A 57,671-nucleotide genomic window follows, 5' to 3' on the forward strand; every position below is an offset into this window, starting at 1 on the left:
GACCGATCCATCTCGCGCTATTCCAGCTGAAACGGTCTTCGCTGGTATTCGCGATCGGCTTGCGCAACGCAGAAAGAAGACGGCGTGAAGGTGTATCGCGTCGTCTTTTCACCGGATGCACAGAACGATCTGCTCGATCTCGCAATCTATATTGCAGATCACTCCAGCTATGAGCGAGCAATGAACTACATCGCCCGAATCGAAGCCTGGTGTCATGAACTCAGCATTTCTCCGATGTGTGGCGCGGATCGCAAGGATATTCAACCAGGGATCAGAGTCGCGGGGTTTGAACGTCGCGCTACCATCGCTTTCCATGTTGGGGATGACGCCGTAATAATTCTTCGAGTCTTGTACGGTGGACGCAATCTGGACACCGCCTTCGAAGAGATGTAAAGCTGCAATCAGAAAATTCGGACAATAACAGAGCACCCCACCCTCCGACGATGGAACTGTCGTAAAGGTGGGGTATGTCGCTTCGAAGGTAACGGCTCTAGTCCTTCGGGAGTTGCGTCGCGTTCCAGCCGCCGCCCAGTGCAATCTGAAGCTGAGCGCTGGCTACGATACGTTCCGTTACCAGCGAAGCCGCTGTCCGTTCGTTGGCCAGCTCGATGGTCTGGTTGGTCAGTACCTCAAGATACGTAGCCAGGCCCCGCTTGTAGCGAAGCGTAGAAAGCTCCGTGCTGCGCTTCGCCGAATCGACGGCACGTCCTGTTACAGCTGCCTCGTCTTGCAGCACGCGCAGGGCGGCGAGCTGGTCTTCGACATCCCGAAACGCGGAGAGCACCTGCTCGCGGTAGAGCGCCGTGGTCTGCGCACGCTGGGCCAGCGCGAAGTCCACTTGAGCCTTTCTGCGGCCAGCGTCAAACAGGGTTTCGCTGGCGGTCGGTCCGGCGTTCCACATGCCGCTGCTGGCGTTGAATATCTGGCTGATCATATCGCTCTCCACGCCGCCACCGACCCCCAGCGTGATGTTGGGATAGTAGGCGGCCTTGGCAACACCGATCAGGGCGTTTGCCGATGCGACATGGCGTTCCGCGCTGGCGATGTCAGGTCGCCGCTGGAGCAGTTCAGAAGGAATACCTGTGGGTACATTGGGCGGATCGCCTGCGAGCGGCTTTTCCGCGATATGAAAGTTTGTTGCAGGCTCGCCGACGAGTACCGCAATCGCATGTTCGTACTGCGCGCGCTGTACGCCGAGATCGATGAGCTGTGCCTGTGTCTGTTCGAGCTGCGTCTGCGCCTGGGCCACATCGCTATCTGAGGCCAGGCCACCCTTCAGCCTGTCCTGTGTGAGTTGCAGTGTCTGTTGATACGAGTCCAGGGTTGACCGAAGCAGCTGTGCCTGTAGGTCCAGGCCGCGCATTTGAAGGAAGGTGACAGCCAGCGTCCCTTGCAGGCTCAGGCGCGTGTTGGCTAGGTCCGCAGCTGACCCTTGAGCGCTGGCAGCGCTGGACTCGATCTGTCTGCGAATGCCACCCCAGAAGTCGGGCTCCCAGGAGATGTTTACCGGAATCAGGAAGTCCCAGTAGCTCCTCGATGAGGCGGGTGTGAGCCCAGGCTTGGTTGAGGAGAGGTGGCTATTGACCGCCGATCCGCCGAGAGACACAGTCGGATACAGCGACGCCTTGTTCTCTCGAACCAGATCGTGCGCCTGCTCATAGGCGTGCAGGGCTGCCTCGATGCTCTGGTTCGCCGCCGCACAGCGCTGCTCCAGGTCGTTCAACTCGGCATCCTGGTAGATCTGCCACCAATCTTCACGAATGGCGCCGTCTGCCGGACTGGCCGCAGACCAGTTTCCGTTATGGCCGTTGTCGCTGTACGCAGGTGGAGCAGGCATAGCCGGCGCCTTATAGTTGGGGCCGACCTCCTTGCATCCGCTCAGCGCCAGCGCTGCCAGCAGCGTGGCTGTTGTGGGAAGCCTGTACGTTTTCATTACTTCGTCTCCGCCGCCGCCTGTTTCGAGGTCACAATGCGGACCTTTTCGCCGTCAGTCAACGAGTCCGGAGGATTCGCGATGACGCCCTGTCCCTGCTGCAGACCACTCAGGATCTCCACCGAGGTGCCGAAGTCGCGGCCCGCCGTTACATGGGCCAGGTGCGCGACACTGTTTGAATCGACAGTCGCAACCCGCAGTCCATCTGGCTCCAGAATCAGAGCGCTTACCGGTACGATCAGCGCCGGCGCTGGGTTCGAGGTGTGCAGATGGACCTCCGTATAGCTGCCGGGCAGCAGTTCACCCGACGGATTGTCCACGTCCACTTCGGCGAGCAGCGTACGTGTCGTGGGGTCGACTGCGTTCGACGACCGTACCAGCTTGCCATCGAACTTGCGGCCCGGATACTGGGGCAGCGTCAGGGAAGCGATGACACCGTTCTTCGCATCGGGAGCATAGATCTGCGGCACATTGACGAAGACGCGCAGGGTACGTACCGCAGAGATGTCAAAGACCTCTTTGCTTCCGACAACGGTGCCTGCTCCCGCGGTTGTCGTGCTGCCTGTCGCCGAGATCAGTTGACCGATATCGATGTTGCGCGCGGTAATCACACCATCGAATGGAGCTACGATGCGCTCGAAGGACTGTAGCTCTTCCAGCCGGCGCATATTGGCCGTCGCCGAGTTCACGGCAGTGGTGGTTGTCTGTAACTGGGTGGCGGCATTATCCGTATCCTGTTGCGAGACCGCGTTCTTGCCGATCAGATCCTGATAGCGATCTGCGGTCGTCTTAGCCAGCTTGGCATTGCCTTGCGCGGTGGCCAGGTCTGCTTTCGCCTGGGCGAGCTGCTGATCCAGTTCCGGTGTCTCAATGACCGCGAGCAACTCGCCCTTGCTCACATGCGAACCGATGTCGTGGTACCAACCTTTTACGTAGCCGGTTGTGCGCGCGTAGATTGGCGCCAGGGTGAATGCCTGCATGTTGCCGGGCAACACGATCTCCTGCGCGCTCTGCTGCAGCATTGGCTGTTGTACGGAGACTGGCGGCGCCGCTACTGTAGCGGTGTACTTCGCCAGTACAGTACTTGCATGTTGACGCCGGACGATGCCGACGATCGCGAGGATAACCGTTACGACGAAGACGATGAGCACCGGCGTCAGCACGGATGCGCGCGAAACCTTTGGCGGCGGCTCGTGCTTGATCAGCTCCGGTTTGTGGGCGCCATCGTGAACTGCGGATTGTTGCGATTGCTCTTCGGCACTCATTACCTTGTCTCCCTATGCGCCGTTGGCGCTGTATTGAATGGATCTTTGTCGGCGCTGTGTTCTACGGATTTTTTTAGCATCTCGTTCATGCGTGCGCCTCGTTCCCTTGGCCAGCCGGCGGATTGGTATGCGGCTTATCGTTACGGTGCATGAAGGCGAAGAAGACCGGAACGAAAGTCAAGGTTCCGAACGTCGCCAGCAACAACCCTCCGATAACGGCCCGGCCCAGGGGAGCATTCTGCTCGCCGCCATCACCCAGGCCCAGCGCCATCGGCACCATGCCGATCATCATTGCCAGCGCCGTCATGATGACCGGACGGAAGCGTGTGAAGCCAGCGGAGAGCGCGGCTTCTGACGCATTCAGCCCCGCCTCCATCTGCTCCTTCGCGAAGCTGACCACAAGGATTGAGTTCGCTGTTGCCACGCCCACGCACATAATCGCGCCGGTCAAAGCGGGAACGCTGATGTGCGTTCCGGTAATAAACAGCAGCCAGACGATTCCCGCCAGTGCGCCCGGCAGTGCCGCGATGATGATGAAGGGGTCAAGCCAGCTCTGGAAGTTCACCACAATCAAGGCGTAGACCAGGATGATCGAGAACAACAGACCGGACACCAGCCCGACAAACGAGGTGCGCATCGTCAGAATCTGGCCGCGTACAAAGATCTCGGTGCCGCGCGGCAGTTTTCCTTTATTGTTTTTGACAATCTGATCGATCTTGACAGCAACGTTTGCCAGGTCAGTGCCCTCGACCGATCCATAGATGTCGATGACCGGTCGCGCGTTATAGTGGCTCACGGTACCCTGCTCGGTGCCGCGATCGATAGACGCGATATTGCCAAGAATCTGTGGTGCGTTGCTGGAACCGTTTGTGGCGATGGGGAAGTTCTGAAGCTGCTGCAGATTCTGAACATCATACTGCGGCGTCTGCACCGCAATGTTGTAGCTCACATGGTTCTGTGGGTTGAGAAAGAACGTGGGGTTGGTCTGGAAGCTGCCACTCAGACTGGTCAGCACATCGCTTGCGACGCTGGCCTGGCTGTACCCTACCTGCTGGGCCCGCGTGCGGTCGACATTGATCGTCCAGCTTGGCAGGTTGAAGGGCTGCTGGATTCGCAGGTCCGTCGTGCCGGGAATCTGGCTGATCTGCTGCATCATCTGTTCGGCCAGTTTATGGTCCTGGTCGATTGCCTGTCCGACTACCTGTACGTCGATCTGCGCAGGCAGGCCAAAGTTCAGGATCTGGCTCACCATGTCCGTAGGCAGGTAATAGAACTCTGTGCCCGGGAACTCTCTCGTCAGTCTGTCGCGCAGAGCATGGGTATATTCGTCGGTGGGACGGTGCTTCTCAGCCAGCGTTACCAGAATGTCCGCGTCGGCAGTGCCCACCGTGGCGGAGTTCGAGTAGGAAAGGTTCAGGCCGGAGTAGGGAATGCCAATGTTATCGATGACCGTTCCCATCTCTGCCGGCGGGATCTCCTCGCGGATCGTGTCCTCGATCTGATCGCAAAGGCGAGCTGTGTCCTCAATGCGTGTTCCGGTATGTGCGCGAACATGCAGCTTGAACTGGCCGCCGTCTACGGAGGGGAAGAAGTCTTGCCCCAGTTGGGGATACAGAAGAACGATAGACCCTACCCAGAAGGCGACGATCAATAGCAGGAAGACCACGCGCAACTCCATGCAGAAGCCCAGCACACCGTAGTACCACTGGCGCAGCTTCTCAAAGTAGTGCTCGAAGGTGATCTGGAAACGAACGAAGGGGTTGCGGCTCGACTTCGCCTGATCCACGCGGTCGTGCTCATGGCCCTTCAGCAGATACTTCGCCATGGTGGGCACAATCGTTCGCGAGAGGAAATAGGACGCAAGCATCGCGAAGACTACCGCTTCTGCGAGAGGAACGAACAAGTACTTTGCGACACCGCCGAGGAAGAACATCGGGACGAACACAATGCAGATAGAGATCGTCGAAACGAAGGCTGGCACCGCGATCTGTGCGGCACCGGTCAGAATGGCGTCTTCGACCTCTTTGCCCTCTTCCAGGTTGCGGTTGATGTTCTCGATCTCAACGGTTGCGTCGTCGACCAGAATGCCGACCGCCAGCGCAAGACCTCCGAGGGTCATAATGTTGATCGTCTCTCCGAGCGCCGCCAGCATCAGTAGCGAGCAGATAACAGAGAGCGGAATCGACACGGCGATGATGACGGTCGAGCGCCAGCTTCCGAGAAAGATCAGGATCATCGCCGCAGTCAGGCAGGCGGCGATGAGCGCCTCGCGCACCACGCCGCTGATGGCGGCGCGCACGAAGATCGACTGGTCCGCAATCGGTGTGAGCCGCAAAGCGGGCGGTAACTGGGCCAGGATCGACGGCAATTGCGCACGCACATTCGCAATGATGTCCAGCGTGGAGGAGTTGCCCGTCTTCTGGATGCTCAGCAGCGAAGACCGCTGTCCATCGACGCGCACAATGTTTGTCTGCGGTGGGAATCCATCGCGTACGTTACCGACATCGTGAATGTAGATGGTGGCGCCATTCACGGTCTTGATCGGGAGATTGTTCAACTCCGCAATCGTGGTTGGCGCGCTGTTGGTCTCTACCGGATAGTCGATGTGGCCCATCTTCACATCGCCGCCGGGCAGAATGATGTTCTGCGCGCTCACGGCATTAACCACATCTGAGGCGGAGAGCCCATACGCCTGCAGCTTCTGCGTATTGATGTCCACCTGCACCTGGCGCTGCTTGCCGCCATAGGGGAACGCCAGAGCCGCGCCCTGTACTGTCGCAAGCTGTGTGCGCACAAAGTTCTGCCCGAAGTCGTTCAGCTGCTGCTCAGTCAGCCCGTTTCCGGAAAGTCCCAACTGCAGCACCGGTACGCTCGATGCGCTGTACTGAATCACCAGCGGAGGCGTTGTGCCTTGCGGATACTGGCGAAGCGCCGTCTGCGAGATCGCGGTGACCTGCGCCACGGCCTGCGAGATGTTGACGGTCGGCCGGAAGAAGATCTTGGTCACGGAGACGCCGTTCAGCGTCTGCGATTCGGAATGCTCGATGTCATTGACGGTGGTCGTAAGGCTGCGTTCGAAGGGCAGCACGATACGGTCACTCAACTCCTGCGGCGACATGCCTGCATAGTTCCAGATGACCGAGACGACCGGGATATCGATGTTCGGAAAGATATCGACAGGTGTTCGCAGCATGACCACAGGGCCAATGATGAAGAGCAGCAGCGACAACACGACGAATGTGTAAGGTCTCTTAAGTGCGAGACGGACGATCCACATCGGGACTCCTTAATAGCTTCTTTGACGGTAATGGTTCGGTACGTTTTACCGATACCTGCCGGGTACCCCTCTTCACGCTCCGTCGGTGAGTCTGCTCCGGCTGTCTAGCGCGTCGAGTCGAAAATCATGGGGTTTGTGTGCGTTGCGTGAATTTGGATACTAAACCTATCGTTCAGTATTAGTAGTATTTAGACGATGCCCCTTCTTCGAAGGACTCAAGTATGTTGTGGGCCTTGTTCGGTTTTCGTAATGCCTCCATAGCCGGAACGCCGCACGCCGCCGAAGACAAGTTCGACCATCTTCTCGGATTCACAATCGTTGAGGGAGCCGTGCCCGGCGAGCAGGCGAAAGATCATTGGCCCGTAAATCAGGTCGAGGACGATCTCCGAATCGATGTCTTCGCGAATCTCGCCGCGGTCTACGCCGCGCCGCCACATGACGCGCGCCGCATCCCGCCGGGCGTACAGAAAGCGTTCCCGGAACAGTGCCAGAAAGCCGGGGTCGCTCTGGCCCTCCGCGATAAACTGGCCGAATAGCCTGCCCAGGGGAGCTTTGTAGAAAGCCATCAAAGATTTGAGCTGCTCCGTAAAATCTTTCTCTGCCGACCCTGTATCCGGCATGATGACCCGCTCCGTCATGCCGGCCAGATACGCATCGAGCGCGACCAGACTTTTATTAGGCCACCATTTGTAGATGGTCGCCTTGCTGACCCCTGCCCGCCGGGCGATAGCGTCAGCCGTCACCTTGCGCAGCGGCTTACGCTCCAGCAGGTAGAGCGTCGCCTTCAGGATCGCGACCTCAGCCTCGATGCTCCGTTGCCGTCCGCGGGTCTTCGGCTCTTCTTTGGAGGGTGTCTCTTGAAACAGCTTTACGCGGCCACTCCTGCTCACGATAGTTCCAAGCACGAATCGTACTCCTGGCAAAACCTGATGATAGAGAGTCGCACCGCCTTGGGAGGGGCGATCAATACTAAACTCAGAGTTCAGTATATCCCCGAAAGGGAAGAGGGGTCGCGCTCTTGATACTTCCAGCCATAAAAGCGGACATATCCACAAGGAATGGGATTGCGGCGGGCTATACCTCAAGATATAGTGGCTATTCCGAGGTTTCTCCGCAAGGAGAATCAAAAGGGAATCTGGTGAGAATCCAGAGCTGCCCCGCAGCGGTATGCAGGTACGAAAGCCCAAGATGACACTGGAGCCGTAAGGCACTGGGAAGTCAGGCGATTAGGTCCAAACCTGCAAGTCCGAAGACCTGCCACGGAAATAATTCGCTCGCGCTTCCGAGGGGAGGCGAGGTAGCAACGGCCTGTTCCTCCTCTTTTTTGATCTTTTGATCTTTGAGGACAGCCGCTGTTTCTTCGCACCCTTCTGAGGCCAAGGAGATCTATCCGATGGCCACGACCACAAATATCAACGCTCCAACCAGCGTCCAGACCAGCCTCTCCGACATCAATCCTGGCTTTCCCGTACGGGAAGAGACTCCGGTGATGCACGTCCGAAAACGAAACGGTGCGTTGGAGCCCGTGGACGTGAACAAGATCGTGCGCGCGGTACAGCGCTCCTCGGACGGCCTGTCGCATGTCGACGCCATCCGTGTGGCGTCGAAGACCATCGGCGGCCTCTACGATGGCGCCACGACCCGCGAGTTGGACACCATCTCCATCGATACGGCAGCGTCTCTGATCTCCGAAGAGCCGCAGTACTCGCGGCTTGCTGCGCGCCTATTGCTGGCGACCATTGTGAAGGAGGTCTCCGCGCTTAACCTTCACTCGTTCTCTCAGGCCATCGCCTACGGACATCAGGAGGGCGTCGTCTCGAAGGCTACCGCGGAGTTCGTGCAGACCCACGCGCGCAAGCTGAACCATGCCATCGACGACAACTTCTCCGACCGCTTCGAGTACTTCGGCCTGCGCACCGTGTATGACCGCTATCTGCTGCGCGATCCGATCTCCCGTAGCATCATCGAGACCCCGCAGCACTTCTTCCTGCGCGTCGCCTGCGGGCTCGCGGGCACGCCGCATGAGGCCATCGAGTTCTACCGGCTGATCGCTTCGCTGGACTACATGCCGTCGTCGCCGACGCTCTTCAACTCCGGCACCAAGCACGCGCAGATGTCATCGTGCTACCTGCACGACTCTCCGCTCGATTCGCTGGAGAGCATCTACGACACCTATAAAAATGTGGCCATGCTCTCCAAGTTCTCAGGCGGCATCGGGCTGGCGTTCCATCGCGTGCGCTCGGAGGGTTCGCTCATCCGCGCGACCAATGGGCTCAGCAACGGCATCGTTCCGTGGCTCCGTACGCTCGATAGCTCCGTCGCCGCCGTCAATCAGGGCGGCAAGCGCAAGGGAGCCTGCTGCGTCTATCTCGAACCCTGGCACGCTGATATCGAGTCGTTCCTCGAACTCCGTGAAAACACGGGTGATGGCGCTCGCCGTACCTATAATCTCAATCTCGCGAACTGGATTCCCGACCTCTTTATGCAGCGCGCTGAGGCCGATGGCCTATGGTCGCTCTTTGATCCAAAGGACGTCCCTCAATTTCCCGACCTGTATGGCGATGCCTTCACCGAAGCCTACGAGAAGGCCGAAGCTGACAAGATCTACCATCGCCAGATCAAGGCCCGTGATCTGTACGCACGCATGATGCGTTCACTCGCCGAGACCGGGAATGGCTGGATGACGTTCAAGGACGCCACCAACCTGAAGTGCAACCAGACCGGAAAGCCGGGCAACGTGGTTCATCTTTCGAACCTCTGCACGGAGATCACCGAAGTCACCTCCAAGGACCAGACCGCGGTCTGCAATCTCGGCTCCATCAATCTCGCGCGGCACGTCATCGCCGATGCCAACGGAGATGCCAGCTTCGACTTCGAGAAGCTCGGCGCAACCGTTCGCACGGCAATTCCGATGCTTGATCGCGTTATAGACATCAACTACTACCCCGTCGCTCAAGCGGCCAGCTCCAACGCGCAGTGGAGGCCGGTCGGCCTCGGGCTGATGGGTCTGCAGGACGTCTTCTTCCAGTTGCATCTGCCGTTTGATTCGGTGGAGGCGCAGGCGCTCTCCACGAAGATTCAGGAAGAAATCTACTTCCACGCGCTTACGGCTTCGTGCCTGCTCGCGGAAAAGGAAGGACCACACCCAACCTTCAACGACACTCGCCTCGCGCAGGGCCACCTTCAGTTCGACCTTTGGAATGTAACGCCCGCTGATACTGCCCGTTGGGACGCCTTGCGCGCGCGCATCGTACAGTTCGGCGTGCGCAACTCGCTGGTCATCGCCATCGCGCCGACCGCAACGATCGCCTCCATCGTTGGCTGCTATGAGTGCATCGAGCCTCAGATCTCCAACCTCTTCAAGCGCGAGACGCTCTCGGGCGAGTTCCTCCAGGTCAACCGCTACCTGATCGATGAGCTGAAGCTGCGCGGCCTGTGGACCGAGGAGATGCGCATGCGCCTCAAGCTCTCCGAGGGCTCCGTGCAGGACATCGCCGAGCTGCCCGACGATCTCAAGCAGCTCTACCGCACGGTGTGGGAGGTCCCCATGCGTTCGCTGATCGACATGGCCGCCGCCCGCAACGCGTACATCGACCAGTCGCAGTCGCTGAACCTCTTCGCCGAGTCGCCCAACATCGGCAAGCTCTCTTCGATGTATATGTACGCCTGGAAGAAGGGCCTGAAGACGACATACTATCTGCGCTCGCGTCCTGCTACGAAGATCGCCAAGGCCACGGTGACGAACACCAGCACCCGTGCTGGAGCGGCCACCTCGAACGCTCTTCCTGCCGTAGCCGCCGTCTCCACCGAAGCAGCCATAGCCTGCTCCCTCGAAAACCCCGAGTCCTGCGAAGCCTGCCAATAGCAGCCAAATAACTCAGTAGAGCCACAAATCCGGGTGCCCCATCTTCGCGACGGTTTCATCGTCGCTAAGGTGGGCATAGACGCAGAGCGCGATTCAAATGTTTGTGCCTCGCTTTGCGTCATGGGTATCGGGCGAACGCCCGACCGCACTCCCTAACTCACCACCGCTCCCCACCGAAAGCGAGCCCCAATGTCCGAGCACACCACGCACTCCTCCGTCGCCGCACCCACACACATCCTTGATCCAGGCCTCTGCCTCACCCTGCGCCCTATGCGCTTCCCGGTCTTCTACGACATGTTCCGCGACGGCATCAAGAACACCTGGACCGTTGAAGAAGTCGACTTCCAGACGGATCTCGTCGACCTGAAGCAGCGCATTACGCCCGCAGAAGTTCACGTCATCCAGCGTCTGGTTGCCTTCTTCGCCACCGGCGACAGCATCGTCTCCAACAACCTCGTGCTCAACCTCTATAAGCACATCAACTCGCCGGAGGCTCGGCTGTATCTTTCGCGCCAGTTGTTCGAGGAGGCCGTGCATGTGCAGTTCTACCTCACGCTGCTCGATAACTACGTCCCCGACCCCGATGAACGCGCAGCCGCCTTTGCCGCCGTGGAGAACATCCCATCGATCAGCAAGAAGGCTGACTTTTGCATGAAGTGGATGGACTCCATCCAGCAGTTGGATCATCTGGAAACGCGCGAGCACCGCCGCCAGTTCCTGCTCAACCTCATCTGCTTTGCTGCCTGCATTGAAGGCCTCTTCTTCTTTGCGGCCTTCGCCTATGTTTACTTCTTCCGCTCCAAGGGCCTGTTGCACGGCCTGGCTGCAGGCACCAACTGGGTCTTCCGCGATGAGAGCTGTCACCTTGAGTTTGCGTTCGAGGTAGTCAACGTCGTCCGCGCCCAGGAGCCTGACCTCTGGGACGCCGAACTTGAAAAAGATATCGTCACCATGCTACACGAGGCTGTCGATGCCGAAGCGCAGTTCGCGGAAGATCTGCTCAGTGGCGGCGTAGCTGGCCTGTCTCTGCGCGACATGCGCCAGTACCTCGGCTATGTCGCCGATTCACGTCTGCAGCGCCTCGGTATCGCACCAGCCTTCAACGCAAAGAACCCCTTTAGCTTCATGGACCTTCAGGACGTGCAGGAGCTTACCAACTTCTTCGAGCGCCGGGTTTCGGCCTACCAGAGCGCTGTGGTCGGCGAAGTCGGCTTCGGCGAAGACTTCTAATAGTTTGTTGAGAGCTTGCTCTTGTTCTTGCTTTTGTTTTTCTGGTTGTCATTCCCGCAGGGAATCTGTTGTTGCTTTTGTCGTTGTTCTTGTTGTTGCTTTTCCGGAGTAGCAGCGGCCTTTAGGCCGCGGAACAAGGCAAATATTTCATGGGCTTTAGCCCTGGGCTCTTTGCTGGAATAAGCAAGAGGCACAGGGGCCAAAGCCCTTTTGGTTGGATCTTGTATCCGCAGTGCTGCTACGCCAGCGGCAAAGTAAACGTAAACACAGAACCCTGCCCTGGCTGGCTGGTAACCGAAATCGTCCCATTGTGCGCCTCGATGATGGCCCGGCAGATCGCCAATCCCATCCCGGTTCCAGGGATATGGGCCGTCCGGTTACGAGCGCGATAGAGCTTGTCGAAGACAAGAGGCTGCTCGGCCGGATCGATACCGATACCGCGGTCGGCGATGCTGCAGAAGGCGCATTGTCCGTGCACTTCGGCGCTGATGTAGATCGGCTGTCCGGCGGAGGAGTACTTAGCCGCGTTTTCAAGCAAATTGGAGAGTACCTTCTCAATGCGGAGTGGGTCGGCGGAGACCCTTGGCATCTTGGCGGGGATTCTTTGGACGATCTCATGGTTCACGAGCTTGCTCGCAGTAGCCTCAATCGCTGCGTCGAGCATCTCGCCGAGCTGCTGTGGGCTTACGTCCATGCTGACCTGCTGGCTATCGAGCTGCGCCATCTCGACAGCCTCGGTGACTAGCTGATCGAGCCGTTCGCTGTGCTCGGCAATCTCCATCAGGCATCCACGCTGCGCCGCAAGACCCTGCGAATCGACCTCCAACAGTCTGTTGATGCAGGCTTTGATTGACGCCACGGGTATGCGCAGCTCATGCGTGATCGAGTCCAGGATCATCGATCGTAACCGTTCGCTCTCCTGCGCAGCTTCAAAATGGGCGACCTCTTCCACCGCTCGTACGCGATCCAGGGCCACGGAGACCAGGCCTCCCAGCGCTTCGAGGGTCTGGGTGGAGAGCTTGACGCCACGCAGAATAAGAAGGCCCCGAGGCTTCACGCCTGTCCGCAAAGGCACGATCGCCTCGCCACCGGAGGTGATGGTGACGCCAGGCGCATGGGCCAGCTCCTGCAACTCTGAGGTGTCGATGACCGTAGGCCAATCGATGCTGGAATTCGCTCCCGAGCGGTAGGTCCGGTTGCCCTCCAGCAGATAGAAGAGGACCGAGTTCGAGCCGGTGGCGAGCGTCACTGAAGCCGGAATAGAGTTCGTCAGCTGGGCGAGTTCTTCACTTTGCAGAAGTCCCCGGCTAAGGCTGTAGAGCATCTCCAACTCGGACTGCCGGGCGCGGGCATCGCGGGACTCCGTGCGGATGCGATGAGACAAGCGGCTCGCAAAGACGGCGGTAATGAGAAACACGGCGAGAGCCACAAGGTTCTGAGGGTCCGATACCGTGAACTTGTAAATAGGCGGAAGAAAGAAGAAGTTGTAACAGATGGTGGCAGCGATCGACGCGCTGATCGAGAAGCGCAGGCCCCACTTTGCTGCAATGAACAGGATGAATAGCAGCAACGTGAGCGCGACGGTCGTCTGATTGGCATGCACTACGACCCTGTAGAACGTTACAATTCCGGCGAGGCAGACTGCGGCGCCAATGTAACGCACGATAGTGATAAGCCGTTTCGAGTTCACTGTGAGATTCTACGACCAGGAGTTCTCCTGTAGGTATATCCCGAAGGGAATGGTCCATACGCCGTTTTTCCAAGGAGAGCGGCACTCGCTAAACTTATCCCGTGCGTAGAAACAGGAGAACGGCTCAATGAACCCATGTGATGCGCCAAGAAAACGGCCTGAAGACTGGCTTGAATCCGCGGATCGCTCCGAGAACGCGGAGAAGAAGCGTGGGCTCTTCAAGATCTTTCTTGGCTATGCGCCGGGGGTGGGGAAGACCTTCAGCATGTTGAGTGAGGGTATCCGCCGCCAGAGCCGTGGCGAGGATGTTGTCATTGGGATCGTCGAAACGCATGGCCGCGTTGGGACCTCTGAGGTAGCGGCGCAGATCAAGACCATCCCGCGCCGCGAGATTGACTACAAAGGAACGCTCTTCTCGGAGATGGATGTCGACGCGATTCTGGCACGGCATCCTCAAGTGGCGTTGATTGACGAGCTCGCACACACGAATGTGGAGGGCAGCCGCTTTCAGAAGCGCTATGAGGATGTCTTCGCCGTGCTCGATGCCGGTATCGATGTGGTGACCACGGTAAACATTCAGCACGTCGAAAGTATTACGCCACGCGTGCAGTCGCTTACCGGCATCACAGTACGCGAGACCGTCCCGGATTGGGTGCTCGATCGGGCTGATGAAATCGTCATCAGCGATCTCACGCCCGAGGCGCTGGCGACACGTATGCGTCGCGGCGACATCTATCCGATGGAGCGCGTAGAGCGCGCTCTCTCCAACTTCTTTCGCCGCGGCAATCTGATTGCCCTGCGCGAGATGGCCTTGCAGCGCGTGACGCGCGCCGTCGACCGCACGCTGGACGACTACGTAAAGCGCAAGCAGCTAGGCGGACATTGGACCGTTGCTGAGAAGGTCGCCGTCTGCATAAGTGCCAGTCCGGCCGCACGCGACCTGATTGCACGCGGCGCGCGACTTTCGCAGGGTATGGACGCGGAGTTCTACGTGTTGCACCTCGATACGGAACGCGACCGCGAGCCGGAGGCCGCACGCACGCTCGACGACAACCTGCACTTCGCCCGGAACCTGGGTGCAAACATTGTGCACCTGAAGGGCTCGAGTGTTGCCAATGCAACAGCAGAGTTCGCCCGAGAAAATCGCATCACCCAGGTAATGTTCGGTCGCTCAGCGTTGACGGGACTTAAGAAGTATCTCTACTTTCTGGCGATCCAACAGTTCGCTGCCGCTGCCCCGCACGCCGATCTACACATCATTACTCAGAAGAGCCACTAAGTAGCAAGAGCCCTTTTCGACCTTCCCAAACTCTGTCATCTCGACCGGAGGCGGCGCTTTTGCCGCCGTAGCGGAGAGACCTGCATGACGCAGAGCGCGATGCAAATGTTTGTGGCGCGCTTTGCGTCAAGACCTGCAGTTTGCTTGTGCATGCACTGTTGCAAGCGCAGGCAAACTGCAGGTCTCCTCGTTGAACATGACGAGAAAACCATCATGCAACCCCTTATGAAACCCTTATGCGCGTCGCTCTACGATAAAAGCGTGATGTTTCGTCGTGCCCAACTTATGCCATTAAGCTGCCGATATCTCTCGTACGGTTGCAGATCGGCGTTGCCGGCGGACGACATCCCTCCGGACAATCCCCCAATACTATGAACGCCCCAGAGACTTGCTTTGTAGTTCCGACGCATCGATTGCGCGATGTAAGCGAAACAATTCACGAATACGACAAACATTTTTGGAAGAACGGTCATTCTCCACAAATGATCGTCTTCGACGACTCTACCCCTACCAATGTAGAGAAGTACTTCGGCAACCTGGAAAAGCTGAAGACCAACTCCGATCTGTTCTATGTAGGCCCCCGCGAAAAAGAAGAATTCCTTACGTACATCAACTCTCGCCTGCGTAATAAGCGTTTGGAGCCACTGGTGAAGAACCTCTTTCGTCCCAGTTATGGTGGCAATCGAAACTACACCCTGATGTACTCTCTCGGGGGACTGATGGTTAGTTCGGACGACGACATGCGGCCGTATTCCTTGATGGAAGATAGCCCGGAATCGCTGGAGAACGATGAGATCAGTCGAGGCCGATTGCATAAGGTCGGCAAAAATGGATACGCGCGAAAATCATTCGACATTATGTCCGCCTTCTCCGATGTCCTGGGAAAACCCGTCTCCGAGATTCCCGAAAACTATGAGCACGGAGATTTCCTGGTCGATACCGCAATGGACCTGGAGACCAACACCACCAATGGGCTTGTCGAAGACAATGCAACTGTTTTGCAACGAGGAAGAGTGTCCGACGATGCGGTCGTCAAGATGGCCCAGACCTTTCGGTCGGGCACGAATGACATCGATGCCATCGATTTCGTCGATATGTTTCTGAATGACGAAGAGCAAGTCAGCCTGGATAGCTTGAACGATCTCTATGTCCTTGTGAACTTTCGTCCTGCGGTTACGAATAAAAACTGGCGTATGGACTGCGGTGTGGCAGGGTACGACAACACCTTTGGACTGCCTCCATTCTTTCCGACAAGACTGCGTTTTGAGGACTATATCTATCGTCTTTGGATTCAGCAGGAAGGTATCGTTGCAGCGCACGTAGATGCAGCGCAGCACCATACCAAGAGCAACTACATGCGCAATCCGCCGGCCTCTGAAGTGCTCAATGAAGAGATTGCCAACTTACTTAAAAGAAAGATCAAGTCTTCACTCTCCAGCGTGGATGAGCTAGGTATCACCTTCGGCTACACAGGAGAGGTCACCGCGCAGGATGCAGAGGAGATTCTGGAAAAGATCACCAGCCTCCATCGCCGCGCGATCCATGCTGCCGAAACGGCGAAAAGCCAGGAGCGCATCGACGCGCTTCGTCTCTTTGCGGCCAATCTCGAAAAAGCATTCTATGGTTTCGAGCCGGATTTCTTCCAGCACAATCTACTGCGCATCGTCGATGATGCGATCGCTGTGATCAAGGCTTCTATTGAGCTTTGGCCCACGCTGGTAGAGATCTGCTACTTTCAGAAACTTCGCAACGGCCTTCCCATGTTGCACCTGGGTCGGGCGACACGGTAATCGAGGCAACACATGCGAATTGCACAGGTATCTCCACTCTTCGAGAGCGTTCCTCCAGCACTCTACGGTGGTTCAGAGCGAGTAGTTTCATGGCTCACAGAAGAGCTCGTCGAGCTGGGCCACGAGGTCACATTGTTTGCCAGCGGCGACTCGCAGACTAAGGCGCACCTTGTGCCGGTATGCGAGAAAGCCCTGTGGCGCGACAAGGATTGTCGTGAGACGTTGCCGCATCATGTGCGCATGATGGAACTGGTCTTTCAAGATATATCCCGCTTCGACATCATCCACTTTCACAGCGACTATATTCATTTCCCCTTGGTTCGCCGCTATGGCTGCGCATCGGTCACTACGCTGCACGGTTTTGTTCACGATCATGATCTATGCGAATTGCTGGAGGAATATCGCGACGTTCCGCTGGTCGCGATCTCGCATAGTCAGCAGGAACCTGTTCCAGATGCTGGCTGGCAGGGGACGGTGTACCACGGTCTTCCGGAGACGCTTCATACCCTTCATGCGCAACCAGGAGAGTACTTCGCATTTCTAGGCCGCACCTCTCCCGACAAAGGACTCGAACGCGCGATCGAGATAGCCAGGCGCACCGGAGTTCCGTTGAAGATCGCGGCGAAGATCTACGATGAAGACCGCAACTACTTTGAACAGGTCATTCAGCCTTTGCTGCAGAAGAGTGCATCCTTCGTGGAGTTTGTAGGCGAAATCGGCGGCGCAGCCAAGGAAGAATTTCTCGGTCGCGCCAAGGCGCTGCTCTTTCCCGTGAGCTGGCCTGAACCCTTCGGTCTGGTCATGATTGAAGCCCTGGCGTGTGGAACTCCTGTCATCGCCTGGAGACGGGGCTCTGTGCCCGAGGTCATACAGGATGGGGTTACCGGCTTTGTTGTCGACAGCGTTGAAGAAGCTGTCGGGTGCCTGCCTCGGCTAGCGAACATTCGCCGCGAAAGCTGCAGGAAGATGTTTGAAGCCCGCTTTCGCGCAAAGAGAATGGCAACCGACTACCTCCGCATCTATGAGAAGGTCATTCACGACAGAGACCAGGAACGTCTAGCAGCTGAGCAACAGGTCAACGCTTTCGCATGTAGCGCATAATGGCATCTCAGAGGATGTGCCCCGGCTCCTATATGAAGCTTCTCTTGTCGCTCGTCGTCTGCTTCATCGCTTGCGGAGTCCACTCTTTTGCCCAGGAGCAACCGGCAGTGCCTTTGCCGGAGAACCCCTCTCCTAAACAGGCAACGCAGTCTTTCTGGGGTAAGCTCGATGAGTTCTATCGGGAAGACTGGCACGGTACAGCGCCCGACAGTCCTGCGCCGCCGCGGCGCGGCCTCCCTCAGCCGCTTGCTTCGCCACCCTTTCCCAACTCCGATTGGTCCTATGGTGGTTCCCCGGTAATCGGCGAAGCGGATACAAACAGCTACCCGCTGATGACGGCCATCAACGGCGCTCAAAGCCGGACCAAGGTGTACGGCTGGATCTCGCCCACCCTCAACTTCAGCACCTCGGCGCATAGCAACTCGCCAGCGGTCGATGATGTGTATTCCAATCGCTTCGAGTTGAATCAGGCCGTCCTCTACGTCGAACGTCTCCCCAACTCCGTGCAGCGCGAGCATGTGGACGTGGGTTATCACCTGACGGCCCTCTATGGAACGGACTACAGGTTCACCACCAACAAGGGCTATCTGGGCAGCCAGTGGATCGATCACAACCACGAATACGGCTTCGATCCGGTTCTTGAGTATATCGACGTGTATATCCCGCAGGTAGCAAAGGGCATGAACATCCGCGCGGGACGCTACATCTCGATTCCCGGCATCGAGGCGCAGCTTACGCCGAATAACTACATCTTCAGCCACTCGCTGTTGTATTCGGTTGATCCTTTTACAGATACCGGAGTTCTCGCCACGGTGCAGTTGACCGACCGGTGGCTCCTGCAGGCGGGTATCACCGGCGGCCACGACGTCGCTCTATGGACCAGGGATGCGAAGCCCTCAGGGACGGCCTGCGTCAGCTACACCACGGCTTCGGTCAACGACAATCTGTATCTCTGCGCCAACGGTCTCAATAGTGGCAAGTACGCCTATAACAACCTGCAGCAGTACGACGGCACCTGGTACCACCGGTTCTCAAAGACCTGGCACATCGCAACAGAGGCCTGGTATATGTACCAGCGTGACGTCCCGAGTACCGGTGGTCCGATCACCCCGGAAGCCAATACTAATGCGGCGACCTGCCATCCAGGTTTGCGGACCTGCCTTGCCCCGGAGTACGCCATCGTCAACTACGTGAACAAGCAGCTATCGGCGCACGATTTTCTGTCATTCCGAAGCGATTTTCTCAACGATAAGAAGGGCCAGCGAACCGGTGTGAACACGAAATACACTGAAAACACAATGATGCTGAGCCACTGGATCGGATCGACGGTACAGATCCGTCCTGAGGTACGATTTGAGCATGCATGGGACCGCAATGCCTATGATCGCGCAACCCGGCAAAGCCAATTCACGGTCGCCAGCGACCTCATCCTCCACTTCTGACCTTCCATACGATATCTTTATGCTTTTCTGATGACCCCGAGTAGAAACTTACAGATGGTCATAGGGCCCAGGTTTCTATGATGGTTCGTGCGCCTGTCGCCGGACTTAGGAGCAGACATTATGTGGGACATCGGATGTGTTGTAGCCAGCATCGCATTTTTCATCATCGCCATCGCCTATACCGCCGGCTGTGAACGCCTTGCGTCGAAAGCAGGCAAGTAAATGATCGAAACAATTTTGCTTGGCATTGTGGTTCTCGGCCTTCTCCTTTACCTTGTTTACGCGCTTCTACAGCCAGAAAAGTTTTAACAGGACACCCTTAAGATCATGACCGCCAACGGCTGGTTTCAAATACTCCTCTTCTTTGCCCTCGTGCTCGTCTGTGCGAAACCCATAGGCATCTACATGGCACGGGTCTTCGGACGCGAAAAGACGTTCGCTGACGTCATCTTTCGTCCACTCGAACGCGTCATCTACAAGCTGACCGGCATCGACGAAACCCATGAGATGCGCTGGACCGAGTATGCGATTGCAATGCTCGTCTTCAGTCTCGCCACGTTGCTCGTCACGTATGCGATTGAGCGCTTGCAGTACTTTCTGCCGCTCAATCCACAGCATCTCGCGGGAGTTCCGGCCGATCTGGCGTGGAATACCGCGGTCTCCTTTACGACCAACACCAACTGGCAGTCCTATGTGCCCGAGACGACGATGAGCTATCTCACGCAGATGCTCACGCTCGCGTATCACAACTTCTTCTCGGCTGCTGTGGGCATGGCCTTGGCTGTGGCGCTCATTCGCGGCATCGCGCGCCGCGAGTCGAAGACCCTCGGCAACTTCTGGGTCGATACAACGCGCGCGTCGCTCTGGGTTCTGCTTCCTACATGCTTCATCTATGCGCTCTTACTCGTCTCGCAGGGCGTAGTGCAGAACTTCCGCCCCTACGATCAAGCCAAGCTCGTTCAGCCTTTGACGGTGACGACGACAGGCGCTGACGGCAAAGCCACGACGCAGACTGTTACCACGCAGAGCATCGCTCAGGGACCAGTCGCTTCGCAGGAAGCGATCAAGATGCTGGGCACCAACGGCGGCGGCTTCTTCAACACCAACAGCGCACATCCCTTTGAAAATCCAACGCCATTTTCCAACTTTCTGGAGATGTTCTCCATCTTCCTGATTCCTGCGGGACTCACCGTAACGCTGGGCCGGATGACCAAAGCTCCCGCGCATGGATGGGCTGTCTTCGCCGCGATGGCCGCGCTCTTCTTTGTCGGCGTCTTTGTCGCGTACTACGCAGAGGCCAAACCGAACCCGCTGCTGCACTCCACTGCGATACACGTCGACCAGCACACCACGGCGGCCCAGCCCGGCGGCAACATGGAGGGCAAAGAGGTTCGCTTCGGCATCGCCAATTCCGCGCTCTTCGCCACGGTTACGACTGATGCAAGCTGCGGCGCTGTGAACGCCATGCATGACTCCTTTATGCCGCTTGGGGGCCTCGTTCCTCTGGTCAACATCATGTTGGGTGAGGTCATCTTCGGAGGCGTCGGCGCCGGACTCTACGGCATGCTGATCTTCGTTGTGCTTGCTGTGTTTATCGCCGGCCTTATGGTCGGGCGCACGCCAGAGTATCTCGGCAAAAAGATCGAGTCCTACGACGTGAAGATGGCGATGCTCTACACGCTCATCTTTCCGCTTTCGATCCTTGGCTTCTCCGCCGTCACGCTGATGATGCCAAACCTTGGCCTGAGTTCGCTGGCCAACGGTGGCCCACACGGCCTCTCGGAGATCCTGTACGCCTTTACCTCGGCAACCGGCAACAATGGCTCCGCCTTCGGAGGCTTGAACGCCAACACCCACTGGTACAACCTCTCGCTCGGCGTCGCCATGTTGATTGGCCGTTTTCTGATGGTCATCCCGGTGTTGGCTATCGCCGGCAATCTGGCGAAAAAGAAGCTCGTTCCGCCTTCCCCTGGAACCTTCCCGGTGCATACGCCGCTCTTCACGGTGCTGCTCATCGGCACGATCCTCATTGTCGGCGCGTTGACCTTCTTCCCGGCGCTTTCGCTTGGTCCGGTTCTCGAGCACCTGCTCCTCCAGGCTGGAAAGGCCTACTAAGGAAACCCTGATGGCAAACACACGTAAGCGTTCCCTTTGGGACACAAAGATCGTCGGCCGCGCACTGAGCGACGCCTTCATCAAGCTGAATCCTCGCACGATGATGAAGAACCCGGTCATGTTCGTCGTGGAGATCGGCAGTCTGATCACCACGATCTACACCGTCCGCGACGTCATCCAGGCGCATCACACCCTGCGCTTCGACCTCCAGATCACACTCTGGCTGTGGTTCACCGTGCTCTTCGCAAACTTCGCCGAGGCGATGGCGGAAGGCCGCGGCAAGGCCCAGGCCGACGCTCTGCGCAAAGCCAAGTCCGACACCATCGCCATCCGCCTTCGCGCCGATGGCACAACCGAAGAAGTCCCCAGCCTCAATCTTCGTTCGGGCGATATCTGCCTCATCGTCGCTGGCTCCATGGTCCCCGGTGATGGCGAGATCATCGAAGGTGTCGCCTCGGTCGACGAGTCGGCCATTACCGGCGAGTCTGCTCCTGTAATCCGCGAAGCGGGCGGCGATCGCTCCGCCGTAACGGGCGGCACTCGCGTGCTGTCGGACGAGATCAAGGTCCGCATTACCTCAAACCCCGGCGAGACATTCCTCGACCGCATGATTGCATTGGTCGAAGGCGCGGAGCGTCAGAAGACACCCAACGAGATCGCGCTGAACATTCTTCTCGCTGGACTTACGATCATCTTCCTGCTCGCCGTGGTCACGCTGCAGCCGATTGCGATCTATTCAACGGCTCCTCAGACCGTCTTCGTTCTGATCTCGCTGCTCATCTGCCTGATCCCGACGACCATCGGTGGCTTGCTCTCTGCCATCGGTATCGCTGGCATGGACCGCCTCGTACAGTACAACGTACTGGCGATGTCGGGCCGCGCGGTCGAAGCTGCTGGCGATGTCAACACGTTGCTGCTCGATAAAACTGGAACGATTACGCTCGGCAATCGTCAAGCAGCAGCATTCATCCCAGCTCCAGGCGTCAGCAAAGACCAACTAGCCGACGCCGCGCAGTTCTCCTCGCTGCCGGACGAGACGCCTGAGGGCCGCAGCATCGTTGTGCTCGCCAAAGAGCTCTACGGCCTGCGCGGACGCGAGCTCCACGACCTGCAGGCGGAGTTCGTTCCGTTCTCTGCCACTACGCGCATGTCTGGCGTGAACATGGAAGGCCGCATCATCCGCAAGGGTTCTACGGATGCCATTGCGCGCTTCCTGCAGGAGCGCGGCGGCTCGCTGCCCGACCAGGTTCGCATCGATGTCGAAACCGTTGCGCGCTCTGGCGGAACTCCTCTCGTCGTCGCCGAGAATCGTCAGGCACTCGGCGTGATTCACCTCAAGGACATAGTCAAAGGTGGCATGAAGGAGCGTTTCGCCCAGCTTCGCGCCATGGGTATCAAGACCATCATGATCACCGGCGATAACCCACTGACCGCAGCGGCCATCGCCCGTGAAGCCGGCGTCGACGACTTTCTTGCCGAGGCCAAGCCCAAGGACAAGATGGACCTCATCAAGCGCGAGCAGGCCGAAGGCAAGCTCGTCGCGATGACCGGCGACGGCACCAACGACGCTCCCGCGCTCGCCCAGGCCGACGTAGGTGTTGCCATGAACACCGGCACGCAGGCCGCAAAGGAAGCCGGCAACATGGTGGACCTGGACTCCAACCCCACCAAGCTCATCGAGATCGTAGAGATCGGCAAGCAGTTGCTGATGACACGCGGCGCACTCACAACGTTCTCGATCGCGAACGACGTAGCAAAATACTTCGCCATTATTCCGGCGATGTTTGCCGCGACGTTCCCGGTGCTGAACGCGCTCAACATCATGCACCTGAAGACACCGCAGTCGGCCATTCTCTCGGCGGTCATCTTCAACGCGCTCATCATCGTCGGCCTCATTCCGCTGGCGCTGCGCGGCGTCAGCTATAAAGCTATGTCGGCTGAGGCGCTGCTGCGCCGCAACCTCCTCATCTACGGCGTTGGAGGGTTAATCGCGCCGTTCCTGGGTATCAAGATCATCGACTTAATCATCACCGCCATTCACCTGGCATAAGGGGCAGTCATGCGCCGCAACATTATCACCGCTATCCTCTACACCCTCGTCACGACGATCATCTTCGGCGTCGCCTATCCACTCCTAGTCACCGGCGCGGCACAGCTCTTGTTCAAGGACAAAGCCAACGGCCAGCTCATCACAGAGAACGGAACTGTTGTCGGCTCGCACCTTCTTGGCCAGTCGTTCTCCGCGCCGACGTACTTTCACTCCCGCCCCTCGGCTGCAGGCAATGGCTATGACGCCGCCAACTCCAGCGGCTCGAACTATGCGCCTACCAACCAGAAGCTCATCGACAGGGTCAAGGGCGACGCTGCTGCAGCGAACGCAGATCATCCCGGCACCGATGTTCCCGTCGATCTGGTCACGGCGTCCGGTTCTGGTCTGGACCCGGACATCACACCGGCAGCGGCAGAGTATCAGGTAGCTCGCGTGGCGAAGGAACGCCACATCTCGGAGAGCGCCGTGCACGATCTCGTAGCGAAGCACACCCAGGCACGCCAGTTCGGCGTGTTGGGCGAACCACGCGTCAACGTACTGGAGCTCAACCTGGACCTCGATCACACCGCCCCGCTTGTAGCCGCGAAATAGTAGCGGCTAGATGTGAAGTTGGATTACCTCAAATGCTGTCATCTTGACCGGAGGCGGCGTCTTTTGCCGCCGTAGTGGAGAGACCCCTGTATTTTCGCCCGGAGCTGCATAGCTGCTGGCGGCAGAATGCAGGGGTCTTTTCCTGCCAGGTGCGCTCTGTCGTCCATATTGAGCTATTGTCCCCTGTAGCGATACGAAACCGCATCACCGATGCCACTGATAAACAACCGTCTGATGCGTAGCACCATTGGCCGCCGCAGATTGCGTAAACGTCTCGGCATCAAGATCCTGAAACGTAGTACTCAGGCTCGCTAGATTCTTCGAGAAGAACGGCGGCGTATCGCCACTTTGGGTTGAACCACCGGCGCCATCCAGCAGGCCCGTCAGCCGCGCAAACCCCTCACGCTCAAAGCGATGGTCGAACCCCGCGATGGTAGTCGCTACCTTGGGCGCCTTGGCCGCATGTTGCGACGCCTCAAGAAACCGCAGCAGCGTCGCTTCATCGGAGGCAACGACACAGACGTTGCCTTGAACAGTCATGGCAAGGCCGTGCATTCCAGCCAACGTTACCCAGCTCATATTGTTACGATGATGTTCCTGCCATGTCAGTCCGGTCTTGCCGACAGTGAGCCGTGGCGCCAACGCAGCACTGAGACTTTGTTGCCACGCAGTCTGGTCCCATCCAACTGACGAGGCGAGTACGACTGCCGTATGAATGGGCGCGAACACACCTTCGTGAGGCTGTGAGTCTGTTGCGGAGTAAGCCAGCATCGCCTCCGGATGCGCAGAGACAAGCAGATCATGTAGCTGAGAAAGAGCTGCGGAGCGTGGCTGCGCAACGACAGAGGTCTCGTCGATGCGCTCATCCAGATTCGAGATATCGTTCGACGTATCGCCTGCGTCAGGCGTAGAGAGGTCGGCGACCGGCGCAACGTGTGCGTCGCGATAGTCGCTGATCGTGCGCGAGAGCAGTTTGTCCTCAAACTGGTCGAGTACAGCGGTGGTAGTGGGCTGGGCCTGTGCGCGGTAGACCCCGCTATGCTCCGGAAGATAGTCAAGCACGGGAGCAAGATCAGCACTTGCAACTTCTTTGCCGGGGTTTGCCGCAATCAGAACGCGCTCTTCACGAAAGTTGTCCGGGGTGCGGTAGAGATCGCTCAGCGCAGTACTGTACTGCTTGAGGTCTGTAATGTTCTGCTGCACCCAGTAGCTGCGGAAGTAGGGCGTTCGCACGATCTTCGCCAGATTTAGGGTCATCCGCAGATCGCCGGGCTTTTCATCGCCGGCCGCCACGGCCTCTGCATACCAGTGCTCATGGACCAATGTGGCGTCCGCCGGCTGCTGCATCAACTGCAGCGCGCTCGCCAGCAGGTCCTCGCGAGTGGCCAACAGCAGATAATCGCCGTGTACGGCGAAGGCAACAGTCCGCGCTGGATCGCCATCTGTGCGGACGTAGAACGTGGTATCTCCCACCTTGCGCTCTTCAAACTTATCGCGCAGTTGCAGTAGCGGTGTTTTAGCTGCCTCCCCGCTAGGCATTCGTGTGACGTAGAGGAACTCAAGATTGCCGATGTCGTACCACGCGAAGAGACTTTGACCTCCGGCGACCTGTTGCAGAAACTCCGTATCAGCCGGAAGCCCTGCAGTGGCGGCGAACTGATCTTGCGCCTCTCCTAGGCGTGAGAACAATCGAGAGCGCGAAAAGCCCGCGTAGTTATCGCTCTTGAGCCAACGCTTTTCTTCTTCCGAACTCGACCACGAGTTGAGCAGGGACTTGAAGTCTGGAGACTCGATCGCCAGTAGCGCCCCCTGTGGAGCGAACGCCGCTAACGAGTTAGCCGCTGACGGCTGTGCCTGAAATGCTTTGTAGGCCGCGGCTCCGCCGACTCCCAAAATTCCAATGCCCAGCACGATTGCGAGAGCTATACGAGATCGCTTCATCATGGTTGCACCTTCGCCGTGCTGGCCGTGAGTCGCGGCCGCACGAGCACAGTCTGTTCGACAGATTTCTGAATCACGGGACGCCGCGTCGCATTCTCCTGTTGGATCGTGAGACGCTCCTGAAGCCCATGGATGCGGCTTTCAATCTTCAACTTCTGTGCCTTATCGTCGGTCAATGATGCGGCCGTCTGGAGGTCTCTTATCGCCTGTTGTTCTTGAGCAAGATGCTCTTCCATGGTCGCCAGCATCAGCACGAAGTCGTGCTTCTCCGCCTGGCTAAGGGAAAGTACGGGCGCGTCGTCAGGCGAGGAAGAACCTTCTCCGGGATAGTAGGTGTGCTCTTCTCCGTCGTCCGTTGTATACGTATTGCTGTCGCTGGAATCCTCTTCTTCTGAGGACGTGTCCTGAGTCACAAAGCGCAGATCCTCATGTTTGTTCAGCAGCAATGCAATAACGGTGTCTGCCTGTTCGTAGTGATTGGCCGCGATCTCCGAGCGGAAGATCTCAAGTCGCAAGGTATCAACCAGCGATGCAGGCGCTGTCAGGATTGCAGCGCGCAGCGTCGCAGTCCGCTGTGCAGCCGGAAGCGCATTCGATGCGGCGATGCGGCTATAGACGAAGTACGGTTGGTCTGCCTGCTGTGTGCCGGGGTTGGCGCTAGCCAGCAGCGTCAACTCCGCGCTGTTGAAGTTGTAGGTTCCGGGAATGGCATGCAGCGCCTCGGCGGCCGTTGCTCGGTTGTCGTAGCCAGTGTTGCTGCTCGCCGCGACCGCACTCAGGGCTTCGACTGCCGGAGCAGTCTGCTTTGCCTCGATCAGCGCTTCTCCCAGCCGTCGCTGGTAGTCCTGATCCCAGGGCGTCCCCTTTGACAGCTTCGTCAGCATGGGCAGCGCCTCCGTTACGTGTCCGGTCTTCATCAGCAGTTCGGCCGCGCTGTTGAGGTTCTCGTACAGGTCTCCTTGCAGCGTTAGCCTGTGCAGCAGGTCGAGCGCGCCAGGCACATCGTCCGTTGCAAGCCGGGCGTCAGCCAGCGCGAGATAATCTGTAGCCGCCAGCTCTTGTAGCGCTGTCTTCTGCTGAAAAACATACTCAAGCAGCAGGCGGCTGTTCGCGTCGTCGTGCTTCAGGCGCAGTTGGTTGGCTACGCCGGAAAGAGCCTCCAGGGAAGGCGCGCTCGCCGGGTCGTCCTTGTAGCTCGCAAGCAACTGTGGAAGCCTCGACTGCCGCGCTGCCAGCAGGAGCGCAATCTTCTCTAACTCTGTGTCTTCCCTCTGGGTTGCCGGAATGCTTTCCAGCAGACGTTGTGCCTCGGCAACCTGGTCCTGTTGCAGCATCCACTTCAGGTACCGGGTCTGGATGGAGAGGACCTCGCTTTGAACTCCGCTTTCCTCTCCGGCTTTGGTCTTTGCCGCTGCGGACTGTGCTTCCACCTGCGCCAGTGCGATCTCACGGCGATAGACATTGCCCAGCAGTTTATGTGGGAACCACGATTCGGCTGTCAGGGTGGAGAGAAGGGAGCGCTGCTCCGTCGTATCCGCAGTCAGGGCAAGCACCCAGTCGATGGCCTCATCCTGCCCGTCCAGCGCAATATACGCGTCATGTAGCAGCTCGGCCGAGCGATAGCTTCCATTCTTCCGTAGATACGATTCAAGGACGGCGTTCATCCCCGGTTTCAGCTTCGCCGCAATTTGATGATCGTGCGCATCGTTTGCGATGGCCGTGAAGCACGTCCAGAAGCTCTCCGGTACGGAGTGTTCGTCGATTATTTCGCGCAGCTTCGTAAGCGCCTTGCGCCACTCCGCAAGGGCCTCGTCATGATGCCCCTCCGTCCACAGAACCTCTGCAATCGTGCGATTCGGTTCAGGATCGGTTGGGTCAAGCTCTTCTACGTGGCGATACTCGGCGATCGCGGCGTCATACTTATGCGCATCGACATAGGCCTGTGCCAGTGCAGAATAGCTCTCGCTGTTCTGCGGTTTAACCTCCAGTTCCGCCGGTAGATAGTCCTCAGGGTCGGCGTCGGGTTTCTCCGCTATCGTGCGCAGCACACCGTAGCGCATGGCATAGTAAAACCACGGATCGCCGGTAATTTGCTTTTCTTCATCCGGCTTCATCTGCAAACGTTCGCCAATCGTTCCGTTAGCCAGCGCAGCCTGGAAGGCCGCGTTGGTGCGTGGCGAGGTATCGGCGAAGTACAAGCCCAGCAGCGCATTCGTTGCATTGGCCCATACCGGAGACGCGGCTGCAGTCCGCGCGGCAACCACCTGATAGGCAAACGTCTTCGAGCCGTTTGCTATCGCATAGTTTGCGGCGGCATCCGCATAACTGCCTTTCGCGGCAGCTAACGGAATCAGCGCGGCAGGATTGTGTTGCAGCAGCAACTCGAACAGCCGCTGCTGGTGCTGTACATCCTGATGGCTTAGAACCAGCTTGCGCAGGTCGCGTGTCTCCGATGCAAAATCTCCCGCATCGCGCCACGCGCTTGCAGCCATGGAGAGCGCTGATGATTGCTTTTTGTGTGGCAAGGTTACCGCATACGCATCCAGCGTCTGCGCTCGGACAAGATTGTCCATGCGCTCAGCCTCTAACTCATTGAACGGTTGGAGTTGTTGCGCTGCAAGATCTTTATCTGCACCAAGCAGTACATCGCGCCGCCACGTGGCCTCACGGTCTTTCAACTCTGCTGCTTGTGCAGCGGGAATCCAAACGTCGGCTACTTCTTTCTGTGACGCATTGGCGCGCTTCGTATCCAGAAGGCGGGCATAGGCGAGCTTTTCTTCCGGCGTATAGTAGTCCGCTGCCGTTGTGCTTAACTCCTGCACTGCGCGCTGGAAAGAGTTCTGCGCAAACTGTCTACGCTGTTCCACCAACTGTTTGCGCCACTCTGCATCCGTCACCGACGCAATGCCTTTTTCTTCTACCTGCTTGATGACGATTGCGGGTGACGAGGGCGACACATTGGCAGCCGCGCGTGCACGCTCCAGCAAGCTCAACGCCTCCTGCGCTTGGCGCTGCCGTCCGAGCAGATTCGCATATTGCACAGCGCCGTTGGCATTCGCCGTATCCGTCAACAACTCGTCTCCAGCGAGCTTCACCCCCTCGTCGCCGAACTTGCGCGCCTCGGCCAGCATGTCCCATTCTGTCAACTGCTCCGCGACGCGGAAGTTGTTCGCAGCCGATGCGGGACGCCCTTCGATCCATGCCGTCTGCAGCGCCTTCACTGCAAGATCGGCGCGTCCCTGTCGTGCGCGAGCCAGCGCGGCCTTTTCCATCCACTGGGGATCTTTGTAGGTGAGGAAGTAGAGCCTGTCATAGTCGGCACACACTGCCTCGAAGGCCTGTTGATGTTCTTCCAGGTCGGCCCTGGCTATGTACAGCTCCGGTCTGTCCTTGCGGACCGCAATCGCCTTAGAGTAGGCAGCCAATGCACCGTCGTAGTCTTCGAACAGAACATCGACATGTCCGAGATCGATCGCGAAACGCGAGTCGCGGGGGGAATCCGCCACGGTTTTGTTCAGGAAGGCGACAAGCTGTTGTTCACGGCTGTGTAGTCGCGCATACGAAGTCGCGTTCTGCAGGATGTCCGCATCTTCAGGAAATGCGCTGATCAACGCAATGTGCTGATCGAGCGCGCCGCTGTAGTCCTTCAGATCGGTCAGTGCTGCGATCATGCCCTGGCGTGCGAGTGCGATCTTGTCACGCTTCTCCAGCTTGCTCAGGCTGGAGCTCTGCAATGAAGTCAGAGTTGCCGCATAGAAGTCGCGCACGCCGGCCGCATCGTGTGCCTGCGTATAGCTGTCCGCATAGAGATGCAGATACTGCTCGTTATACGGATCGGCGGTGAGCAGCGGTTTCAGCAAAGCTCGCGCGCCTGCATAGTCGCCACTCTGGCTCGACTTCGCTGCGGCTTCTAATGTGAAATCATGGGCCAGTGCTGGGTTTGCATCATGCGATGCCTGCACCAGCGTAGCTACGGCGCGCTGCGGCTCTTTATTGTTCCAGTAGAAATCTGTAGTGGCGCGCACCACGCCGAGAATCTTCGTGTTGTCCTTATAGACCGCTTCGATAACACGCTGCGCGCTGGCAGTGTCCTTTTGGTCTTCATAAGCTCGCGCGAGCTGATACTGAAGCTCGATGCGCTGGACTGGATCTATCGCCAGCGTAATCTCGCGCTGCAACGCAGCCTGGTAAGCCAGTGGGAGCTGGTTGCTCTGGCTGAGCTCGGCGAGTTGTGCCGCGTCCTCTACACTAGTCGTCTTTTGGATGGCTGTCTCTATAGCGGGGCCGATGGCGTCTTGCTGCTGCCGGGCATTCAGTACATCGACCCGCAGCTCTAGCGCAGCCAGCGTCGGATGCTGCGTCAGGCTGCTGGCCGTAGCTTGATCGACAAGCTCGCCTGTCGCCTGTCGCGTGGCCAGTGTTAGTAGCCGCGCGCGTGCACTTGAACTAGGATCTTCCGACTGCGCCGTATCTGCTTGTTGTGCATCCGCTACGATTGCCGCCCGCACATACTCGGCGATGGCTCGTGCAAAGTCGCGCTTATTCTCGTAGATCGCGCCTGCTTCGTAGCCGTATAGTGCTGGGTTATGGAACTGCTTGCGCGCCGCCTCGATCTGCGCGACAGCGTCGTCGAACTGGAAATAGTCCCAGAAGACCGTCGCGGATTGCAGGTAGCCGTCAGACAAACCAGGATGCACCGCGCTCATCCGCCTCCAGTACGGCGCCGCCTGCGCTATCTGATGGTCTGCGGAAAGATTCAAGCTGGCTGCAGTGCTGTCGGCATACATATCGCCAATGGTTGCGAGCCTGTCGAGGTTCGCCGGATCAGCCTCCGAGAGATGCTTCTCGATAGTGACAGCATGCTCGATCTGCGCAGGATCGTAGTAGGCCAGCGAGCGAAAGACACTCGCGGCATCTTCACCAACCGCAGCATCCGCGGGATATAGCTGAACCAGGTTGCCCAGCAGAGGCGCGCTCTCTTCAAAGTGTGACTGCCAGAGCTGCAGCTGTGCCAGCTCGCGTGTAGCCGCAGGGTTCTGCTGTTGTGCGGCTGCGGCCGGCACCAGCGCCTCAAGCGAGGCCATCTCTTTGTCGAGGCCGTTTGTGCGGCTGAGGTAGCTGAAGAACTGTGCCTGCAGTTCGGGCGATTCCTGCCAGTGCTCGCGCATCAACTGCTCCCATGCAGCAGCGTCATACGTATCCTTTGCCAGATACGCACTCAACAGGTTGAGCGTGAACGTAAGGTCGTGCGGAAAGCGCTTATGGGCATACAGATTGAGTTGCAGATACTCCTGCGGCCAGCTGGAAGAAACATTACCGAAGTACTGCTCAAGCTCTGTGCCCTGGAAGATATCGACGACCTTGTGCGTGAGTGCGTCGAAGTCCTGCTGCCGTTTCTCGCGCAGATAGAAGCGTGCGAGCTTGTCATAAAAGCTCGTATCGTTGAAGCGTGCGATCGCCTGTTGGTAGACCGCCTCCTGCTCCGCCGCGAGATTGTTCTGTTGCAGGAAGTCCGCGAGTCGCGCATACAGCAGCGGGTCGTTTGGATTGCGATCGAGCTCGCGCCGCAGAACGGCCAGGGCGGCCGGCAGTTCTTTTACCGTTGTGAGCCGGCTAAGGTAGCGGTCGAGTATCTGCTTGTAGGCTTCAGCGGTGCCAGTTGTCGTAGGCGCAAACACTGGTACCGTAAGCGATTGCTTCAGCAGCGCGCTGGCCTGTGCCGCGGGTGTGGTGGTCGTTTGCGTGCCGCCATCACTGGCATTGCTCGCCTGGTCTTCGCTGGGCGTTGGGGTTTGAGCTGCGGACGTCGTCGCCGCACCTGCTGCGGTCAGCGGCATCCCTTGGAGGCTTGCAGAGAGTTCGGTAAGCAGCCCCTCATAGAGAGCGAACTCCGCCTTCGTATCGTTCTGCCGCGCATCGACGTCGGCTACCTCTAACGCCACTTCAAGCCGTTCCGCAGCATGAGGAAAGTCCGCGAGGAACTGTTGCCCGGCCTTTCGCACCGCATCGTCCTGGCCATAGGTGATGTAGGCGCGAATCAGCGCCGCATGCAGCGCGGGCCGTGCGTCCGATGCCGGAAAACGCTGGTCGAGTACAGCGAGCAACTCCGCAGCCTTAGCCCGATGGAAGTAAGGTGTGGCCTTCACCTCTTCATCGTGGAACTCCGAAGCAGGGGTCACGGAGTTGAACCACAGCGAGAGAATGCCATTCAAATATCCCGGCCCTTGATCGAGGGTTGCGAGGTCGCGATAGATCGAAAGATTCCCCGAGCCCAGATCGATCGGCCTCTCCGGTGAGCTGAGCAGAATGCGGATGATGCTGCTCAGTCCGGACTCCTCCGGCGTCTGCGTCGTTGCCGTCAGCTTGCCTTGCGTACCGGCCAGCGCATAGTAGTAGCGAGCAGCCTCTTCATACTGCGTCGCGTTGTTCAGCAGCGTAGCAAAGGTGTAAAGCTCATCGGCCGTCCACGCCACATGGCGGCTTTCTTTGCTCGCTCCATACTCGGCCAGGGTGTTCGCTGCCGCATCGCTGCGACCCTGTTGTTGGTAGTAGAAGAAGATGCGCGTAGCGGCGCTGTAGTCGTCGGGGTTTTGCAGCAGCCGCGCCCGCGCGTCGGCGAGCATGGTGTGTTGCATGTGTGCTGCGTTGAGCAGCTGAAAGTACGTCTGCACCAGCTCCGCGGGCCATAGAGGTTGATAGGCCTTATCGAAGAGCGCTAGCGCCTGCGTGGTTGCCGCCGCATCACCCTGTTGCAGCGCCACCAGGGCGGTGGTCTTGATGGGAAACACCGAATCTTGCGGGAATGCCGTGCGATAGTCCGCGATCGCCTGCTGGGCATCGCTATAGCGCCGCATCTTCATCAGTGCGGAAACGAAGTTTGCTCGCACGGCAGGCTCAGCAGGATAGCGAGCGATCCATGCTCTATGGATAGCAATGGTTGCGTCATCACCCAGCACTTGTTCCTGCGCCACGATGAGCGCACGTGCAAACGCTTGCCACGCCCTCTGCTGATCGGCGGCAATGAACTTCTCTCCGGCAGCGGAGGGTGCGGTCGCGGCCTGCTCCAGTGCCGTGACCTCCTGCTGTCCTTCAACGCGGCGATGATAGAAGTCAGCAAGTTCGAACTCTGCGGCCTGCTTATCCGCCGAGTCTCCAACGAACGCCTTCCAATCCTGCTCGGCGGCGCTGAAATCGAGCGCCTGTTCCTCACTATGCGCACGCAATGCATAAAGCTGCGCCGCGTCGGATTTTCCCTTGAGCAAACTGTTCAACTCGCCACGCGCCTCAGCCGGCGGACGCGGATACAGCATCTTTACCCCCGGCAGATCCATGGCACGATACAGCGCAGCCTCAATAGCTGAACCGGACACAACACTTTGCAGCCACGGAGCCAACTCGGCTCGCGCACAAAAACTCATGGCACACACCGCGCCAAGCGCGACGGCAGCATAAGCCACACGCGAAGGGAAGAAAGAGCGATTACGGGACGACTTCAATCTGCACCTCCTGTGAGCCGACGTTATGCGCAACATCCTCAGCCGTTACCGAAAGCGTATAGCTGCCCGGAGCGAGCGTATCCGGAATACGCATTTCTCCGGTACTGGCGGCCGCTGCACTATTCCAGCGCAGATCGACCGGCATCGCACCCTGCAGCCGCGCCGTCAGCGTCCGTGTGGTGGCTGTCGCTCCAGCCTTGATGAGCATGGCATCGCCTCGATGGTAGCGAGTACGCTCCAGCTTCACCCGCACGGCGGGCGGCGTCGAGGCAATCACAAAGCTCTTCTGCTCGGCGTAGGTATTGCCCTTCGCATCACGCAGAATGAGCCGGACAGTATAGGTGCCATCCTGCATATCGGTAGGCGCAAGAAACCGCGTCTCCCACAGACGATCGCTGTCGGGCCCCTTCTGCTTGTCTTCCGAGGCGATGTGCCGCAGCGGCTGTGTCAGTCCAAACGGAAACAGTGCAATCACAGAGGTAATGGCCGGGTCCGTATGCACGCGAAGCACCGGATCGCCGGGGCGGATGATGCGCGGACGTAGCAGCGATCGCGGCACCGCAAGGAACGACGTATACGGCGTGACGAACTTATATCGCCGCGAGAGTTCGATGATCTCGTCGATCGCGGCACGCGTCTCGCCGTCACGTGCAATCTGATCCAGTAGCGCATTCACCCGCGCTTGCGCCCACAACCGCGGAAGCTGCGGATGCTCGAGTGATTCCGCAGGAAGATCGATTTTGGTGGAGGCCTCCAGCGGCTTGTCGCCACGCTCTGCATGGGCTGTAAAGGTGACCTGTTTCGTGGGCGTCGTATAGTCCCCAACCCACGCGGCAATGGAGCCGGCGTAAACCGAGTCGTCAAGCGGATACACCGTATGGATCGCACTCGACGAGGAGATATCCAGGTGAAGTCCGCCAACAGGATGCGATGTACTGTGTGCCAGAAACGTACTGAGCTTGGCCTCCAGGGGTTCGGTCGCGAGCACGTTCTCCAGCACGCCATCGTTCTGTGCCAGCAGCTTCAGCAGGGGAAGATTGGCATCATCTCCCACGGCAAAGATGTTGGCGCGTGGGTGCATTGGCGATTGTTTCCACTGCTGCGCATAGGCTGCGGCGATCTTGCCGGTGAGGATCGTAGTCCCACGATCGGAGTTGCCATCCGTCAGCAAGACCAAACTGGAGTTCGGCAGCTTCGCCTGCGCCAGCCCTGCCGTCAGCGCTTTGCCAAGGTCCGTGCCCCCGCGTAGTTTGCTGGAACGCACAAACTGTAGCGCCTGTTGCACGGCATCCGGCGTAGCTGCCACCGGCACCGTTTTGAACGAGGCGACATCCTGGTTGAACAGGAGCACGGAGAACTGATCGGTAGGCTTCAAACTCAGCAGCACGGCCTCAAGCGCCGCATAGCTTCGTTCGAGCTTCTCCCACTGCATCGAGAGGGAAGTGTCGAGCAGTAGAACAACATTGCGCGGCGGCGTCTGCGTTGCGGGCGCCGCAACCGGCGAAGCGATAAGCGTTTGTGCAAGGAAGAACCCCGGCTCTGGCTGACGCGGCTTCGGAGACATCTCATCCGGCGACGGCAACCCCGGATTGGGATTGCGGAAGGCGGTCACAGCAAGTGTGTCGGCCGAACGCGCGTCAAGCTGCCAGGCCGTGCTGAAGTCCTCATTGAGCGAGACGTTGGTCCCCTCCCAGGTGCCGATCACCGTATTAGCATCCTGACGGCTGATCTGCAGCGGGAACTCCTTGCTCACCAGCTTGAAATCCGCGAACGCCTGTGTGGAGTGCAGCTCGAACTGCAGCTTGAGGTGCGCGGCCTTCTGCACCTGGTACTGTGCCGGCTTCAGCGGAAGCACGAAGCCCTGCATATAGCGGTCGACCGTCAGCCTCTGGTGGTACTCGAGCTCCAGCCGCTTCGTGCCGAACGCGGGGATAGGCGTGATCTTCGCCGTAAAGGTCGAGTCAGTCTTCGGGTCGGAACCATCGCGCTCACCCGCCTCCAGCAGTCCCGGATCGATAGCCTGCGCACGAGCTTGCTGATAGACCTCCTCGGCACGCTTGCGTTCCAGAATGACCGCGGGAATGCGGACCGGGCCATCCCACGTCGCGAAGTCCGACACCGTACTGCCCGAAGGCAGCGCGAAGATATAGGTTCCCTCTTCGATGTGATTGGAACGGTTCGCGAATATCTGTGTCAGAGAAACACGCGCATCGCCATTGTCGATAACGACATTCACCCGCATCTCTTCCAGCGAGAGCACCTCGGGGTCAGGCTTATCCTTGTCCCTCGGCAACAGTACGCCGGACTGCCCTTGTGCAAGGGCCGGAGCAAAAAGCGCAACCAGAGCCCAAAATCCTAAAATTCTCCACACATCGTGCCCCTTCATGGCAGCCTCGTTTCGGCGATCCGTACAACGCCGTTATCTGTTCCAACATAAAGCTCACCGCCGTTTTCGGCGAAGGCGGTCACATTCTTTGACGGCAGCCCGGCGGTAATTCGCGACCAGTGATGCGACGCTCGGTTATAGATCAGCAGGCCATCGTCCAGCGAACCCGCGAAGACATGTTGCGGCGTCTCGAACATAGCGTTGGGATTGATGACGACATCCGCCACGTCCATCGAAGTCACATGTCCGGCTCCATCCATCTGCACGACACCGCCACCATACGTACCGACGAACCAAGTGTCCGGAGTCTCCGTCTGGGGCACGCGCAGAAGCGCAGTGATCCAGTTGCGCTTCAGGCCGGAGTTCTTCAGGGTCACGTTCTGGTGCACAGTCTCATCATCGAGAATCGAAATCCCCCCCAGCGTTCCGGCGAGGATGCGTCCACTCGTACGCTCCGCCGCCAGCGTGTAGACGTGGTTGTTCACCAGTCCCTGGAAGGCATAGAGGCTCTGCGCGCCGGACGGCGTAAAGAAAGTCAGCCCCGCCGGAGTGGCGAGCGTCATGCCGTCACGCGTAAAGCCGATGTCGGTTACCTGATCCGAGATCAGCCCATCCCGCCGCAGAAGCACCTGTCGTTCTGAAGGCGTCGTCTTCGCAGGATCGAACAGCACCAGCCCATTCGCCGTCGCTACATCTATCGTCTGCCGCAGCGGATCAGTCACGATGCGGTTCACGCAGAAGACATGGTCGTCTTCCACGTGTTCAGCATGCCCGCTATGTACATCCAGTACGTCAACGCCGCGGTCGAAGTACCCAATCCAGAGGCGGCCATCCGGCGCGAAGTTCAGCGAGGTAATATTGCGATCGGAAAGCGACCGCTGAGAAGGAGCAAGAACGGTCTGCCAATCCCCACTAACCCCGCCGCGGCCGTGGCGCAGCACCCTTCCGTCTCCAATGGCCAGCAACGCGCCGTCTACGGTAAAGAAGTGAGCATGGTTCAGGTCTTCGCTCGCCAACGGCTCGCGCACAGCCTGGTGTGGCTTCAAGTCGATCTCACGCAGACCTTCGTCGATCGTCGCAATCACCAGGGTGCTTCCCTCCAAAGCCAGCGAATGCGCAAACAGGCCCTGCGCAAGTACCCTGGCGGCACGGCCATCGGTAAACTCTGCCACCCCCAGCGGCGTGCCTACGAACACACCGGCCGTTCCAATCGCGATGTCTTCCACTTCGGGATCGGGCAGGCCGCTGTTTTGGTCGAAGGCATCCAACTGGCCGGCATGCCAGTGCAGTACACCTTTGGTGCGTGTCCCCACCCAGAAATCTCCTTCGTCTCCGGCGAGCGCGGTTACGGGAATCCCTGCAAAATCGGATCGGAACAGCCGCAGCGTCTTGCCGTTATAGATCAACAATCCTGCCCGCCGCGTGCCGATCAGGATGTCGCCTGAAGCCAGAGGGAGAATGGCGGTGATGTCGCGTGCCGTAGCATCGGCGGGACGCAGTTGCCGAACCGGCTTCGTTGTGTCATCGGTAACGAAAAGCAGTCCTTCCCCATGCGTAGCTGCGATCAGGTACGGGGAGGGTTCGCCGTGCAGCCGTCCCGTGGCGAGAGCTGTAATGGGAGCGGGCGGAAGCTCCAGTCCAGTCCGAAGCAGTGTAGGCTGCGCGCCCGCGGCCAGAGAGCTATAGCCCGCAAGCCCACCCGGTCCAGCCAGATAAATCCTGCCGCCGAACGCTGCGCCAGTGACAGCATCGTTAGGTGAAGGCAGCGGCTCGAAACCAGTCTTTACGCCTTGAGAAGAGCTATCCAGAGTGAGAAGGTCGAAGGCTAAATTGCCTTCCTTGTCGACCCGCTGGCGGGTCTCCCGCAGGGTAGAGTTGATTCGCAAAAAAGCAAAGCACGCGCCGCCGAGCACAAGAATCAGAAGGGCGGAGGAGATGAGAAGAGTGGCCTTACGCATGGGGTTCGATGATCCCCGCGGGGATCCGAGAGTGCCACTCTAGCATGATTCCCGGTGACTTCTCCTTGAAAATTCAACCGCCGCCCGCGAGCGGAACCTCGAAAGATATAGCTCCGGCCCAGAGAGGGTTAGCAATTCGCCATTGCTTGCAGCCAGGAGCATAGATTTTACCCCGGAGCCACGGCTGCCACCGCGTCCCCCGCGAAACCTCCGCAGACGCCAATCGGGTCACAAATGTTTATGTATGCGCTTCGCGTCAAAACCTCCGCGCCCTCTGCGTTAGAGATTTTGCGGTTGCCTGTTCGTCAGACCGTGTAAAGCCCGACATACTCATCCACCGGCATAGCTTCCAGCTTCGCCTGTTCTGACGAGGCAGCAAGAATCTTCTCCTGCGCCTCAGGAGAGAGTCGGCGCGCAAGGTTATGCCTGAACTTATCCAGCAGCAGCGGAATGCCATCGCCGCGGCGCAGCCGGTGCCCGATCGGATACTCGACAGCCACCTCGGGCAACACCGTTCCGTCATTCAACTCAACCGTGAGCGCATTCGCAATCGAGCGCTTCTCGGGGTCATGGTAATCAGCAGTAAACTGCGGGTCTTCGACGCAGACGATCCGCGCCCGCACCTCGTCGATGCGCGGACCCCACGTCGGGTCGCAGGCAACAGCGTCGTCATAGTCTTCGGCGGTAAGGCGGCCAAAGATCAGCGGTACCGCAACCATGTACTGGATGCAGTGGTCGCGGTCGGCAGGATTATTCAAAGGACCCTGCTTATCGATGATGCGGATACAGGCCTCATGCGTGCGAATCGTGACGCGAGCAATGTCTGCCGCCGTCTTGCCCAGCGCTGCCAACTGCGCATGCAGCGTCATAGCGGCTTCCACCGCGGTCTGCGAATGGAACTCCGCGGGGAACGAGATCTTGAAGAGCACGTTCTCCATCACATAGCTGCCATAGGGCCGCTGGAACTTGAAAGGCTGTCCCTTGAAGCTGACGTCGTAGAAACCCCACGTCTTCGCGCTCAACACGGACGGATAGCCCATCTCCCCGGTCTGCGCGATCAAGGCCAGCCTCACCGCCCGCGAGGTCGCATCACCCGCGGCCCAGCTCTTGCGCGAGCCCGCATTGGGAGCATGGCGATAGGTACGCAGCGATTGCCCATCCACCCAGGCCAGCGAGACGGCATTCAGCGTCTGCTCGCGCGTAAGGCCCAGCATCTGTGCGACGACCGCAGTGGACGCGACCTTCACCAGCACAACGTGGTCGAGCCCCACCTTGTTGAACGAGTTCTCCAGCGCCAGGCATCCCTGAATCTCGTGCGCCTTGATCATGGCGGTCAGCACATCGCGCATCGTGAGTTTGTGGCCATTGCGCGCAAGCCAATCGGCAACGGCAAGAATGCCGCCAAGATTGTCCGACGGATGTCCCCACTCGGCTGCCAGCCACGTGTCGTTGAAGTCGAGCCAACGGATGATCGCGCCAATGTTGAAGGCCGCCTGCACAGGGTCGAGCTCGTAGCTTGTCCCCGGAACGCGCGCGCCGTTCTTCATCGTGAGCCCCGGCACCAGCGGGCCAAGCAGCTTGTTGCAGGCAGGGAAGTCGAGTGCCTGCAACCCGCAGCCAAGCGTATCGAGCAGACAATAGCGCGCGGTCTCATAGGCAAGTGAACTCTCAATCCTGTAGTTCAGAACATAGTCGACGATGTCGATGAGAGGTTGATCAAACTCGGGGCGAACATTGGAGATATGGCTGGACATGTGGTTCCTTGAAATTTCCTAAGCTTGCAATTGCTGGCGTGCTGCTGTCGTTGTTGCTCTTGCTCTTGTCATTGCCATTGTCGTTGCTTTTGTCGTTGTTTGTTTTTCGCCGTCATCCTGAGCCGTAGGCGAAGGACCCCCGAATTTGGTATCACCACAGAAGAATGCCGGGGGTCCTTCAGCTGCGCTTCAGGATGACGGCGAAAAACTACGTACGTTCCCCTATCGGCACAAACGCCACATCTTCCGGCCCAATGTAATTCGCACTCGGCCGAATGATCTTCCCATCAGCGCGCTGCTCCATCACATGCGCCGCCCATCCGCTGGTACGCGCGATGGTGAAGATCGGCGTGAACATCGCAGTCGGTATCCCCATCACGTGATACGCCACAGCCGAGAACCAGTCGAGGTTTGGAAACATCTTCTTCACTTCGAACATCACCGCTTCGAGCCGTTCGGCGACGTTGTACATCGCGAGATCGCCTGCGGTTGTCGAAAGATCATGCGCAACCTTTTTTATGACCACATTGCGCGGGTCGCTGATCGTGTACACCGGGTGCCCGAAGCCGATAATGACTTCCTTGTTCGCAACCCGCGCGCGGATATCAGCCTCGGCCTCGTCAGGCGAGCTGTAGCGCTGCTGAATCTCCAGCGCAACCTCGTTCGCTCCGCCGTGCTTCGGGCCTTTCAGCGCGCCGATAGCCCCGGCGATGGCCGAGAACATATCCGAACCCGTACCCGCAATCACGCGCGCCGTAAAGGTGGACGCATTGAACTCGTGCTCCGCATAAAGAATCAACGACACGTGCATCGCCTGCACCCACTCGGAGCTCGCAGGTTTGCCATGCAGTAGATGCAGAAAATGTCCGCCGATAGAATCGTCTTCGGTTTCCACCTCAATGCGCTTGCCGCTGTTTGCAAAGTGGTACCAGTAGAGCAGCATCGATCCCAGCGACGCCATCAGGCGGTCGGCGATGTGTAGCGCACTCTCAGGGCTATGAGGCTGCGGTTCAGGTTCGAGCGTCGCGAGCACCGAAACACCCACGCGCTGCACATCCATCGGATGCGCGCTGGCAGGAAGCTGCTCCAGAGCCGTCTTCACACCCTGCGGCAGGCCCCGCAGGCCCCGCAACCGCTGCTTGTAGCTCGAAAGCTCCGCCGCTGTCGGCAGCTTGCCGTAGAGCAACAGGTACGCAATCTCTTCAAACTCGCACTTCGCCGCGAGTTCGAGAATGTCGTAGCCGCGATAGTGCAAATCATTGCCATTGCGGCCCACAGTGCAGAGCGCCGTGTTGCCCGCAGGTACGCCCGAAAGCGCAACGGATTTTTTGGGCTTGAACCCCGGTGTCGCTACTGCTGTCTCTCCACTCATAAGCGCCTTTACCTCTACCCTTGTGTTTGTTTTGTTCTTTGTCTTTGTTTTTCTGGTTTGTCATTCCGAACGAAGAGAAGAACCTGCTTCCTCCCGTTCTTCGCCCGTATCGCCAGAAAGGTATGGATCAGAACGGACGTGGCGATGGGCGGTTCCGTGATCTCATGCCATCCCTGTCACTGCTTATCCTTCGCAAACAACTCATCAAGCTTCTGCTCATACGCGTGATACCCCAGGAAATCGTAGAGATCGGCGCGTGTCTGCATCGTGCCGACCACCTTCTCCTGCGTTCCGTCGGTACGAATGTGTTGATACACATTAAGCGCGGCGGCGTTCATCGCTCGAAACGCCGAGAGCGGATAGAGTGCGATCGACACATCCGCGCCGCGCAGCTCGTCCAGCGTAAACAAAGGCGTTGAGCCAAACTCCGTGATATTCGCCAGCACGGGAACACGGGTGCGTTTCGCAAACGCACGGTACTGGTCCAGCTCCGTGACAGCCTCGGGGAAGACCATGTCCGCACCCGCCTCGGCGTACGCTGCGGCGCGGTCGAGCGCGGCATTCAAACCCTCGCTCGCTAAAGCATCCGTGCGCGCCATGATCACGAAGCTGGCATCCGTGCGCGCATCGACAGCGGCTTTGATCCGGTCCACCATCTCTTCGCTCGGGACAATTGCCTTGCCCGGACGATGCCCGCAACGTTTGGCCTGTACCTGATCTTCGATGTGGCATCCGCCCGCACCGGCCTTGATCAAGGCTCGTATCGAGCGCGCCAGATTGAACGCTCCCCCAAATCCCGTGTCGATATCGACCAGCAGGGGGAGTGAGCAGACATCGGTGATGCGACGAATGTCAGTCAGCACGTCGTCGATCGTCGAGATGCCGAGATCAGGCATGCCCAGCGAGCCTGCGGCCACGCCTCCGCCGGAGAGATACACCGCGCGGTAACCGACACGCTCTGCCATGCGTGCGTGATACGCATTGATCGCGCCAACGATCTGCAAGGGCCGTTCGCTTGCAACGGCCTCGCGTAGTTTGGCGCCTGCTGAAATACCCGTATTTTCTTTCAAGGAACTATGCTCCATACGAATCTGCAATGCTAGCAGCTTGACGCAACAGCTTGCGCGTTCTGCTCTACGGCTTTACTGGGCATAAGCACGCGCGGAACCCCGCATCCCCATCCTCTGTCATCGCACAGGCATAGGAGGGCCAGAGGCTCCGCATCGCTTCGGCTTTGGCATTGGAACTGTCTGCGCGGAGGCCGACATAGAAAAAATCCTGATAGGCGTGGCTATGCTCTGAGCTTCCTTGTTTATCGGCCAGGAACTCCGAGGTCAGTGTGGCCAGAGATTTGGCCGAAAAATCCGGCAGACCATAGGTCGAAGAGTAGCTGTACTCTTCCTTCCAGGTCGTCGCAATGCCGGTCTGGTTGTCCGCGGAGTAGACGCTGTAGTCCTTCAGCGTCGCCGTACCCGGCTCTACTCGCGCCACCGTAAAGGCAGGGTTATTCCCATTGACCGGTGAGATCGACGGAACGAGCTTGCCCGGAACTGCGTTGCCTGAACTCTCTGTCGTCGATTGAAAGAGTCGCATCTCGTCCATATGCGTATGCGCGAAGAGTGCCAGCTTGATGATGTCGCCAAAGTCGGTGAGGGTATCGGCGAGCTTCCCGGAGTTCAGGAACATCTCCGGCTTCTGGCCTGCGCACACATCGCGGTTCTTCGAGAAGGTTGCGTACGCATCGATCCCAGGAGGAATGTGCGCCATCACCCAGACGTGCTCATGCGCTGCGCGGGCAGCAGTCAGTTGTGCTCGCAGCCATTCCACCTGGACATCGGCAGCGGCGCCGTCCGGCTTGGCTGCGCAGCTCTCATACTTCTTCGATTCGAAGATATCCTGCAATACGATCAGGCGCGCATGCCGTATCGGCTTTGGCAGAACAACGCTGTAGTCACCCTCCGCGGAAAACTCACGCAGCAGTGCATTGCGATTGCGAGCGTCGATCACATCTCCCGCGAAGCTGCGGGCCGTGTCTTTCAGATACTCGCTACCTTGCGTCTCGCGATAATCGGAGCACCCCGAGTCGTTGTTTCCGAGTGCCAGATAGACCGGGACACCGGGAAAGGTCTCACGCAGCTCGAACGCAATGAACGCAGCAACCTTGGCCGCGAACTCGCTGTACTCCTTCGCGCTGATCGTGGGCGCAAGATGGTGCACGCGGCAGTCGAAGGCGTGCGCCGTCAGGTCGCCGCTCACGGTGACAAACAGCGGTTTCGGTTGCTGTCTGTGGGCCTCTTTCAGGCTCGACTGCAGCAGCGTCCACGGCGTATCGACACCACGTACGGGGCACGCGTCTTGCAGCGCAGCGACATCGGCTGCCTGTGTGGGTGAGTCGGGCGCGCTCAACACAGCGGGCCACCTGCTCACCGGCTCCGCGCGTAGCTGCGCGAACTTTGCGGGATCATGAAACGGATCGAAGTGAATGTCACTGAGCATCACGACAGGAACCGTGGACGGCGTCTTCGTCTGCGCGCTGAGCGTAGCGGCGATACAGAGCACCGCGAGAAGCGCAGGCGCTAATCTTCGCGGCCATGCCGCCAGTCTGGTTCGAATCAAAACAGCACCTCTGCACAAGGGCGTGCCATACATCGAGCATCCCTGCACCCTCTTAGTCTATCCATAGCCTCAGGCAGGGCGCGAACCGGATTGCGTTCTAATAAACCATGGTCCGTATTCCCTTCGACGAACTCCGCAGCATCCTCGAACGCGTGTTCCTGCACCTTGGCCTCGAGCCCGAACGCGCAGCGCTCTCGGCACGCCTCACCGCAGAGACCGACCGCGACGGCGTACGCACGCACGGCATCGCGCGGCTGCCACGCTTTGCGGAGATGGTGCGCAACGGTAGCATCGACCCCTTGGCGCAGCCCGAGTGTCTAGCCAGCTTCGGTGCGCTGGAACGTTGGACCGGCCATCGCGGCCCAGGCAATCTCGCCGCTCACACGGCCATGGCCCGCGCTGTCGCCCTTGCAAAGACGCACGGCCTTGGAGCCGTCGCGCTCGGCGATACGACCCACTGGCAGCGTGGCGGAGCCTTTGGCTGGCAGGCTGCCGAGGCTGGATTCGCCGCTCTCTGCTGGACGAACACGCTGCCCAACCTGCCACCCTGGGGCGCAACCACCCCAGCGCTGGGCAACAATCCGCTGGTACTGGCGATTCCTCACACGTCTGCGAAGCAATCCAACCCCATCGTGCTCGATATAGCGATGTCCCAATACTCCTATGGCACTCTAGCGGCCTATCGCGAACGCGGCCAGCTACTGCCGTTTGCCGGTGGCTTCGACGAACAAGGCGAGTTGACCCGCGATCCCGCAGCGATCGAGCGCTCGCAGCGCGCCCTGCCGATCGGCCTCTGGAAGGGCTCGGGCCTGTCTTTCGTGCTGGATGTCCTGGCGGCGATGCTGGCAGGCGGCAGATCTTCACACCAGATCGACGCCGATCCCCTCAAAGAGGTAGGGCAGTCGCAGGTGTTTCTAGCGATAGCGCCACAATCGCTGGCTTCGATGGAGGAACTGAACGCCATCGCACAAGGCGCAATCGACGCGCTTCACTCCGCAACCCCAGTCGAACCCGGCAAACCTGCACGGTACCCCGGCGAGGGCACGCTGGCTACGCGAAAAGAAAGCCTTCGTCTCGGTGTTGCAGTCGACGAAGCCCAATGGGAGAAGATTCAGGAGCTAGCCACTATCGGAGACTAGCGACAATCCGGGTGCCCCATCTTCGGCGCGTTCTTTGCGCCTAAGGTGGGTATCGGGCGACCGCCCGACCGCTCCTGCCCATGTATGCCTTATCTCCAACGTCCCAACCGGCACTTCGCTTTTTCCCGCCGCTCTAATACGGCCTTGCGTAGACGACCGGCGGACCGGGACGTACCCATGGCCTGCGCCACACCCCTACCCTGCGATACGGATAGAATCCCGGCCCCGCGAAAAACACAGGTGGCGGAGGGGCGACAACTACCGGAAACGGCCGCACAATCACTGTGCGGACTGCCGGTGGAGCGGGTGGCAGCGGTTCCGGAGCATAGGCGGTCATAACAGGCTGTTTCCTGATGTGCCTGATGTGGTGATGCACTCGTACGGGAGCAGCGGGGTTGCATAGTTCGGCCTGATCGGATGGGACGACAAGGTCGTTGATGACCGTCCTTATCCCGTCAATGGAACCGGCATCTGAGCCGGCAAGTGTGCGCGCATCGTAGGTACTGACTGTACCGTTCAGAGTGGCAACACCGCTGGCTACGACAGGATTGATGCTCTGACCCTGCAACGTGCTTTCTGCTGCCAGTTTTGCCTGAAGGTCGTCTGTGATCTGTTGGTCAGTGCGAACAGACGGAGTATTTTGCGATTTCTTACAGCCAGCGACAGTCAGCAGCATGCCTGCCAGCATAAGAGTTGTAAGTTTTCCAGGTATTTGCATGGGACCTCTCCGTGTTTTCCGGCAGTTCTGGTGAAACTCCACCATGCCCTGCTAAATTACGACCCGTATCGATCGCGGAAGTTTCTTCGGAGAGCGATAACCCTTACTTTTCTTTTGAGAAACCTGTGGGGAGAACTTTCGGCAGGAGTAACCATCCATCCGGGTGCCCCATCTTCGGCGCGCGTTCTTTGCGCCTAAGCTGGGCATCGCGCGGTAGCGCGACCGCTCCCGCCCATTCTGACATTGCCGCTGTCGTTGGCTGAGGTAAGCCAGCAGGAACAGGAGCAGCCACGCTATCGTGCGATAGCGTGGCGTCACCCAAACTACATATTCGTATGCCCGCCACGCATGTCTTCATTAAAGCTGGGCTTGATGAAGAGCAAGGCCTCTTCAACCTCGGCACGGTACTTATCTTCCTGGTTACGAAGGGTATCGGTGGCTGTTGCCCACTCTCCATTACCTTCGAGCAGAACCAGGCCTTCCTGCGTAAGCGTGGCGGCTGTCTTCTTCAGATCGGCTACAGGGGTGTTCAGATATTGCGCATCGCGCGGGTCGGCAATCCACACTGGCGCACCGCCACCGAGCACATGGCTCAGCCAGAAGACCTTGGCTGCGAGGTAGTCGTGGCGCTGCTTCTCGTTCGTGTCGTTGAAGATGAAACGCTGCTGCTTCACGGAGTAGTAGCGGGTGGTTACAGGCACAGGCTGGCGGTTGCCGCTCTTTACCAGCTCCAACTGCCCCTGGTCGAGCGTCTTGCGCACGGCATTGGTGATGAAACCCTCAGCGAACGGCTGCTCCAGCGCCACGACGACCTCGGCAAAGGTCTGCGTGAGTGCCGCCGAGACCTTGGCGTGCAGCAGGCTCTCTTTGCCGTCTGCCAGATGAATCTCGCCATGGACGATGTACGTGTCGGCGCCCGAGCTCGATCCGTGGAACGGCCACGCGAACTTGCGGAAGGTCAACGGCAGGCCATGCAGCGTCAGGTAAGCATCCGGATGCGGATTGCGCAGGCGCTGCGCTGCTTCGGCGAAGAAGATGGCAAGTTCGGAGGAGAACTTCGGGTTTGCGGCGTCGAAAGCCCCGCTCAACTCCACTGTCTGGGTTTTGCTCGGGTCCGAAGCCAGCGCCACCGTGGCGCGTGTGGTGGGGTTGCCGGAGAAGTCGGTGCCCGGTTCAATGGAGGTGAGGGTCAGGCCAGCGGCCTTAGCGAAAGCTTCGAGTTGCGCGGCAGGCGCGGTAATTGCGGTGCTCATGGTGTTCCTTCAGAAAGAATATGTGCACCTTCCATCTTATCCGCTCAGCCCCAAATTCTCCGCTCCTCGAACACTCTACCGAGGTGCCAAAAGAAAACATCATTGCGCGATATTCGCACAATCTGCCCGCTGAATTGGCCAGTTAGATGAATAAACTGCTCTAGATAGAGCGTAAAAGCTCAAACGGCCACGGGTACAAGCCCCGAAGGGGCGATATATACCAGCCCAGGGTGTAGGCGATACGACGAGCGTTTTTTGCTCGCCGTCTCGCCGCAACCCTGGGTTACGAACCGAATAAAGGTCGAGCCCTAAAGGGGTGGTATATCTCCTCGGTTGCACAAGATATACCGTGCTTACAGCGTTCCATCTTTATTGGCCACTTGACCCTGAAGCTCAATGGAGCGTAACGGCTCAAACGGTCACGGGTATAAGCCCCAAGGGGCTGTATATCGTGGCTGCACGATAGGCCGAATAGTCACGTTTACTTCAAACTTCAACACCTTGGAACTGCTGGTGTAGTGCGTCAATTCTTGTAGTCTTCGTGAAAAGTGTAGGTGGCATCATTTTTCCCGGTAAGAAATGCCTTATCTGTTGCAGCTGACTCTCCCACCATGACCCTTAGCGTGACTAGATGGGATTGGATAACGCCGATCCTTTCCATAAGTAGATCTGCTTTTTCTGGCATAAGCCCGCCATCCCCTATACCAGATCCATACAGAGCTCCCGCAAATTGGGCTTCATCCTCTATGAGTTTCTCTTGTGCAAGAGTCACGGAATGTTGCGCGTCGTAGATTCGGGAGAATTGATTCGCTTCGTTGTAGGGCATAAAGGCCAGAGCTCCTGTAGTCTGGGCCGTCGTCCACGCCGTATTGTCCCACTCCGGGAAGGAATAGTTGTACGAGATGGTTCCGTGTTGGTTCTTATCTTTCGAATGCTGCGCGAAACGTGTAACGGTATCCATACTTTCTTTGACATTCGCCTGGTATTTGTCGATATCGACTAAGGTGTCCGCCATCTTTTTGGCGTTCCCCTCAATCTCCTTGCGCAACATCTCTTTCGCATCGCGTGCGAGCTCGCGATGCTGATGCCGCTCTACGCACCCTTCGATGCCTACAGCGATCAGCAGCCCCACCGAGATGGTCAGCAGGTGAATAAAAAAATCTTTTAGGCCACCAAGACGATGGTGCGGCGGATGAACATCCAGCATGTAGCTCCTTCAATTGCAGAGTCAAGGAAAACGACGAGTTCACCTCAAACTTCAACACCTTAAACGGCCACCGCCGCACATCAGTTATTTGATGTCTTCGTGAAAATTGTCCGAGACATCTTTCCCGGTCAGAAAACCTTCATCTTTCGCGGCGGCCCCCTCGGCCATTAACTTAAGCGCCGCTAAATGCACTTTCATAATGTTGAACCGTTCTATTGTCGCCCCTGCTGCTTCTGACGTGATGTCTTTGTCGAAGTCGTATTTGCCTATGATTCCCAGCAACTGCGCAAAGTCTTCGCTTATCTTTTCCTCTGCTGCCTTGAATTGATACTGTGTCTCATAGATGCCGGAATACTTGTTCGCCTCGTCATAAGGCATAAACGTTAAAGCGCCGGTCGTTTGGGCCGTCTTCCATGCCGTATCGTCCAGCTCCGTCAAGGAGAAGTCTGTCTTGAACGATCCCTTCTGCGCGCTCTTGTCTTTAGGGTTCTGCCTGATGCGTTTAAGCAGTACGACAGCGTTCTCCACCGCCGTCTGCCTTTTGTCAATGTCCGTCAGCGCGTCCTTCATCGTTTTGGAGTTACCTCCAATCTCTTTACGCAGCGTCTCGCGTGCCTCTTGTGCGAGTTCACGATGCTGGTGCCGCTCTACGCACCCTTCGATGCCTACAGCGATCAGCAGCCCCACTGAGATGGTCAGCAGGTGGATGAAAAAATCTTTTAGGCCTCCAAGACGATGGTGCGGCGGGTGAACATCCAGCATGTTGCTCCTTCAAACACGGCAAGTCTGCAAATGAGTTCAACCACGCACTTCTGTCATGCGGCTGGGTGGTTACTCCGCACCCCAGCGCTTGAAGACCAGCGAGCCATTCGTTCCACCGAAGCCGAAGCTATTCGACAGTGCATAGTCGATCTTCAGCTTCTGCGGCGTGTTCGCCACATAGTTCAGGCGGCAGCGTGGGTCGGGGTCATAGAGGTTCATCGTCGGCGGCGCGATCTCGTTCAGCATCGCGAGGATCGTGATGCCTGCCTCCAGCCCGCCGGCGCCACCGAGCAGATGCCCGGTCATGGACTTGGTCGAACTCACCAGAAGGGTGTGATTCTTAGCCCGATCGCCAAAGACGTTCTCGATCGCCTGCGACTCCAGCGCATCGCCGAGGGGTGTCGACGTGGCGTGAGCATTCACGTAATCGATCTTGTCCGGAGAGATACCGCCGGATTTCAAAGCTGCATTCATGGCACGGCGGCAACCATCGCCCTCTGGGGCCATGCCGGTCATGTGGAACGCATCGCCGCTCATGCCATAGCCTACGATCTCAGCCAGGATGTTTGCGCCGCGCGCTTTGGCAAACTCAAGCTCTTCGAGGATAAGAATGCCTGCGCCTTCGCCCACGACAAAGCCATCGCGGTCTTTATCGAAGGGACGGCAGGCGTGCGTCGGGTCGTCGTTACGGGTGGAAAGTGCCTTCATCGCGGCAAAACCGCCGACGCTGAGGGGCGTAATCGCCGCCTCAGCGCCGCCGGCAATCATCGCATCCGCATCACCACGCTGGATGGTGCGGAACGCGTCGCCAATCGAGTGTGCCGAGCTCGTACAAGCCGTCGCCGTGGCTTCGTTCGGTCCCTTGGCGCCGTATCGGATCGAAACATGACCGGCGGCAAGGTTGATGATCGAAGCCGGGATGAAGAACGGCGAGATCTTACGTGGGCCGCCGTTCATCAGAGCCGTGTGCTCGCGCTCGATGACATCGAAACCACCGATGCCCGAGCCGATATGGACGCCGATGTTGTCGGCGTTCTCGGGCGTAACCTTCAAGCCCGAGTGCTCCATAGCCTCCTGCGCCGCAGCCATCGCAAAGTGAATAAAGCGGCCCATCTTGCGGGCCTCTTTCTTTTCCACGAAGACATGCGGATCGAAGTCTTTCACCTCCGCGGCAAAGCGGACAGAATGACCTTCGAGGTCATAGGCTTTGATCTCGGCCATGCCACTTTTGCCCGCGAGTAGGCCTTCCCAAACTTGCTGGGCAGTGTTGCCTACCCCGCAGAGAAGGCCCATGCCCGTGACGACTACCCGACGATACTCCTGCATTCGTTACTTGCCCTTCTGGTTCTTCTCGATGTAATCGACGGCATCCTTGACGGTCTTGATCTTCTCCGCGTCTTCATCGGGGATCTGGATGTCGAAGGCCTCTTCAAACTGCATGACCAGCTCCACCACATCGAGCGAGTCTGCGCCGAGATCTTCCTGGAAGCTGGCTCCGGGCGTAACCTCGGCCTCATCCACCTGAAGCTGCTCGACAATAATCTGCTTTACCTTCTCATCTACTGCTGCCATCGTTCGATCTCCTGTGTATTGCGTAAATAAGCTTGGGGGGAAACGTAGACCCTTGGGCCGGGCATCCGCACGAGTGCCTCAGAGTGAAAGCATACCCACGCGCTCTTACAGTGTAAAGAACACTCGAAATACAAGCTATGTTGAAACCTCTTGCCAAACTGCGTTTGTTGACTAAAATCTGCTATGGCGACGAACCGCCCCCGTTTTTGAAAGGCCCCGTTGAGCTCTAAAATCTGTTCTCACTGCCAAAGCCCGGTATTGCGCCGTATTAACCGCGTTGGATTCATCCAACGTGTTTTTTTACCTTGGTTCGGTTTCTATCCCTGGGAGTGCGTGATGTGCCGCCGGCGGACATTCTTCCACGACGCGGGCCACAGACCCTCGGAACGAGGCATGCTCTAGTAAACGCCCCCTCAGGTCGCGTGAATGGGCCCTATTCTTCTTCGTTGGCCGTCAGCATGGGCAGCACGCCCTCAATGCTGAGAACCTTCGCATCCCCCGGATCCACCTCTCCCACATCGCGCAGTGTGCGATTGATGGCTCGGGTACGCACGCTTACCGCCTGAATCGTCTTCTGGACCTTGCTCACCTGATCGTCCATCTTCGACATCAGTTCTTCGAACTTCCCGAACTCGTTTTGAGTCTTCGCTAGAATCTTCCAGACCTCATCCCCTTTTTTCTGCAGGTTGAGCATCTTGAAGCCCAACTGGAAGCTGGTGAGCAGTGCGTAGAGATTCGCCGGTCCGGCGACCATGACACGGCAATTCTGGTGCAGATCCGCCTGCAGCCCATCGCGGCGCAGCACTTCGGCATAGAGGCCCTCGGTAGGCAGGAACATGATCGCGTAGGGTGTCGTCACCGGCTCGTTGATGTACTTCGAGCAGATGCGTTTGCCTTCGACGCGAATCGCCGCATCAAAGGCCCTGCGAGCGACCTCGATCTCGGCGGAAACCCCCGCTTCGTAGGCCGACTCCAGTCGCTCCCAGTCTTCACGTGGGAACTTCGCATCGATGGGCAGCAGCACCTCGCCCGCTGTCCCTGGAAAGCGCACCGCGAACTCCACGACCTCCTGCGTCCCTGGCCGCACGTTGGCATTTTCGACGTACTGTCCCGGAGCCAGCACCTGGTCGAGCAGCTTGCCGAGTTGCACTTCTGCAAAACCGCCGCGCGATTTCACGTTGGAGAAGATACGGTTGAGGTCGTTGACGCCGGTCGTCAGGGTATTCATCTCGCCCAGGCCCGCGTGCACCTTCGTGAGCTGGTCGGTCACCGCGCCAAAGCTCTCCGTGAGCCGCGAATGCAGGGTCTTTTGCAGCTTTTCGTCGACCGTCGCGCGCATCTCGTCGAGCTTCGCGACATTGCTTTGGTTGAGCTTATTCAACTGATCTTCCACGATGGCGCGCAGTTTCTCCTGGTTCGAGGTCTGCGCCGTGCCCAGTTCCGTCAGCCGCGTATGCAGCGCCTCGCGACTCTCGCTGTGGTGTCGTGTCGTGTCGGAGGTAAAGCTGGTGAGCCGTTCTCCCAGGGTCTTCAACTGTGCGTCTACGGCCGTGCGAAGGCGCTCGGCGGCAGCCGTGTTGTCGGTGCGAAAGCTCTCCAGTCCAGACCGCTGTGTCTCGCCCAGGGTGCTGATGTTGGCCAGCACCTCGCTGCGCAGCGCTGCATTGGCCGCTCCAGCGGCCTCACGCGAGCGTGTGGCCTCACCGGCAGCATCGTTGCGCATCTGTGCCAGTTCGGAGCGCAGATGCTGCTCCTGCGCCTCAGCGCGGGTATCGAGTCGCGCGAGTTGTGCCGGCAGATTGGCGTCCAGAAGCTGAGCCAGACGCGAATCGTCCGCCTCCGGCGGACCCGCAGGCCTGCGCAGCAGCAAAACGATGAGCGCTAACAGTGTGATGGTTTGGAGAGCAAGCAGAGCGTAGAGCATTTCGGTTTTCCTTCGCTTGGAGAATAGCATTCAGCACTCGAGTCAGCGCTCCACAGGAAGAAAACGAAGAACGCCAAGCGAAAATGCTACGGTCGCGTCTGGGTTCATAGTCTCTTCAGCAATCTGCTTGTGCCCGTACTTTTCATTGCTGAATCGATGAATTGGCGCAACGCACCGCAAAATGATTCAATAACTCCAGAGCACACTATGCTCGCAAAGGGGCCGCACTTGCGTCCTACAGCTATGTCTCGATTTTTCTCCGCCGCCCTCTTCCTTTCGCTGGCCGGTACCGCCCCTCTCGCTCTCACGGCTCAGAGCTCCGTGGGGCAGAACGCTCAGAACCCGCCGACACAGTTCAAAGACACCTCGATGTTCAAGCCTCCAGTCGGGGCCAAAGTAGCCATCGTCGAGTTCGAAGACCTCGAATGCCCGGCGTGCGCCCATGCTTTCCCTATCGTGCATGAGGCCGCAAACCACTACCACATCCCGCTCCTGCGCTATGACTTCCCGCTCAAGATGCATATCTGGAGCCGTGATGCAGCCATCACCGCACGCTACATCCAGGACAAGATTTCACCGGACCTCGCCACCGAGTTTCGTCGCGAGGTCTTCGCCTCGCAGTACCAGATCTCGAGCAAGGAAGACCTGCAGCACTTCACCCAGACGTTCTTCAGCAAGAACCACCAGCAGGTTCCGTTCGTGATCGATCCGACAGGCCAGTTTGCGAAGGAAGTGAACGCAGAAGAGGCGCTGGGCGATAAGGCCGGTCTGGGCCATACTCCGACCATCGTTGTCGTTACGGCAAAACACTGGACAGAAGTGCTCGATGTGTCGCAACTCTACTCGGCGATTGATCAGGCTGAGGCCGAATCCGCAACTACGGCGGCTATCCACCATACTGTGGCTTCGAACAAAAAGTAACTTCATAGCGAGCGAGGGGCGGGCACCTCATCTTCGCGATGGTTTTCATCATCGCGGGGTTGTGGGGTGCCCATTCCCAGTAGATAAAGTCGTGTTCAATCAGGCCAGGAAGCCAGCGCCAGATCGACAACGCGGTTCAACTCCTCCGCGCTGACTCCGCTTGCAGCCTGCGCGGACATTCCAGACATCAGGCATGTAACGTACTGTGTCAGTGCGGCAGGACTGATTGCGGCCGGCAGATCTCCCTCCGCCTTGGCGCGTTCAAAGCGCTCGCGAAGGCGAGCCATGCCATCCGCTCGTAGCTTGTCAAGCTCCTCGTTTACACAGGCGCAATCCTCGCCCTTTGTAAAGGCTGCCTTCATCAGCATGCAGCCCCCAGGATTGGACGAATCCGTGTTCATGCAGAGATTGCCCCGCAGCAGAGCCTCAACAACCTCGCGTGCAGTGAGTTGCGCCAGTGCTGCGGCCATATAACTGCCCGGGCCCGAGCTGTAGCACGCAAGAGCCTCCCGAAACAGTTCAGCCTTATCGCCAAACGCCGCATACAGGCTGGGCCGGCTGATGCCCATCGCCTCGGTAAGTTCAGTGAGCGACGCCCCTTCGTAGCCATACTGCCAGAACACACGCATAGCGGCTTCCAGTGCCTCCGCGCGATCAAACTCGCGCGGGCGGCCTGCATGCCGTTTCTGCGGCTCCGGTGATGTGACGGTCTCGCTCATTCCCTCTATTGGATGCTGCTCCAGCCTAATTCGAAGTAAATCTATACCGATTGGTAAATAATCAGCAACCGATGCCGGATCCCAGCATCTTTACTGTGCGGTACAAAATTGGTTCCGGCAGAGCAGCTTCCTCGCCGGAACCTGGAACTATCGGGAAGCATTGGATCAAGAGATTGGAAACAAAGGAGTTTCATCGTGGGCAAGCTAGCAGGAAAGATTGCACTGATAACCGGCGGCAGCGAAGGCATTGGCTTCGCTACGGCACAGGAGTTCATTAGCGAAGGCGCATTCGTCTTCATCACCGGTCGCCGTAAAGAGGTTCTTGACGCCGCCGTTGCAACACTTGGTCCAAATGCCAGCGCAGTGCAGTCAAATGCTGAGAATCTCAACGACCTGGACCGGCTCTATGCGGAGATCAAGACGAAAAAAGGCAAGCTGGATGTCCTGTTCGTCAACGCCGGCATCTACTCCGGCGCTCCTCTCGGCCAGATCACCGAAGAGCACTATGACAGCATCTTTGGCGTCAACGTAAAAGGCCTGCTTTTCACCGTGCAGAAGGCGTTGCCGCTGATGGGCAAGGGCGGATCGATCATCCTGAATGGTTCGGTTGTCGCGGTCAAGGGCTTCCCGGCACTCAGTGTTTACTCTGCCACTAAAGCAGCGGTACGCAACTTCGCCCGCGGCTGGACAGCCGATCTGAAGGGCACAGGCATCCGCGTAAACGTCGTGAGCCCCGGTCCGATCGACACTCCCGGAACGCGTGTTCTGGGCAATGGGACAACCGCAGCCCTCGATCAGTTCGCCACGCAGGTGCCGTTGGGCCGCTACGGCCAGGGGAATGAGATCGCCAAGGCTGCATTGTTCCTGGCTTCAGACGACTCCAGCTTTGTTGCAGGCTTCGACCTGATGGTCGATGGTGGTATCGGACAGATCTAACTCGCGTTACGCAAGGCCGCCCAGAACAAGGGCGGCCTCTTTACGAAGTTCGAAAAGAGGAAAATCATGGGAAAGCTGACAGGAAAGATCGCATTGGTTACCGGAGGCAGCGAGGGTATTGGCTTCGCTACCGCACAGGAGTTCATCAAGGAAGGCGCATTCGTCTTCATTACCGGACGCAGAAAGCCCACGCTTGATGCCGCCGTGGCGAAGCTTGGAACGAGCGCCCTGGGGATCCAGGCAGATTCGGCCAAGTTGGATGATCTTGATCGCCTTTATGCGGAGATCAAGCAGAAGAAGGGCAAGCTGGATGTGCTCTTTGTAAATGCTGGCGGCGGCGAGTTCGCACCGCTCGGCCAGATCACCGAAGAGCACTACGACCAGACCTTTGCAAAGAATGTAAAGGGTCTCGTCTTCACGGTGCAGAAGGCACTGCCTTTGCTGGGCAAGGGCGGCTCCATCATCCTGAACGCCTCGATTGTGGCAACCAAAGGCATGCCGGCATTCAGTGTCTACTCGGCCACCAAGGCGGCGGTGCGGAACTTTGCTCGCGGCTGGACAGCCGACCTGAAAGGCACAGGCATTCGCGTCAACGTCGTGAGTCCCGGCCCGATCGATACCCCCGGACTGCGCGGCGTCACCGATGGTACGGACGAGGGTTATAAGCAGTTCACCGATGCCATGACGGCTAGTGTTCCGCTTGGCCGTGTAGGCCAGCCGGAGGAGATTGCCAAGGCTGTGGTGTATCTGGCTTCGGAGGATTCGAGCTTTGTCGCCGGCTTCGACCTGGTAGTCGATGGCGGCTTCGCGCAAATCTAAGTTATCTACAGAACCAAAGAGGCGCCCCGCGAGGGGCGCTTTTTTGCGCTCGTAGGACCACTAGAAAATCTGAAATCTATACTTGACACCACACACTGTGTGTCATACAGTGTAACTCATACAGTATGGTGAGTCCCTCAAATCCGTCCTTTGCCGAACCGCAGATCTTCGATTCTCTTCGCCTGGAGCTGCGGCGAGGCTGCCTGATTGTGGCGGTGCTGGCCCAGTTGCGGGAGGAGCACTACGGCTACACCCTGCGTAAAGCGCTGGCCGAAGAAGGGCTAGCCATTGAAGAGAGCACGCTGTATCCCCTGCTTCGGCGGTTGGAGACGCAGGGGTTACTGACCAGCCAGTGGCGCGAGGAGGAGAAGCGCAACAAGCGCTTCTATCGGCTGTCACCTGAGGGTGAGGCCATCTTGACGCAACTACTAGCGGAGTGGAACGGCATCAATGAGTCGCTACACAAAATTCTGAAGGATCGAAACGAGAGGTAAGTGCGATGGACTTACTCGAACGCTATTTGCAGGCTGTGGGCCAATATCTTCCCGCAGCGACGAAGGCAGACACGCTGGCGGAGTTGCAGGCAAACCTGCTGGCCCAGATAGACGAGCGCGTGGAGGAACTGGGCCGGCCTTTAACCGAAGCCGAGACGGCGGATGTGTTGCGGGCGCACGGAAAACCGGAACTCGTTGCGTTGCGCTATCTGCCACAGCGGTCGCTGATCGGGCCGACGATCTTTCCGTTCTATCTGTTCACGCTGCGCAAGGCGCTGCCGCTGGTGGTGCTGGTGTATGCGGTGGCGAGGGCGGCGGTGCTGACCTTTGCAGAACCAGCGGGTAACTTGGGCTTGGCGGTGGTGGCGGTTGTGGTGCAGTTCGTGCCGGTGCTGCTGATCTTCTGGGCGGTTGTGACAGGGGTATTCGCTGTCTTGGAATTTGTGCAGAATCACAGCGCAGGTGTGAAGGGTAGCCAATGGGATCCTGCAAAGCTTCCGCCAGTAGTGGAGATGAAGGGGACGAAGCAAAGATCGCTTGCGAGCCGGACGGCGGAACTCGTCGTGCACTGCCTCTGGATGCTGTATGTACTATCCGTTCCTTCGCATCCCTATCTGGTGATTGGGCCGGGAGCGTTGTACTTGGACAAGTTTTCCGTCTTGGATAAGTTTTCCGTCCGCTTGGCGCCAATATGGCATACCTTCTTCATCTCGCTCCTCATCCTTTTGACGGTGCAGCTTGTGATGAAGGTTCTGGCGCTCAGCAACGGAACGCAACAATGGAAGGCTCCATTGGAGATTGCAACGAAGCTGCTCGGAGTTGTGACCATTGGCATTCTGGCGGTCACGAAGATCTATTACGTGCCCACCAGCACATCGGCAGACCTGCAGATGCTGGCCGACGTCAATTACTGGATGAACGTGAGTTTCAGAATCGCTCTGTTCGTGGTTGTGCTGGGTCTGCTGGTGGACGCATGGAAGCATCTGCGCCACTCGTTGCCAGCCAAGCGGCTGGCATTCTAGGTCGTGTCATCAACCTTCGTTCCAGACTTTAGTCAAGTTTTTGCTTTGAAGGGGCGGGGCTTCAGCCCCGCCGTTAGGTCATCGCCATAAAAGCGGCTTTAGCCGCGAAGGGAGCGATGTTTATGCTCACGACGCTAAAACCGTACTTGCTTACTGAATCTGTACGAGTCCGGATTCAGTTCCGTGACCTGCACCGCCCGGCGTAATCGTTGTGTGCTGCGGCGCACGCCAGTGGTCGATGTAGCTCACCTGATGCACGCAACTGATCGTGCAGTTTGGAGCGCAGGATTTCTCGGTGAGAAACTCGCGCTTCACGATCTCGGTGGTGTACTCAGCGACCGGAATCCCGGGATAGCCGCGCTGCTGGGAGCAGTAGCTGACGATGCCGTTCTCGTCGACGTAGAGATAGCGCGAGCCTGCGCGGCAGCGCCAGTCGTTAGGCTCGCCGTTGGCGATGGCCACTTGGAAGCCATTGAAGCGCGAGTAGCTGCGGCGGGTAAGGCGGCGGACCTCGTCCCAGACAGTACGTTCTCGCTCGCCCAGCGGCTTCAACTGGCCGGAGCCGTCGTGAATGATGCCGATGGTCGAGCTGAAGCCCAGCGACAGAGCACGTTTGCTGATGGTCAGCGCGTCCTCGGGGTTGGCGATGCCTCCGCCGACGACCGAGTTGATGTTCACGTGGAAGTCGGCGTGCTCGGCCAGCATTCGCAGCTTGGCGTCCAGCACCTTCAGCGACTTCTTGCTGACCTCGTCGGGCATCACATTGTCGATCGAGATCTGCATGTGGTCGAGCCCGGCTTTGTTCAGCCGTTCGATGCGGTCGGGCATCAGCAGATAGCCGTTGGTGATCATGCCGGCGATAGCGCCGGTCTTGCGAATCTGGCGAATGACGTCGTCAAGCTCAGGATGCAGCAGCGGCTCGCCGCCGGATATGGTAATCACGCTGGTCCCGAGCCGGCCGAGGTGGTCGACTCGGCGCTTCATCTCTTCGATGTCGACGGGTTTGGAGACATCGTCGAACTCATTGCAGTAGG

40 protein-coding genes and 1 riboswitch (2 of these 41 running past the window's edge) are annotated in these 57,671 nt (G+C 58.5%); of the genes, 18 read left to right on the forward strand and 22 right to left on the reverse strand.

The genetic code is table 11. The features are described from left to right. Both GSQ91_RS08935 and GSQ91_RS08940 read left to right on the forward strand, forming a co-directional pair. Window positions 1–88 carry the end of a type II toxin-antitoxin system ParD family antitoxin gene (locus GSQ91_RS08935; protein ID WP_158821191.1) on the forward strand. The gene continues 194 nt to the left of window position 1, outside the view, so 88 of the gene's 282 nt are visible here — the last part of the coding sequence; the start codon falls outside the window, past its left edge; its stop codon occupies window positions 86–88. Continuing rightward, window positions 85–393, forward strand: coding sequence for a type II toxin-antitoxin system RelE/ParE family toxin (locus GSQ91_RS08940; protein ID WP_216845154.1), 309 nt, complete (start codon window positions 85–87; stop codon window positions 391–393). The genes GSQ91_RS08935 and GSQ91_RS08940 overlap by 4 nt, the downstream gene beginning before the upstream one ends. Window positions 394–490: 97 nt before the next feature. On the opposite strand, the gene GSQ91_RS08945 is transcribed toward GSQ91_RS08940, so the two are convergent. From GSQ91_RS08945 to GSQ91_RS08960, 4 genes are all read right to left on the reverse strand, one after another. Continuing rightward, window positions 491–1,933, reverse strand: a complete 1,443-nt coding sequence (locus tag GSQ91_RS08945; protein ID WP_158821192.1) for an efflux transporter outer membrane subunit — start codon at window positions 1,931–1,933, stop codon at window positions 491–493. Then, the gene (locus GSQ91_RS08950; RefSeq protein WP_158821193.1) at window positions 1,933–3,198 is read right to left on the reverse strand and encodes an efflux RND transporter periplasmic adaptor subunit; all 1,266 of its coding nucleotides are present in this window, start codon (window positions 3,196–3,198) and stop codon (window positions 1,933–1,935) included. Before GSQ91_RS08950 ends, GSQ91_RS08945 begins: the two co-directional genes overlap by 1 nt. 85 nt (window positions 3,199–3,283) lie before the next feature. Then, window positions 3,284–6,475 (reverse strand): efflux RND transporter permease subunit, encoded by a 3,192-nt coding sequence (locus tag GSQ91_RS08955; RefSeq protein ID WP_158821194.1) that lies wholly within the window; start codon window positions 6,473–6,475, stop codon window positions 3,284–3,286. Window positions 6,476–6,690: 215 nt separating this feature from the next. After that, window positions 6,691–7,380: a TetR/AcrR family transcriptional regulator gene (locus GSQ91_RS08960; RefSeq protein WP_158821195.1), complete on the reverse strand. Its 690-nt coding sequence runs from the start codon at window positions 7,378–7,380 to the stop codon at window positions 6,691–6,693. A 181-nt stretch (window positions 7,381–7,561) separates the two neighbouring features. After that, window positions 7,562–7,752, forward strand: a riboswitch (cobalamin riboswitch). Between the two features lie 116 nt (window positions 7,753–7,868). Here GSQ91_RS08960 and GSQ91_RS08965 point away from each other — a divergent pair. Then, window positions 7,869–10,340: a ribonucleoside-diphosphate reductase subunit alpha gene (locus tag GSQ91_RS08965; protein WP_158821196.1), complete on the forward strand. Its 2,472-nt coding sequence runs from the start codon at window positions 7,869–7,871 to the stop codon at window positions 10,338–10,340. Window positions 10,341–10,529: 189 nt separating this feature from the next. Then, window positions 10,530–11,570, forward strand: a complete 1,041-nt coding sequence (locus tag GSQ91_RS08970) for a ribonucleotide-diphosphate reductase subunit beta (protein WP_158821197.1) — start codon at window positions 10,530–10,532, stop codon at window positions 11,568–11,570. A gap of 238 nt (window positions 11,571–11,808) precedes the next feature. Here the strand turns inward: GSQ91_RS08970 and GSQ91_RS08975 are convergent, their stop codons facing one another. Then, window positions 11,809–13,260, reverse strand: a complete 1,452-nt coding sequence (locus GSQ91_RS08975) for an ATP-binding protein (RefSeq protein WP_254064445.1) — start codon at window positions 13,258–13,260, stop codon at window positions 11,809–11,811. A 127-nt stretch (window positions 13,261–13,387) separates the two neighbouring features. Between GSQ91_RS08975 and GSQ91_RS08980 the strand changes: the two genes are divergently transcribed. The 8 genes from GSQ91_RS08980 (at window position 13,388) to kdpC (ending at window position 23,628) form a co-directional block, all read left to right on the forward strand. Continuing rightward, window positions 13,388–14,539: a histidine kinase gene (locus tag GSQ91_RS08980; RefSeq protein ID WP_158821198.1), complete on the forward strand. Its 1,152-nt coding sequence runs from the start codon at window positions 13,388–13,390 to the stop codon at window positions 14,537–14,539. Window positions 14,540–14,910: 371 nt separating this feature from the next. Next, window positions 14,911–16,329, forward strand: coding sequence for a hypothetical protein (locus GSQ91_RS08985; protein WP_158821199.1), 1,419 nt, complete (start codon window positions 14,911–14,913; stop codon window positions 16,327–16,329). 12 nt (window positions 16,330–16,341) lie between these two features. Next, entirely contained in the window at window positions 16,342–17,430 is a 1,089-nt protein-coding gene (locus GSQ91_RS08990) for a glycosyltransferase family 4 protein (RefSeq protein WP_158821200.1), read from the forward strand. A gap of 32 nt (window positions 17,431–17,462) precedes the next feature. Beyond that, window positions 17,463–18,872 (forward strand): outer membrane beta-barrel protein, encoded by a 1,410-nt coding sequence (locus tag GSQ91_RS08995; RefSeq protein WP_158821201.1) that lies wholly within the window; start codon window positions 17,463–17,465, stop codon window positions 18,870–18,872. A 222-nt stretch (window positions 18,873–19,094) separates the two neighbouring features. After that, window positions 19,095–19,181 carry a K(+)-transporting ATPase subunit F gene (gene kdpF, locus GSQ91_RS26220; protein WP_158821347.1) on the forward strand — a complete coding sequence of 29 codons (87 nt, stop codon included), beginning with the start codon at window positions 19,095–19,097 and terminating at the stop codon, window positions 19,179–19,181. Between the two features lie 18 nt (window positions 19,182–19,199). Further along, window positions 19,200–20,987: a potassium-transporting ATPase subunit KdpA gene (gene kdpA / locus GSQ91_RS09005; RefSeq protein ID WP_158821202.1), complete on the forward strand. Its 1,788-nt coding sequence runs from the start codon at window positions 19,200–19,202 to the stop codon at window positions 20,985–20,987. A 10-nt stretch (window positions 20,988–20,997) separates the two neighbouring features. After that, window positions 20,998–23,037, forward strand: coding sequence for a potassium-transporting ATPase subunit KdpB (gene kdpB, locus GSQ91_RS09010; protein WP_158821203.1), 2,040 nt, complete (start codon window positions 20,998–21,000; stop codon window positions 23,035–23,037). 9 nt (window positions 23,038–23,046) lie between these two features. Further along, on the forward strand, window positions 23,047–23,628 hold the full coding sequence (kdpC, locus tag GSQ91_RS09015) for a potassium-transporting ATPase subunit KdpC (RefSeq protein ID WP_158821204.1): 582 nt from the start codon (window positions 23,047–23,049) through the stop codon (window positions 23,626–23,628). A 204-nt stretch (window positions 23,629–23,832) separates the two neighbouring features. On the opposite strand, the gene GSQ91_RS09020 is transcribed toward kdpC, so the two are convergent. From GSQ91_RS09020 to GSQ91_RS09055, 8 genes are all read right to left on the reverse strand, one after another. Then, the gene (locus GSQ91_RS09020) at window positions 23,833–25,572 is read right to left on the reverse strand and encodes a hypothetical protein (protein ID WP_158821205.1); all 1,740 of its coding nucleotides are present in this window, start codon (window positions 25,570–25,572) and stop codon (window positions 23,833–23,835) included. After that, window positions 25,569–33,065 (reverse strand): hypothetical protein, encoded by a 7,497-nt coding sequence (locus GSQ91_RS09025; RefSeq protein ID WP_254064447.1) that lies wholly within the window; start codon window positions 33,063–33,065, stop codon window positions 25,569–25,571. The genes GSQ91_RS09020 and GSQ91_RS09025 overlap by 4 nt, the downstream gene beginning before the upstream one ends. Beyond that, complete coding sequence (locus GSQ91_RS09030; RefSeq protein ID WP_158821206.1) at window positions 33,049–35,451, reverse strand: VIT domain-containing protein; 2,403 nt, start codon at window positions 35,449–35,451, stop codon at window positions 33,049–33,051. Before GSQ91_RS09030 ends, GSQ91_RS09025 begins: the two co-directional genes overlap by 17 nt. Further along, window positions 35,448–37,409, reverse strand: a complete 1,962-nt coding sequence (locus GSQ91_RS09035) for a hypothetical protein (RefSeq protein ID WP_158821207.1) — start codon at window positions 37,407–37,409, stop codon at window positions 35,448–35,450. Before GSQ91_RS09035 ends, GSQ91_RS09030 begins: the two co-directional genes overlap by 4 nt. 305 nt (window positions 37,410–37,714) lie before the next feature. Then, window positions 37,715–39,163, reverse strand: a complete 1,449-nt coding sequence (locus tag GSQ91_RS09040) for a bifunctional 2-methylcitrate dehydratase/aconitate hydratase (protein ID WP_158821208.1) — start codon at window positions 39,161–39,163, stop codon at window positions 37,715–37,717. Between the two features lie 208 nt (window positions 39,164–39,371). Further along, on the reverse strand, window positions 39,372–40,535 hold the full coding sequence (gene prpC / locus GSQ91_RS09045) for a 2-methylcitrate synthase (RefSeq protein WP_158821209.1): 1,164 nt from the start codon (window positions 40,533–40,535) through the stop codon (window positions 39,372–39,374). 176 nt (window positions 40,536–40,711) lie between these two features. Beyond that, on the reverse strand, window positions 40,712–41,605 hold the full coding sequence (gene prpB / locus GSQ91_RS09050) for a methylisocitrate lyase (RefSeq protein ID WP_254064448.1): 894 nt from the start codon (window positions 41,603–41,605) through the stop codon (window positions 40,712–40,714). Window positions 41,606–41,669: 64 nt separating this feature from the next. Next, window positions 41,670–43,151, reverse strand: coding sequence for a metallophosphoesterase (locus GSQ91_RS09055; protein WP_158821211.1), 1,482 nt, complete (start codon window positions 43,149–43,151; stop codon window positions 41,670–41,672). 107 nt (window positions 43,152–43,258) lie between these two features. Between GSQ91_RS09055 and yiaK the strand changes: the two genes are divergently transcribed. Further along, window positions 43,259–44,290 (forward strand): 3-dehydro-L-gulonate 2-dehydrogenase, encoded by a 1,032-nt coding sequence (gene yiaK, locus GSQ91_RS09060; RefSeq protein ID WP_158821212.1) that lies wholly within the window; start codon window positions 43,259–43,261, stop codon window positions 44,288–44,290. Between the two features lie 133 nt (window positions 44,291–44,423). Here the strand turns inward: yiaK and GSQ91_RS09065 are convergent, their stop codons facing one another. The 7 genes from GSQ91_RS09065 to GSQ91_RS09095 all read right to left on the reverse strand — a co-directional run bounded on the left by GSQ91_RS09065 (window position 44,424) and on the right by GSQ91_RS09095 (window position 51,726). Continuing rightward, a complete protein-coding gene (locus GSQ91_RS09065; RefSeq protein ID WP_158821213.1) occupies window positions 44,424–45,008 on the reverse strand; it encodes a BON domain-containing protein in 585 nt (194 codons plus the stop codon). Between the two features lie 323 nt (window positions 45,009–45,331). Then, window positions 45,332–46,261 carry a hypothetical protein gene (locus GSQ91_RS09070; RefSeq protein ID WP_158821214.1) on the reverse strand — a complete coding sequence of 310 codons (930 nt, stop codon included), beginning with the start codon at window positions 46,259–46,261 and terminating at the stop codon, window positions 45,332–45,334. A 523-nt stretch (window positions 46,262–46,784) separates the two neighbouring features. Continuing rightward, window positions 46,785–47,468, reverse strand: a complete 684-nt coding sequence (locus GSQ91_RS09075; protein ID WP_158821215.1) for a hypothetical protein — start codon at window positions 47,466–47,468, stop codon at window positions 46,785–46,787. An 84-nt stretch (window positions 47,469–47,552) separates the two neighbouring features. After that, window positions 47,553–48,230: a hypothetical protein gene (locus GSQ91_RS09080; protein ID WP_158821216.1), complete on the reverse strand. Its 678-nt coding sequence runs from the start codon at window positions 48,228–48,230 to the stop codon at window positions 47,553–47,555. 69 nt (window positions 48,231–48,299) lie between these two features. Beyond that, window positions 48,300–49,556: a beta-ketoacyl-ACP synthase II gene (gene fabF / locus GSQ91_RS09085; RefSeq protein ID WP_158821217.1), complete on the reverse strand. Its 1,257-nt coding sequence runs from the start codon at window positions 49,554–49,556 to the stop codon at window positions 48,300–48,302. Between the two features lie 3 nt (window positions 49,557–49,559). Beyond that, complete coding sequence (locus GSQ91_RS09090; protein ID WP_014263586.1) at window positions 49,560–49,802, reverse strand: acyl carrier protein; 243 nt, start codon at window positions 49,800–49,802, stop codon at window positions 49,560–49,562. Between the two features lie 433 nt (window positions 49,803–50,235). Further along, window positions 50,236–51,726: a DNA recombination protein RmuC gene (locus tag GSQ91_RS09095; protein ID WP_158821218.1), complete on the reverse strand. Its 1,491-nt coding sequence runs from the start codon at window positions 51,724–51,726 to the stop codon at window positions 50,236–50,238. Window positions 51,727–51,933: 207 nt separating this feature from the next. Here GSQ91_RS09095 and GSQ91_RS09100 point away from each other — a divergent pair, with 207 nt between their 5' ends. Further along, entirely contained in the window at window positions 51,934–52,647 is a 714-nt protein-coding gene (locus tag GSQ91_RS09100; RefSeq protein WP_254064449.1) for a thioredoxin domain-containing protein, read from the forward strand. Window positions 52,648–52,742: 95 nt separating this feature from the next. Here the strand turns inward: GSQ91_RS09100 and GSQ91_RS09105 are convergent, their stop codons facing one another. Continuing rightward, a complete protein-coding gene (locus tag GSQ91_RS09105; protein ID WP_158821219.1) occupies window positions 52,743–53,366 on the reverse strand; it encodes a TetR/AcrR family transcriptional regulator in 624 nt (207 codons plus the stop codon). Between the two features lie 195 nt (window positions 53,367–53,561). On the opposite strand from GSQ91_RS09105, the gene GSQ91_RS09110 reads away from it, so the two are divergent. The 4 genes from GSQ91_RS09110 to GSQ91_RS09125 all read left to right on the forward strand — a co-directional run bounded on the left by GSQ91_RS09110 (window position 53,562) and on the right by GSQ91_RS09125 (window position 56,637). Beyond that, entirely contained in the window at window positions 53,562–54,302 is a 741-nt protein-coding gene (locus GSQ91_RS09110) for an SDR family oxidoreductase (RefSeq protein WP_158821220.1), read from the forward strand. Between the two features lie 66 nt (window positions 54,303–54,368). Then, the gene (locus GSQ91_RS09115; protein ID WP_158821221.1) at window positions 54,369–55,121 is read left to right on the forward strand and encodes an SDR family oxidoreductase; all 753 of its coding nucleotides are present in this window, start codon (window positions 54,369–54,371) and stop codon (window positions 55,119–55,121) included. A 125-nt stretch (window positions 55,122–55,246) separates the two neighbouring features. Next, a complete protein-coding gene (locus GSQ91_RS09120) occupies window positions 55,247–55,615 on the forward strand; it encodes a PadR family transcriptional regulator (RefSeq protein WP_158821222.1) in 369 nt (122 codons plus the stop codon). Window positions 55,616–55,620: 5 nt separating this feature from the next. Further along, entirely contained in the window at window positions 55,621–56,637 is a 1,017-nt protein-coding gene (locus tag GSQ91_RS09125) for a hypothetical protein (RefSeq protein ID WP_158821223.1), read from the forward strand. A 150-nt stretch (window positions 56,638–56,787) separates the two neighbouring features. Here GSQ91_RS09125 and GSQ91_RS09130 read toward each other — a convergent pair whose 3' ends face one another. Next, on the reverse strand, window positions 56,788–57,671 hold the 3' portion of the coding sequence (locus GSQ91_RS09130) for a radical SAM protein (RefSeq protein WP_254064450.1). 196 nt of this gene lie beyond the right edge of the window; 884 of the gene's 1,080 nt are visible here — the last part of the coding sequence; the start codon falls outside the window, past its right edge; its stop codon occupies window positions 56,788–56,790.

Origin of the sequence: Granulicella sp. S156 (genome assembly GCF_009766105.1) — a bacterium.
Lineage (GTDB): Bacteria > Acidobacteriota > Terriglobia > Terriglobales > Acidobacteriaceae > Granulicella.

What these genes read in the sequence shown, in the direction of transcription:
- yiaK (WP_158821212.1), top strand. Translation starts at nt 43,259, where the DNA reads ATGGTCCGTATTCCCTTCGACGAACTCCGCAGCATCCTCGAACGCGTG.
- prpC (WP_158821209.1), bottom strand. Translation starts at nt 40,535, where the DNA reads ATGAGTGGAGAGACAGCAGTAGCGACACCGGGGTTCAAGCCCAAAAAA.
- kdpB (WP_158821203.1), top strand. Translation starts at nt 20,998, where the DNA reads ATGGCAAACACACGTAAGCGTTCCCTTTGGGACACAAAGATCGTCGGC.
- GSQ91_RS09020 (WP_158821205.1), bottom strand. Translation starts at nt 25,572, where the DNA reads ATGATGAAGCGATCTCGTATAGCTCTCGCAATCGTGCTGGGCATTGGA.
- GSQ91_RS09075 (WP_158821215.1), bottom strand. Translation starts at nt 47,468, where the DNA reads ATGCTGGATGTTCATCCGCCGCACCATCGTCTTGGTGGCCTAAAAGAT.
- GSQ91_RS09115 (WP_158821221.1), top strand. Translation starts at nt 54,369, where the DNA reads ATGGGAAAGCTGACAGGAAAGATCGCATTGGTTACCGGAGGCAGCGAG.
- GSQ91_RS08955 (WP_158821194.1), bottom strand. Translation starts at nt 6,475, where the DNA reads ATGTGGATCGTCCGTCTCGCACTTAAGAGACCTTACACATTCGTCGTG.
- GSQ91_RS08950 (WP_158821193.1), bottom strand. Translation starts at nt 3,198, where the DNA reads ATGAGTGCCGAAGAGCAATCGCAACAATCCGCAGTTCACGATGGCGCC.
- GSQ91_RS08985 (WP_158821199.1), top strand. Translation starts at nt 14,911, where the DNA reads ATGAACGCCCCAGAGACTTGCTTTGTAGTTCCGACGCATCGATTGCGC.
- GSQ91_RS09065 (WP_158821213.1), bottom strand. Translation starts at nt 45,008, where the DNA reads ATGCAAATACCTGGAAAACTTACAACTCTTATGCTGGCAGGCATGCTG.
- GSQ91_RS08945 (WP_158821192.1), bottom strand. Translation starts at nt 1,933, where the DNA reads ATGAAAACGTACAGGCTTCCCACAACAGCCACGCTGCTGGCAGCGCTG.
- GSQ91_RS08970 (WP_158821197.1), top strand. Translation starts at nt 10,530, where the DNA reads ATGTCCGAGCACACCACGCACTCCTCCGTCGCCGCACCCACACACATC.
- GSQ91_RS08995 (WP_158821201.1), top strand. Translation starts at nt 17,463, where the DNA reads ATGAAGCTTCTCTTGTCGCTCGTCGTCTGCTTCATCGCTTGCGGAGTC.
- GSQ91_RS09040 (WP_158821208.1), bottom strand. Translation starts at nt 39,163, where the DNA reads ATGTCCAGCCATATCTCCAATGTTCGCCCCGAGTTTGATCAACCTCTC.
- GSQ91_RS09035 (WP_158821207.1), bottom strand. Translation starts at nt 37,409, where the DNA reads ATGCGTAAGGCCACTCTTCTCATCTCCTCCGCCCTTCTGATTCTTGTG.
- fabF (WP_158821217.1), bottom strand. Translation starts at nt 49,556, where the DNA reads ATGCAGGAGTATCGTCGGGTAGTCGTCACGGGCATGGGCCTTCTCTGC.
- GSQ91_RS09090 (WP_014263586.1), bottom strand. Translation starts at nt 49,802, where the DNA reads ATGGCAGCAGTAGATGAGAAGGTAAAGCAGATTATTGTCGAGCAGCTT.
- kdpA (WP_158821202.1), top strand. Translation starts at nt 19,200, where the DNA reads ATGACCGCCAACGGCTGGTTTCAAATACTCCTCTTCTTTGCCCTCGTG.
- GSQ91_RS09095 (WP_158821218.1), bottom strand. Translation starts at nt 51,726, where the DNA reads ATGCTCTACGCTCTGCTTGCTCTCCAAACCATCACACTGTTAGCGCTC.
- GSQ91_RS09125 (WP_158821223.1), top strand. Translation starts at nt 55,621, where the DNA reads ATGGACTTACTCGAACGCTATTTGCAGGCTGTGGGCCAATATCTTCCC.
- GSQ91_RS09105 (WP_158821219.1), bottom strand. Translation starts at nt 53,366, where the DNA reads ATGAGCGAGACCGTCACATCACCGGAGCCGCAGAAACGGCATGCAGGC.
- GSQ91_RS08965 (WP_158821196.1), top strand. Translation starts at nt 7,869, where the DNA reads ATGGCCACGACCACAAATATCAACGCTCCAACCAGCGTCCAGACCAGC.
- kdpF (WP_158821347.1), top strand. Translation starts at nt 19,095, where the DNA reads ATGATCGAAACAATTTTGCTTGGCATTGTGGTTCTCGGCCTTCTCCTT.
- GSQ91_RS08990 (WP_158821200.1), top strand. Translation starts at nt 16,342, where the DNA reads ATGCGAATTGCACAGGTATCTCCACTCTTCGAGAGCGTTCCTCCAGCA.
- GSQ91_RS09070 (WP_158821214.1), bottom strand. Translation starts at nt 46,261, where the DNA reads ATGAGCACCGCAATTACCGCGCCTGCCGCGCAACTCGAAGCTTTCGCT.
- GSQ91_RS09120 (WP_158821222.1), top strand. Translation starts at nt 55,247, where the DNA reads ATGGTGAGTCCCTCAAATCCGTCCTTTGCCGAACCGCAGATCTTCGAT.
- GSQ91_RS09080 (WP_158821216.1), bottom strand. Translation starts at nt 48,230, where the DNA reads ATGCTGGATGTTCACCCGCCGCACCATCGTCTTGGAGGCCTAAAAGAT.
- GSQ91_RS09100 (WP_254064449.1), top strand. Translation starts at nt 51,934, where the DNA reads ATGCTCGCAAAGGGGCCGCACTTGCGTCCTACAGCTATGTCTCGATTT.
- kdpC (WP_158821204.1), top strand. Translation starts at nt 23,047, where the DNA reads ATGCGCCGCAACATTATCACCGCTATCCTCTACACCCTCGTCACGACG.
- GSQ91_RS08980 (WP_158821198.1), top strand. Translation starts at nt 13,388, where the DNA reads ATGAACCCATGTGATGCGCCAAGAAAACGGCCTGAAGACTGGCTTGAA.
- GSQ91_RS09030 (WP_158821206.1), bottom strand. Translation starts at nt 35,451, where the DNA reads ATGAAGGGGCACGATGTGTGGAGAATTTTAGGATTTTGGGCTCTGGTT.